Here is a 57,671-nt window from a genome sequence, read left to right as displayed (position 1 = left end):
GCCATGAGCAGCACGGCGTCCATGTTGATGCCCGCGCGCAGGGTGGCCACGTTGACGCTCGAGCAGACGCGGGAGGTCCCGGCCAGGGCCTCGGGGATGGACTGGATGAGGCGGCGGTCGGAGTCGCCCACGCCCTTCTGGACGAGGGCCGAGAAGCCGCCGATGAAGTCGACGCCGAGGGTCTCCGCCGCGCGGTCGAGGGCGTGGGCCACGGGGGTGAGGTCCTCGTCGGGGCAGGCCGCGGCCACCTGGGCCACCGGCGTCACCGAGACGCGCTTGTTGATGATGGGGATGCCGTANTCGCNCTCCAACGACTCCNCCACGGGGACGAGGCGCTCCGCCGTGCGGCACACGTGGTCGTAGACCTTGGAGCAGAGGGCATCCATGGAGGGGTCGGCGCACGAGCCTAGGGAGATGCCCATGGTGACGGTGCGGATGTCGAGGTTCTGCTGCGAGACCATGTTGAGGGTCTCGAAGACCTCCTCGGGCGTGATGGACATGGGGCCTCCGTTCTCGGCGTTGCGGTCCCGCCATTGTATACGAGGGCGCGGCCCCCANGGCCTACACTGGGTGGCCCGGCAAAACCCGGCGAGAGGAGCCCCATGACCCACGCGTCCACGCCCGAGGACGTGCTCAAGGACGTCTTCGGGTACGACTCGTTCAGGCCACACCAGCGCGAGGTCGTCGGTGCCGCCCTCGACGGCCGCGACGCCCTCGCCGTCATGCCCACCTCCGCCGGCAAGTCCATCTGCTACCAGGTGCCGGCCATCCTGCTGCCCGGTGTGGCCGTGGTGGTCTCGCCGCTCATCTCGCTCATGGCCGACCAAGTGGCCGCCCTCGAGGCCTGCGGCGTGGAGGCCGCCTACCTCAACTCCACGNTCTCGGCCGCCGAGCAGGCCGACGTCCTCGCCCGCGTCGCGCGCGANCTCGNCCTCCTCTACGTGGCTCCCGAGCGTCTGGGGGACCCGCGNCNCGCCGCCGCCGTGGCACGCCGCGGCTGCCCCATCGTGGCCGTGGACGAGGCCCACTGCATCTCCCAGTGGGGCGCCGACTTCCGCCCCGACTACCTGCGCATCCGTGACGCCGTCGACGCGGTGGCCGCCGCCCAGGGCTCGCGCCCNGCCATTCTCGCGCTCACCGCCACGGCCACCGACGCCGTGCGTGCCGACATCGCGGCGTCGCTCGGGCTCGTCGACCCCCTCCGCGTGGTGGCGAGCTTCGACCGTCCCAACCTGGCCTTCTCCTGCGAGCGCTTCCCCAACGAGCGTCGGCGCACCGACTGGGTCGTCTCCTACGTGCGCGCCCACGCCGACACCTCGGGCATCGTCTACTGCGCCACCCGCAAGCAGGTGGACGCCCTTCACGAGGCGCTCAGGGCCGCCGGGGTCCGCGCCGCCCGCTACCATGCCGGCATGGCCGAGTCCGAGCGCGCCCANGCCCAGGACGACTTCACCCATGACCGATGCTGTTGTGTCGTGGCCACCAACGCCTTCGGCATGGGCATCGACAAGTCCGACGTCTCCTACGTGCTGCACCGCTCGCTGCCCCTCACGCTCGAGGCCTACTACCAGGAGGCCGGCCGCGCGGGGCGCGACGGCTCGCCGGCTGAGTGCGTGCTGCTCTACCGGGAGGCCGACCTCCAGACGGCGCGGTTCCTCATCTCCCACGGCTCCGAGGCCTCCGACNGCGACCCGGNGGCCGAGGCTCGGCTCCAGGCCGCCTACGCCAGGCTCGAGGCCATGCGCCGCTACGCGGTGTCCGAGCGGTGCCTGCGCCAGCGGATCCTCGCGTACTTCGGCGAGGAGGCCCCGGACCGCTGCGGGCCCGGCGTGGAGGCCTGCGGCGTGTGCCGCGACGCCGAGGCCCGGGCNGCCGCGGGCACGGCCGACGAGGACCGCACCACCGACGCCCTCAAGGTCCTCTCCTGCGTGGCCCGGCTCCAGTGCCAGGGGCGCCTCCAGGGTCGCGCCCGGGTGAGCGCCGTGCTCACGGGCTCGCGCTCCGCCGACATCCTGGACCGCGGCCTCGACCGCCTCTCCACCTACGGGCTGCTCGCGTCGGTGGGCACCGTCGGCGTGGACCGGCTGGTGGACGTGCTGGTTGACCGCGGGCTGCTCGCCTTCACCGCAGAGGAGCGCCCGGTGCTGTACCTCACCGAGGAGGGCTCCGCCTACCTGCAGAGCCGGGAGCCGCTCATGCTGGCCCCCGGGGCCCGCGGGGCGTCGGCCGCCCCCGGCGCCCCTGGCCGGGGGAGGGCGTTCGGCTCGGGGGGCGGTCCCGTGGACGAGGCGCTCTTCCAGCGCCTGCGCGACGTGCGCCGCGAGCTCGCCGGGGACTCTCCGGCCTACGTCGTGGCCACCAATGCCTGCCTGGAGGAGATCTGCCGCAGGCGTCCTACCACCCGTGAGGAGCTCCTCGAGGTGCCGGGCATGGGCCGCCGCAAGGTGGAGCGCTACGGCGACGAGCTGCTNGAGGCGGTGCGCCAGGCCGCGGGGTGAAGGCGGCCGCACGGGAACGCCCGCCCGTATCGTCGGATACGGGCGGGCGTTCCAAGCGCTTCCGTTGATGCGAGGACCCGGGCTCCGGGTGGCGAGGGGCCTTACAGCGTGGTCCCGAACCACTTCTGCTCGAGCTGGTCCATGGTGCCGTCGTCCTCGAGGTCCTTGAGGGCCTGGTTGATCTTCTCGGTGAGGCCGGGGTTGTCCTTGGATACCACGATGCCGTACTGCTCGCCGGTGGGGATCTCGGTGGTCACCTCGAGGTCGGAGTAGGCGATCTTGATCTCGTACTGGGCCACGGGCAGGTCGCAGACCACGGCGTTGTAGAGGCCGCTCTGCAGGCCTGTGAGGCACTGGATGATGTCGTCCAGGGGCACGCAGGTGGCGTTGGGCAGGTTCTCCTTGACCCAGGACTCGCCGGTGGTGCCGGACTGCACGGCCACCTGGGTGCCGGCGACGTTGAGGGTGTCCACGTCGGTGGCGGTGGCGCCCTTCTTGACCACGATGGCCTGGTTGGAGTCCATGTAGGGGTCGGTCATGTCGACCTCCTCCAGGCGCTCGTCGGTGATGGTGACCGCGCCGATGGAGACGTCGGCCTTGCCGCCCTGCTTGATGGTGGGGACGATGGTGTCGAACTGCACGGAGGGCAGGATGTTGGGCTCGAGGCCGAGCTTGTCGCAGACCGCCTTGTAGACNNCCACGTCGAAGCCCTCGAAGTCGCCGCCGTTNTCNGCACTCATCGAGACGAAGGGCGGGAAGTAGAAGTTGGAGATCATGGTGAGCTTGCCGTCCTCGACCAGCGCGTAGTCATCGGTCGTGGAGGTGTCNGGCTCCTGGGCGGAGGANCCGGACGGGGAGGGCGAGCCGCCGCAGGCCGCGAGGGTCACGGCGAGCACGGCTGCCAGCATGCAGCCGAGCACGGTGGAAAGGTGGGGCTTCTTCTTCATGGTTGCTCCTTGTGCTGTCGCGTCGGGCGTGAGGAGGATGCTGACACGGGTGCGGGGGAGGGCTCCCCTAAAGGGGCACCTTGAAACAGTCTTGTTATAGAAAGTGGCCTAATACACGATTTTTGNCACATTGTCCGAATGAATACGCGAATGAGTGCATAGATATCCTCCGAACGGTCGGAGGCCCAGGGCGGCTGGGACAGAAGTGCCCGACCATTGGGACAGAAGTGTCCGGGTGGTGGGACGGCGGGCACTGGTATGCTACGGCGATTTTTGGGGAACCATNTGCACGGTATGTGCAATACTTCACGGACCGTGCAGTATTGCACACCATGTATACAAAATCGGTCAGGAGTGCCCTTGCCCCGAACCAGCCAGTCCAACGCCGCCGACCCGCGCTGCGTGCGGTCCCGGGAGCTTCTCCGCGACGCCCTCGCCGCCGACCTTGTGGCCCAGGGGGACCNCGCCCGGGTCACGGTCACCTCGGTGAGCGACCGCGCAGGCCTTACCCGACGCACCTTCTACGCCCACTACCGCTCCATCGACGACCTCGTGGCCGAGGTGGAGGACGAGACCCTCGCCGACGTCGTGCGCCTCGCCGAGGCCGTGGCCGAGAACCACCTCGATCAGGTCTTCTCGGCCTGCGACGCCCTGGAGCCCGTGCCCGGGTCGGTGGAGCTCCTCTCCTATTTCAGGGACCGCAGCGCGCTGCTCGTCCCGCTCCTGGGCCCCGGCGGCGACCCCAGTTTCATGCAGCGCCTCAAGGCCGCCCTCCACGACGCCTTCGCGTCCCGGGCCCTCGAGGGCCTGGACGGCCGCACCCTCNGCGCCTTCNTCGACTACTACGTCACCTTCGCCGTGAGCGCGGAGTGCGGTGTGCTGGAGCGGTGGCTCCAGGGCGGCATGGCCGAGCCCGTGGGCGCGATGGCCCGCCTCATGACCCTGCTCATGTTCGTGCGCCCCGGCGACCTGTACGGCAGCTCCTACGACATGAACATCCCCATGTACGGCTTGGCCCTCATGGCTTCTTTGGAGGACGCAGATGAGTCATAACGCCACGGAAAACAGCAGGTACCACTTGGTGGAGACGGGCGCCGAGCTCGCTCCTGCCGAGCCGTTGGACCTCTCCGGCACCGACCTCCGCCTCGGCATCGACGTCGGCTCCACCACCGTCAAGGTGGCCGTGCTCGACGCCGACGGCGAGCTGGTCTACGCCAACTACCAGCGCCACCACACCGACATCCGCGCCACGGCCAAGGAGCTCTTCGAGCGCGCCGGCGCCCACGTGGGCGGCGCCCCCNTGCGCGTGGCCATCACCGGTTCCGGCGGCCTCCTGCTGGCCCAGTGGCTCGACCTCGAGTTCGTCCAGGAGGTCATCGCCTCCAAGCGCGCCGTCGAGACGCTCATCCCTCAGACCGACTGCGCNANCGAGCTCNGCGGCGAGGACGCCAAGATCNTCTACTTCGANAACGGCATCGAGCAGCGCATGAACGGCACCTGCGCCGGTGGNACGGGCGCGTTCATCNACCAGNTGGCGTCGCTGCTCCACACCGACGCCACCGGCCTCGACGAGCTGGCCCGCGACGCCACGCACATCTACCCCATCGCGAGTCGCTGCGGCGTCTTCGCCAAGTCCGACGTCCAGCCCCTGCTCAACGAGGGCGCCGCGCCGGCCGACATCGCCGCCTCCATCTTCCAGTCGGTGGCCAACCAGACCGTGTCGGGCCTGGCCTGCGGCCACCCCATCCGCGGCTACGTCGCCTTCCTCGGCGGCNCGCTCCAGTACCTCTCCCAGCTTCGCGAGCGCTTCTACGAGACCCTCGACCTCGACGAGGAGCACCGCGTGGTGCCCGAGAACGCCCACCTCTTCGTGGCCTCCGGCGCTGCCATGGCCGGCGAGAGCGACAGGCTCGTCACCTTCGACGACGTCATCGCCTCCCTCGACGCCCTCGGCTCCACACAGGGCTCCGAGGTCGAGCGCCTGCCCCCGCTCTTCGCCACGGAGGGGGCCCTCGAGGAGTTCCGCGCCCGCCACGGCGCCGAGGTGGTCCCCAAGGGCAGCCTCGAGGGCTACCGCGGCCGCGTGTTCATCGGCATCGACGCCGGCTCCACGACCATGAAGGCCGCCATGGTGGGCGAGGACGGCCAGCTCCTGCGCACCTGGTACGGCAACAACAACGGCGACGTGCTCGGCACCGCCCGCGTCATCATGGACGACTTCTACGACGCACTGCCCGAGGGCGCGACCGTCGGCCACGTGACCACCACCGGCTACGGCGAGGTCCTGCTCATCGAGGCCCTCAAGGCCGACTCCGGCGAGATCGAGACCGTGGCCCACCTTCGCGGTGCCAAGGCGTTCGTGCCCGACGTGGAGTTCATCCTCGACATCGGCGGCCAGGACATGAAGTGCCTGCGCGTGCGCGACGGCGTCATCGAGTCGATCATGCTCAACGAGGCCTGCTCGAGCGGCTGCGGCTCGTTCATCGAGAGCTTCGCCGACTCCANGGGCATGGACGTGCGCGACTGCGCCGCCGCGGCCGTGGGCGCGACGGCCCCCGTGGACCTCGGCAGCCGCTGCACCGTGTTCATGAACAGCCGCGTGAAGCAGGCCCAGAAGGAGGGCGCCACCGTGGGCGACATCGCCGCGGGCCTGTCCTACTCGGTCATCAAGAACGCGCTGTTCAAGGTCATCAAGATGCGCGACGCCGGGTCCATCGGCCGGAAGNTCGTGGTCCAGGGCGGCACCTTCATGGGCNACGCCACGCTGCGCGCCTTCGAGCAGCTCTGCGGCCGCACGGCCATCCGCCCCGACATCGCCNGGTGCAAGGGCGCCTACGGCGCCGCCCTCCTCGCCCGCGACCGCGCCGGGGAGGACGGCGCCTCCGCGCTGCTCTCCCGCGATGAGATCGACAACCTCGAGGTGAGGCATGTCAACGCCCACTGCGGCCGCTGCTCCAACAACTGCCTGCTCACCATCAACGACTTCGGCGGCGGTCGGCGCTTCATCACCGGCAACCGCTGCGAGAAGGGCGCCGGCGGCTCCAAGGCCAAGCGCACCGCCCCCAACCTCTTCGAGGTCAAGAACCGCCTGCTGTTCGACCGTCCGGGCTGGTCCCGCGAGGAGGNGCCCCGCGGCACCGTGGGCATACCGCGCGCCCTCAACATGTACGAGAACTACCCCTTCTGGCACACGTTCTTCACCGAGCTGGGTTTCGCCGTGGTGCCGTCGGACGACTCCACCAAGGCCACCTACGAGGCCGGCATCGAGTCCATGCCCTCGGAGTCCGTCTGCTACCCGGCAAAGCTCTCCCACGGCCACGTGATGNACCTGCTGGGCAAGGACGTCGACTTCATCTGGATGCCCTGCGTGCGCTGGGAGCGCCAGGAGGACGAGACCGCCGGCAACCACTACAACTGCCCCATCGTCATGAGCTACCCGCAGGCCCTGGAGCTCAACGTCGACGAGCTCTCCTCGCCCTCCGTGGAGTACCTGGCACCCTTCCTGCCCTACGACGACAGGCGGGAGCTCAAGCGGCGCCTCTACGAGGTGGTCTCCGTCCAGCGCGAGGCCGACGCCGCCGAGGGCCGCGGCCGCGTGCGGGGCGCCCACATCACCCGCGCCGAGGTGGACGCCGCCGTCAACGCCGCGTGGCAGGCCGACCTCGACTTCAAGCAGGCCATGGCCGACGCCGGCGACGAGGCGCTTGACTGGGTCGAGCGCAACGACGCCCACGGCATCGTGCTCGCCGGCCGCCCGTACCACAACGACCCCGAGGTCAACCACGCCATCCCCGAGCTCATCTCCTCGTTCGGCTTCGCCGTGCTCACCGAGGACTCCGTGGCGCACCGCACCCGCCCCGAGCGCCCCATCCGCGTGGTGGACCAGTGGATGTACCACTCCCGCCTCTACCGCGCCGCGCGCTTCGTGGCCGGCCGCAACGACCTCGACCTCATCCAGCTGAACTCCTTCGGCNGCGGCCTCGACGCCCTCACCTGCGACCAGGTCCAGGAGATCCTCGAGGCGTCCGGCAAGGTCTACACCTGTCTCAAGATCGACGAGGTCTCCAACCTGGGTGCCGCCCGCATCCGCGTGCGCTCCCTCATGGCCGCGCTCGAGGAGCAGCGCGCCGGGCTAGAGGAGGAGTTCGGCGCCGACGCCGTGCCTGTGGAGCGGGAGGCCGGCAGCGCCGCGTTCCCCAAACCCCGCTACACCGAGGAGATGCGCGAGGAGGGCTACACCATCCTCGTGCCGCAGATGGCCCCCATCCACTTCGCCCTCGTGGANCCCATCATCAAGGCGGCGGGCTACAACATGGTGCTGCTGCCGTCGGTGGACCGCGGCGCCGTGGACGCCGGTCTCAAGTACGTGAACAACGACATCTGCTACCCGTCGATCCTGGTCNCCGGCCAGATCATGGAGGCGATCGAGAGCGGGGAGTACGACCTCGACCGCACGGCCGTCCTCATCACCCAGACCGCCGGCGGCTGCCGCGCCACCAACTACATCGCCCTCATNCGCAAGGCGCTCAAGGACTCCGGCAACGGCNACATCCCCGTGATCAGCCTCGCCGTGGCCNGCGGCCTCGACGAGGACAACCCCGGCTTCGAGCTGCTCAAGCCCGCCGTGATCGTCAAGGCCCTCTACGCCCTGCTCTTCGGCGACCTCATCATGCAGCTGCTCTACCGCTGCCGCCCCTACGAGGAGGAGCCCGGCAGCGCCGACGCCCTGTTCGCCCTCATCATGGACGAGGCGGAGCGGGCCATGCCCACCATGGACCGCAGGTCGTTCTACCGCCTGTGCCAGCGCACCATCGATGCGTTCGAGCTCCTGCCGCTGGTCAACGACCGCTCCAAGCCCCGCGTGGGCGTGGTGGGCGAGANCCTCGTCAAGTTCCACCCCACGGCCAACAACGAGGTGGTCAAGGTCATCGAGTCCGAGGGCTGCGAGGCCCAGGTGCCCGGCCTCGTGGACTTCTTCCTCTTCGGCCTCACGAGCCCCATCAACATGAAGGGCGAGCTCGGCAGNTCCATGAGGCGCCGCGNCACCNACATGGCGGGCATCAAGGCCATCGAGGCCTTCCGCGCGCCCATCAACCGCATGCTCGAGGAGACCACACGCTTCCAGCCGTACCCCGACATCTTCGACATGGCCGCCAAGGCCGAGGAGATCCTCTCCCTCTGCAACACCATGGGCGAGGGCTGGCTCCTCACCGCCGAGATGTGCGACCTCATCGAGGAGGGNTGCCCCAACATCGTGTGCGCGAGCCCCTTCGCCTGCCTGCCCAACCACGTGGTGGGCAAGTCGGTGATCAAGCGCCTGCGCCAGATGCATCCCGAGAGCAACATCGTGGCCGTGGACTACGACCCCGGCGCCTCCGAGGTCAACCAGCTCAACCGCATCAAGCTCATGATCAGCGTGGCCAAGGAGAACTTCAAGAANGGGGGAGGGGCGACCGTGGGCCTCGNCCTCGACGCCGCCCCGCGCCACGCCACGTCGCTCTGCCACGGCCACATGACGGCGGCCGAGCCCATCCACCTCTCCCGCGAGCAGCTGGAGCTCATCGCCCAGGCCGAGGCGGAGGCCGCCGAGCGCGCCGCCGCGGCCGAGCGGGCTGAGGCCGCCGTGCGCGACTGACGGCGGCGCCCGTCGGGCGGCCCGGCTTTGGCCGCCCGGCTCGTTTCACGCGCACCCTGGCAGGAGGGGGCCTCCCGAGGCGTCTCGGGAGGCCCCCTCGCCGTCTCCGGGCCGCAGGGGCCCGATGCCCGGGTGGGTCAGAGGCAGCAGTCCGCCGCCAGGGCCGAGAGGACCCTCCGCACCCTGACGAGGTCGGCCACGGGCACGTGCTCGTCGGGCTTGTGGGCCACCTCCAGGCTGCCGGGGCCGTAGCTCAGGAACTCGAGGTTCCCGGTGGCGGCGGCCATGACGGCGGTGTCGGTGTAGCCGGTGAAGACGTCCACGGGCGCCGGCGAGCCGGTCACGGCCTCCGAGGCCCCCTCGAGGGCCGCCAGCAGGCGGGAGTCCGGGTCGCGCTCCACCGGCGGGCGGTCGCCGGTGACGGTGTAGGAGCCGTCCGCCCCCGGCACCGCCTCGGCGGCGCCGGCCAGGGCGTCGGCCACGAGCCGCTCCGCGAGGGCGGTGTCCGCCGGCGGGACGAGGCGCATGTCGATCCACAGGTGGGCGCGGTCGGGCACCACGTAGGGGCGGTAGCCGCCCTCCACCTGCCCNAACGTCACCGTGCTCCGCCCGAGCTCCGGGTGCTCGGGGAGCGCGAGCACCGACGAGCNCAGCCGGCNCACGAACTCCGCCGCCGCGGCNACGGCGTCGGCGCCCTCCCACGGGGTGGAGGCGTGGGCCGTCAGGCCGCGGACGTCCACCTCGAACCACGTGCGCCCCTTGTGGGAGACCCGCGCGCGGCCGTCCGTGGGCTCCGTGTCCACCACCCAGCAGCCGTCGTCCAGCCAGCCGGCGTCGAGCACGGCCTCGATGCCGCGCATGAAGTCCTCCTCGTCCACGGTCAGGAGCATCATGAGGGGCCTTCTCGGCAGCCAGGAGCGGTCGTCGGCGGACGGGGCGTCGCCGGAGCAGACGCAGGTGCCGTGGCATCCCGCCTCCCAGCGGGCCTGGGAGACGGAGCGCAGCAGGTCGTCGAAGGCCAGCAGGGNGCAGGCGAGGNCGCCCTTCATGTCGCAGGCGCCGCGGCCGTAGAGCAGGCCGTCGCGCACCTCGCCGCCGAAGGGGTCCACGTCGGCGGACCAGCCGTCGCCCACCACCACGGTGTCCATGTGGCAGCAGAAGACGAGCGCCCCCTCGCACGAGNCGTCGCGCCCCGGCACGCACGCCGAGAGGCACGGGCGCCCCGGCAGCGCCTCGAGCNCGCGGAACCGGACGACGTCTCCCAGCCCGGCGCGGCGCACGCGCCCCTCGAGCCACGCCCTCACCTGTGCCTCCAGCGCACCCTCGTANGTGCCGGGGTCGGTGCTCTCGGTCCGCACGAGCCCTGCGCAGAGCTCCGCCTCTTCCCGGCCTTCCATGGCGTTCCTTTCCCGGTGGCCCTCGAGCGGGCCGCCCTTTCTCGGTGGCTCTCCGGGGGACCTCGTACCCAATGGGGACCCCGGGCCGCGGGTCCCGGTCGGCGACCGGTTGCGGAGGCTCTCCATGACCCTGATGCCGCTCGCCCCCGCGGACGGTGCCGCTCACCGACGGTCACGGCTGAAAACCAGACAAAAAGTAAGGGAGTCAACAAGCCGGCGTCCTGAGCCTCATCCAGAGCCACCCCCTCGTGGGCCACCTCGGGTCGGGGCTGCCCCGTGTTCATGGGCGCGGCCTTCGCCTACGTGCCCACGCTCGCCGCCGTCGCCGGCATGGGCGGCACCGGGGCCGAGGACTTCGGCAGCGCCCGCAACTGGCTCGTCGCCATCGTCACCCTCGTGGCGTGCGTGGCCTTCGCCAACTTCGGCAAGGGCGTGCTCAAGCTCGGCTCGCTCCTCTGGGGCCTCCTCGTGGGCTACGGGCTCTCCCTGGCCCTGGGCATGGTGTCGTTCGACGGGCTGGCCGGCGAGGCCTGGTTCGCGCTCCCCGCGTTCACGCCCTTCTCTCTCGAGTTCCAGCCGGCGGCCATCGCCTCGCTCTCCATCGTGTTCGTCGTGGGTGCCGTGCAGATCGTGGGCGACCTCAACGGCGCCTGCGCCGGCGCCCTCGACCGCGAGCCCGCCGAGCGCGAGGTACTCGCAGAACATCGGCATCGTCAACCAGAACAAGGTCATCAACAAGAAGGTGATGGTGGCCGCCTGCCTCATCATGCTCTGCGCCGGCCTCATGCCCAAGGTCGCCTTCGTGCTCCCGGGCATCCCCAAGGCCGTCATCGGCGGTGCCACCATCAACGTCTTCGCCACCATCACGATGACGGGCGTGCGCCTGCTCACCAANAACGGCCTGTCCCAGCGCACGGCCTCCGTCGCGGGTCTCTCCGTCGCCCTGGGCATGGGCATCGCCCTCACCTCCGGCGCCCTGGCCGGCCCCGGGGTGCCCGAGTGGGCCCAGGGCGTCCTCGGCTCGTCCTCGCTCGTGGTGACCGCCATCACGGCCATCGTGCTCAACCTCGTGCTCCCGGGGCGCGAGGAGGTCGAGCCGGCGGGGGAGGGCGCGCCCGGAAGCGGCTCGCCGGCCGGCGGCCCGAGGCTCGCGGCGGGCGCCTGGGGGCACCGCGCCCAGGGGCGCCGGGAGCGGGCCCCGTGCCGGGTCCACCCATGATGAGTGGGCCGTCGCTGCAGATGTCGGACGGATAATGGCAACCGGTTGCTCACCTGCNCGCGGCCGGTTGCCCCNTTTCGGCGGTAGGGACGCCTGACGGCACGATAAAGGCAACCAGGTGCATTGACAGCGCTCACACCTGCCGTCTAAGGNCTCTCGGCGGTCCTTGGCGCCGAGCGTCGTCCTCCCGTCGCCGTGGCCGCGGCACCGGCCATGCGTGGCGGCATGGCGGAGACGCGGGACGCGGCACGCAGGGGACCGTCCGCCTCTGGTATACCAGAGGGGTACGACGCACCTAGCGGGAGGACGGGNTTCCATGATCTACCTCAACTGCGCGGCGNCGTCCCACGACCGGCCGCCGTGCGTGGCCGAGGNCGTGGTGGAGGCCATGGGCAACCTCGGCAGCTCCGGGAGGGGGGCCGGCGACGCCGAGCTGGGTGCCGCCCGCACCGTGGCCCACGCACGCGTCTCGCTTGCGCGGCTCCTGGGCAGCGACTCCCCCGAGCGCGTCGNNTTCACCGCCAATGCCACGGANGCCCTGAACATCGCCATCCTGGGCTGCGTGCGGCCCGGCGACCCGGTGGTGGCCACCGACTGGGACCACAACTCGGTGCTCCGCCCCCTCTACCGGTTGGAGCGCGCCGAGGGCGTGCGCCTCTCGTTCTGGCGGGCCGACAGGCGCGGCCGCCTCGACCTGGCGGACCTCGAGCGGCTGTGCGTGCCCGGGACGCGGCTCGTCGCGGTCACCCACGGGTCCAACCTCACCGGCAACCTGGTGGACGTGGCCGCCTGCGCCGAGGTGGCCCACGCCGCGGGTGCCCTGCTCCTCGTGGACTGCTCCCANACGGCNGGCTCGGTGCCCTTCTCCATGGAGCGGGCAGGCNCCGACCTCGTGGCCTTCACGGGCCACAAGGCGCTCCTCGGCCCCCAGGGCACGGGCGGGCTCATCGTGGCGCCCGGCGTGGAGGTGGAGCCCGTCCTGAGCGGCGGCACGGGCATCGCCTCGNCCCTCCCGCACCAACCCGATGCCTACCCCGAGCACCTCGAGGCCGGCACGCTCAACGGTCACGGCATAGCCGGCCTGGGCGCGGGCGTCGACTGGCTGCTCGAGCGCGGCGTCGGCGCCGTCCACTCCCACGACCTCGCCCTCGTGCGCCGCTTCGTGGCCGGGCTCCGCGCCATCGACGGCGTGACGGTCTACGGCGNCTTCCCNGACGANCTCTCCACGCTGGACGGCGTCACGTGCGACCACGGGGCCGCGGTGGCCGTCAACCTCGACGGCTGGGACTCCTCCGAGGCCGCCGACGAGCTCGAGGAGACCTACGGCATCGCGGTGCGCGCGGGGCTGCACTGCGCCCCCCGCATGCACGGGGCGCTCGGGACGTCCGACACCGGCGCCGTGCGCTTCTCGTTCGGCGCGTTCACCACCGAGGCCGACGTGGATGCGGCCCTCGCCGCTCTCGCGGCCATGGCCTCCGAGGAGGGCTGACATGGGCAGGCGCAAGAGGCTCAGGGCCGTGGCGACCTTCGCCTCCACCCACGACGCCGTGGAGGCGGAGGCCCTCTGCANGGGGGCCGGCATCGCCGGCAGGCTCATCCCCACGCCGGTGGCCGTGCGCGCCACCTGCGGGCTCTCCTGGTCCATGGACCCGGCCGACCGCGGGGCCTTCGAGGCCGTGGCCCGANGGAGGTTCGCCATAGAGAGCATCCAGGAGCTCGAGCTCTAGAGAAGGGAAGAACCATGACCCAGCCGATCAAGCTCACCAAGCTCGCGGAGTGCGCGGGGTGCGGCGCCAAGGTGGGTGCCGGCGAGCTCGCCAGGCTCCTGGAGGGCCTCGACGTGCGCCGCGACCNCAACCTGCTNGGGGGCTTCGANAAGAGCGACGACGCCGCGGTGTACAGGGTCTCCGAGGACCTCGCCATCGTGGAGACGCTCGACTTCTTCCCGCCCATCGCCGACGACCCCTACACCTATGGCGCCATCGCCGCCGCCAACGCCCTCTCCGACGTCNGGGCCATGGGCGGCGAGCCCAAGGTGGCCCTCAACATCATGGCCGTCCCCGAGGACATGCCCAAAGACGTGGTGCACCAGATCCTCCGCGGCGGCTACGAGAAGGTCTACGAGGCCGGCGCCTCCATCGTGGGCGGCCATTCCATCTACGACGAGGAGCCCAAGTACGGCCTGTCCGTCACCGGCTTCNNGGAACCGGGCTCCANGTGGACCAACGCNTNNGCCCGGGAGGNAGACGTCCTCGTCTACACCAAGCCCCTGGGTATCGGCATCGTGGTGACCGCCGCCAAGGGCGGCCTCGCCACGCCCGAGCAGCTGTCGCTCGCTGAGGAGGCCATGATGCGCCTCAACCGCTGGCCCCACGACGTGGCCCTTGAGGGCGGCTTCACCGTGGACGCCGCCACCGACGNCACNGGCTTCGGCGTCATGGGGCACCTGCTGGAGATGGCCCAGGGGGCCGGCCTCGCCTGCGAGGTGGACGCCGGCGCCTTCGACNNGCTGCCCGGCGCCCTGGAGGCGGCGAGGCTGGGTCTGCTGCCCGCCGGCACCTACCGCAACCGCCANTTCGCCGCGGACTACGTGGACGGCGGAGACACCGAGCTCGCCCTACTCGACCTGCTCTTCACCCCCGAGACCTCGGGCGGCCTGCTGTTCGCCGTGCCCGCCGAGGAGGCGGATGCCTTCGTGGCGACCCTGACGGCCGACGGGCGCGTCCTGGCGGCCTGCGCCGTGGGCCGTATGGTGGCGGCAGGGGAGGGCGCCCCACGCATCCGCGTGCGCTGACCGCCGTCCCGGCACCTGTCCCAACACCCGGGCACTTTTGTCCCACGGCGGGGCCGAGGCGCACCGCCGGCCTGGCGNGCGCCTCGACCCTACCGATAGATATCGCAACATGCGAAGTGACAGATGGGCCAGGCACCGCTGTCGCATCAGGCGTCAAATGGAGGGCCCCTCGGCGAGCGGACGTTCGCTCGTCGAGGGGCCCTTTGCGGCGAGGGGGTTTGGGGTGCGGCCCTACTTCGAGCCCTCCTGGACCTCCTTGCCGCTCGTCATCTGGTCCCACCTCTCCAGGACAGCGTCGCGTATCTCACCGAACTGCGAGATATCCTCCTTCATGAGGGCCTTCTCGTCGAAGTCCAGCTCCACGCCCTCGAGGGACGGGATGCAGAGCTTGATGGTGTTCTTCTTGTCGATGGCGGCCAGCTCCTTGAGGTTCTCGTCGCTAGAGAAGAGCCACTCGATGAACTCTTTGGCGCCGTCCACGTTGGCGGCACCCTTGAAGGCGGCCACGCCGTCGGGCATGTAGGGCATGCCGTCCGTGGGCTGGATGGTGTGGATGTCGTCGGTGAGCAGGTCGTCCAGGGTGCGGTCGAGGTAGGTGATGCCCACGGCGATCTCTCCCTGGGAGACGCGGGTGGCCGGGTCGCTGCCGCGCTTGGTGTAGAAGGGGATGTTGGCGTTGAGCTCCTCGAGGTACTTCCAGCCGTCGGTCTCGCCCATGGTCTGCAGGATGGCGGCCACGGCGGCATAGTTGGTGCCGGAGACGGCGGGCGAGCTCATGACGATCTCGTCCTTGTACTCGGTCTTCACCAGGTCGGTCCAGGCGGCGGGGGAGGAGGCGCCGACCTCCTTGAGCAGGTCGTCGTTGGCGATGAAGCCCACCACCGTGACGCCCTTGGAGAACCAGTAGTTGTCGGGGCTCTTGAAGCCCTCGGCGAACCTGTCGGCGTCCGGGAAGTCCACGGCCTCGAGCAGGCCGTCGGCGGCCGCGGCCATGAACGAGTCGATGCCGCCGCCGAACCACAGGTCGGCGCTGGGGGTGCCNNCNTCGNCCCGGAGCTTGGAGAGCNCGTCGCCGCTCGACATGGAGACGAACTCCACGGGCATGCCCTTGTCCTTGGTGAACATGTCGAACAGGGCCTTGTACGACTCGTTGGTGCACACCACCTGGAGGNTCTTGTCCGAGGAGGCGCCCCCCTGGTCGGAGGAGGAGCCGTCGTCCGAGGAGGTGCCGTTGCATCCGGCCAGGGCCGCGGCGGGCACGAGGGCTGCGGCNGCACCGATGAACGACNTTCTCGAGAGGTTGAGCTTCATGACGCTGTTCCTTTCCATGTGAGCCTATGGGCTATGTCGAGAAACACGGAAGAGCCCACGGTGAGGTGCTCCCGGTTTTGCGACCGGATGGTGATGGGGTGCCCTGAGACCGACACCGTGTAGGAGAGCTCGTCGCCGAGGAAGGTGCACGACTCCACGGTGCCCTCCCACGGGCCGCGGTCGACCACGGCCACGTCCTCGATGCGGGCGAACACGGGGCCGTCCGGGCCGNGCAGCTCGTTCACCGGGCCGAGGAACCGGGCGCNGAANTCGTCGGCGGGGTGGAGGTAGACCTCCTCCGGGGTGCCCTGCTGCAGGATCCTGCCCCCGTCCATGACGGCCACCGTGTCGCCGAGGGCCATGGCCTCCCGCTGGTCGTGGGTGACAAAGAGCATGGTGAGGTCGAAGTCGCGCTGGATGGTGCGGATCTCGCGGCGCATGGCCTCCCTGAGGCCCGTGTCGAGGTTGCTCAGGGGTTCGTCGAGCAGGAGCACCTTGGGTTTGAGCACCAGGGAGCGGGCGAGGGCCACGCGCTGCTGCTGACCGCCGGAGAGCTGGGCCGGGTAGGCGTCGGCCAGCTCCCCCATGGCCNCCGAGGCGAGCATGGACCGTGCCTCGGCGCGGCGTGCGGTGCGGTCCATGCCGTGGCACTTGAGCCCGTAGGCCACGTTCTCGAGGACCGTCATGTGGGGGAAGAGCGCGTAGGACTGGAACACCGTGGAGACGGGCCGCTCCTCGGGGGGCAGCCCGACGATGTCGGTGCCGTCCACCTCGACGGTCCCCGCGTCCGGGGCGAGGTAGCCGCCCACCATGCGCAGGGTCGTGGTCTTGCCGCAGCCCGAGGGGCCGAGCAGGCAGCAGATGGTCCCCCGCTCCACCCCGAGGTCCATGGCGTCCACCACGGCGGTNTCGCCGTAGNGCTTGGTGAGTCCTTCNATCNGNAGGAACATCTCAGCGACGCCCCCTTCCCGCCAGACGCCATGAGACCAGGTCCACGGCGAGGGTGATGGCGATGAGCACGACGGCGATGGCGGCGGCGTAGCCGTAGCGGCCGCCCGAGAGCGCGTCGAAGAGCTGGACGATACCGGTCTTGGTGCTGGGGGCCACGAGGAACACCACGGCGCCGTAGGCCATCATGGCGCTCGAGAACCCGTTGAGCAGGCTCACGGCCACCGCCTCGCGCAGGTTGGGCCAGAGCACGGAGGAGAAGCAGGTGAGCTCGCCCGCCCCCAGGTCGGCCGCGGCCCGGTCGAGGTCCCGGGGCACCTGGCCGAGGGCGTTGGAAAAGGCGTCCACCGAGACGGTGNGCTGCCTCGCGGCGAGCACGGCCACGATGACGGCGCCCGTCCCGGTGAGCTTGAGGGGGCCCGAGTTGAACGAGAGGATGTAGCCGAGGCCGAGGCAGGTGCCCGGCAGCATGTAGGGCATGGCGGCGGCGAACGAGAGGAGGGGCGAGCCGGCGACGTGCCNGCGGTGGCAGAAGTAGGCCACCGCCGCCCCCAGGGCGCAGCCGACGAGGGCGGCGAGGGCGCCGTAGGCCATGCCGCGGCCGAGGGGCGCCAGGTCGAAGTCGACCAGGTGCCGGAAGTTCTCCAGGGTGAAGGGCGCCCCCCAGCCCATGCCCCGCACGAAGGCACAGCGCACGATGGCGAGGTAGAGCACGGCCACGAAGGCGGCGAAGGCGCAGGCCACGCAGGAGAGCACGGCCGCCGCGGGGCCCGTGAGCCGCCAGGTGCCGGCGTCGCCCTCGCCCATGGTGCCCGCCACCAGCCGCTCGGCCTTGGCGTCCAGGTGCCGGCGTGCCCCGTAGGCTGCCACGGCGCACGCCAGGAGGCAGATGTTGAGCACGGCCGCCCCGGCCAGGTCGCCGTAGCCGGTGAGCTGCACGTAGATGCGGGAGGCCACGGTCTCGAAGGCCCCGCCGATCACCACGGGGGTGCCGTAGTCGGAGACGGAGCGCACGAATGTGAGCAGGAAGCAGGCGGCAAGGGTGGGGCGCACCAGCGGCATCACCACGTCGAGGAACACCCGGGTGCCCGACGCCCCCAGGTCGGCGGCGGCGGCCATGAGGCGTCGGTCGATGCGGGAGATGCTCGCCTGCAGCAGCATCACGTTCACGGCGCAGAAGAAGAGCCCCTGCATCACCACGATGCCGAGCCAGCCGTAGGGGTCGCACGACAGGCCGAGCAGCCCATGGGTCACCAGGCCCCGCCGGCCGAAGAGCTGGATGTAGGCGAGGGACGCGAGAAACGGGGGCGATACCATGGACAGCAGCGCGGCGCCGCGGGCGGCCGTGCCCAGCCGGAGAGGCCCGAAGGCACCCACCACGGCCACCGCCAGGGCCACGGCGCAGGAAAGGGCGGCGGCGAGCATGCCGCAGAACAGCGAGTTCGCGATCAGGGGTGACGAGTCGCCCAGGACCTTGGCAAAGCGTGCCGCCGCCGCGGCAGGCCCCCCGTCGAGGCTCCTCGCGAGCATCGCCACGATGGGCCATGCGCAGAACACCGCCACGAGGGCCACGGTCAGGGCCAGGGCCCCGTCGGCCCCCACCGCCTGGAGCCGGTGGCGTCGTCTCAGGGTCGCGTTGTCGGGAGGGGTGGCTGTCACAGGGGTCTCTCCGGGCGGGTGGGTCGGTATGTCAAGAGGATCCTGTCTGTCATACCCCAAGACCACCCACCGAGACTCCCTCGTTATATTTCTGCTGGGTCAACGGTGTGCCTTCCCGCGTCGACGGTAGGGATGCCGTGGTCCGGCCATGTCAGATGGATTNCAATCGATTTTCAATGGATAATCAGATATACCATTTGGCGACAATAAGGGACCGTCCATCCGGATGGCGNCCGTCCGTTGGGTGTAAGGGACCGNCTATGGGGCAAACNGAAAGGCATATGCACTAACAAAGAGTTCGGTCATCGAGGACCGGACCCTGCCCTCGGTCACCCGGTCTGCAGTCCCCTGTATGGAGGTGATGGACGGCTCCCAGGACGGCGCGTCCTTGTGCGCTCTAGCGAATGTCCTCGGGAGAGGGGCTGCAAGCAAGTCAGCTACCCACCCTGATTGGAAGCGCAATGGAAGAGAAGCTCGACTCCCTGTTCCACCTCAAGGAGCGTGGAACCAACGTCAAGACGGAGTTCATCGCCGGCCTCACCANCTTCGTGACGGNGGCCTACGTCCTGGCCGTCAACCCCTCCGTGCTGGCCGACGCCGGCATGGACCATGGTGCCGTGTTCACCGCGTCGTGCCTTATCTGCATCATCGGCTCGCTGCTCATGGCGTTCCTGACCAACTTCCCGTTCCTGCTGGTGCCGTCCATGGGCCTCAACGCCTACTTCACCTACACCATCGTGGTGGGCATGGGCTACTCCTGGCAGGTCTCCCTGGCCGCCGTCATCGTCGAGGGAATCGTCTTCGCCATCATCTCCCTCACCAAGCTGCGCGACCTGCTCGCCGACGCNNTNCCCTTCGGCCTGAAGAAGGCCATCNCCGCCGGCATCGGTCTGNTCATCACCATCATCGGCCTCAAGGGCTCCGGCCTGCTGCAACCCAACGAGTCCACCTACGTCTCCATGGTCTCGTTCAACGGTACCGTCCAGGACGGCACCTTCTCCACCCTGGGCATCTGCGCCCTGCTCGCCCTCGTGGGCGTCATCATCACCGCCGTGCTCATGGCCAAGAACGTCAAGGGCAACATCCTCATCGGCATCGTGGCCACCTGGGTCCTCGGCATGATCTGCGAGGTCTGCGGCGTCTACGTCCCCAACCCCGATGCCGGCTTCTCCACCCTGTTCCCCGACTTCTCCAACGGCCTCGCCGTCCCGTCCCTGGCCCCCGTGGCCTTCCAGGCCGACTTCACGCAGTTCGCCACCGTCGGCTTCGTGGCCGTCGTCATCGCCATCCTGTTCGCCTCCATCTTCGACACCCTGGGCACCCTCATCGGCACCGCCACCAAGGCCGGCCTCGCCGACGAGGACGGCAACATCCCCGGCATCGGCAAGGGCCTGCTGGCCGAGGCCGTCACCACCATCTGCGCCGGCTTCATCGGCTCCAGCCCCACCTGTGTGGCCGTGGAATCCAAGGCCGGCGTCGCCGAGGGCGGCCGCACCGGCCTCACCGCGGTCTTCGGTGCCGTCATGTTCGCCATCGCCCTGCTCCTCAGCCCCATCTTCCTGNCCATCCCGAGCNTCNCCACCNNCCCCGCCCTCATCATCGTCGGCTTCCTGATGATCGGTGCCTGCTGCGCCGTGGACTGGGACGACCCCACCGAGGGCGTTCCCGCCTTCATCACCCTGGCCGCCATGCCCTTCTTCTACTCCATCGCCGAGGGCGTCTTCCTGGGCATCATCTCCTACANACNCATCAACGCCTGCGCCGGCAAGGCCAAGAAGGTAAGCCCCCTGCTCTGGGTGCTCACGGTGCTCTTCATTATCAAGTACTTCTTCATCTAACCGTTCTCCGCGCGATTCCGACAGGCCGTGCCCCTGCGGGGGCACGGCCCCGTGAAGGAAAGGAAGCACCATGGCAGAGAAGACCTTCACCATCAAGGGCGACATCGTCTGGTCGGCCGGCCCCACCGAGCTCGCCGCCGTCAAGGACGGCTACCTGGTGGTCGTCGACGGCCTCGTGGCCGGTGTGTTCCCCGAGCTGCCCGCGGAGTACGCGGACATCGAGCTCGTCGACAAGACCGGTATGCTCGTGATGCCCGGTCTCGTGGACGCCCACGTCCACGCCCCCCAGTACGCCTTCCGCGGCACCGGTCTCGACCTCGAGCTTCTCGACTGGCTCAACACCTACACCTTCCCCGAGGAGGCCAAGTACGCCGACCTCGACTACGCCGAGCGCGCCTACGACATCTTCGTCGACGACCTCAAGAACTCCGAGACCTGCCGTGCCATCGTCTTCGGCACGCTCCATGTGCCTGCCACCGAGATGCTCATGGACAAGCTCGAGGCCACCGGTCTCAAGAGCTACGTGGGCAAGGTCAACATGGACCGCAACGGCGCCCCGGGCCTCGAGGAGGACACCCGCCAGTCCCTGGCCGACACCGAGCAGTGGCTGGCAGACACCCGCGACCGCTACGAGAACACCAAGCCCATCCTGACCCCGCGCTTCACCCCGAGCTGCACCGACGAGCTCATGGAGGGCATCGGCAAGCTCAAGGNGGCCCAGAANGTGCCGCTCCAGAGCCACCTGTCCGAGAACCTCTCCGAGATCGACTGGGTGGCCGAGCTCTGCCCTTGGGCCTCGTGCTACGGCGACACCTACCTGCAGACCGGCCAGCTCGCGGGCCCGGCAAAGTCCATCATGGCCCACTGCGTCTACTCCACCACCAACGAGGTGGAGATCCTCAAGGGCACCGGCTGCTACATCGCGCTCTGCCCCGAGTCCAACGCCGACCTGGCCAGCGGCATCGCCCCGGTGCGCATGTACTTCGACCTGGGCNTGAACCTGGCCCTGGGCAGCGACGTGGCCGGCGGCCCGCACCTGTCCATGTTCTCGGCCATCGCCCACACGGTCTCGCTGTCCAAGCTGCGCTGGCGCTGCGTGGACGAGTCGCTGAAGCCCATCACCATTCCCGAGNNNATCNACATCGCCACCGTGGGCGGAGGATCGTTCTTCGGCAAGGTGGGCACCTTCGAGCCCGGCTTCGAGGCCGACATCCTCGTCCTCGACGACTCCGGCATCCGCTCCACCGTCGACCTCGACACCCAGCACCGCCTCGAGCGCTTCTGCTACGAGGCCAACGCCGGCGGCCGCGTCGACGCCAAGTTCGTCGCCGGGCGCCAGATCTTCTAGGGCTAGCCCCGGACGCCTTCCATGGAAGGGGGCCGCATCCCACCGGATGCGGCCCCCTTCTCTTATATATGTGCGTGGGTCGGGGAGGGCGGTCAGCGGCCNNCGTCGTCCTTGGCCCCCTCGNCCGCGGNGTTGGCCTCGTCGAGGTAGCTGTAGAGGGTGTACTTGGAGATGCCGAAGTAGGAGCACACCTTCTGGCTGGACTGGCGCACCAGGAAGGCGCCGGAGTCGTTGAGAAAGCCGATGGCCTTGATGCGCTCGGCCTTGTTCATGAGGGCCACGGGCTTTCCCACCAGGCGCACGCTCTGCTCGATGAGGTCGTCGAGCAGGTNGGAGACGNTGTGGNGGNTGGTGGGGGCGTTCTCCTCGGCCGAGGCCTCANGGGCGGTGAGGGTGCCGATGGAGTTCTGGGCGGCCACGAGCATCGTGATGTCGAAGTTGATGGAGAGCAGGGCCGTGGGCCTGCCGTCGTCGTCGCGGTAGAAGACGGTGCTCGACTTCAGGATGCGGCCGTCCTCGGTGCGGGTGATGTAGGCGTAGCGGTCCTGGAGGGCCCGTGGGTCGCCGCTGAGCGACTGGAGCACCACGTTGGAGGGGCCGTCCCCGATGAAGCGGCCGCTCACGTGGCCGTTCTCGATGGCCACCACGGTGTGCTGGGGGTCGGCGGCCTCGAGGTNGTGGATGACCACCTCGCAGTTGGGGCCGAACTGGGCGGCCAGGCCCTTGGCCAGGCGGCTCAGAAACTCGATTCGTGCTGACGTCACGGATGCTCCTCCCACCATGGGGTCCCGATGGTTAGACAGTATAGAGGTCCGCGGCGGTATCCCCTCGTTTTTTGTCGATATTCCCACAAGGGAATAACGGGGGACAAGGAAAAAAGTAATGATTAGGGGAGTGGGGGAGGGCGCCGCCCTTCCGGTCCACGGTGAACGGTCCCTGTAAAAATCAGCCGCCGGCGCTGGTGGTTTCTTCCGCTTGCGCCGCAAATCGACCGCACGCCGAGAGCGCGGGGGCATCCCTTCCTTCTCATGCCAAGATGGGATACAGACAAAAAGTTTGGCTCCAAAACGCAAGCTGTATTTTGTCTGAACGGCCGGACATCCGGTCCGGGTCCTGTCCTTGGGGCGAACACGGATGGCGGGGCATGAGAGGGCCCATGCCACGGTCTGTTTTAGTCGTAGCTGATCTGCGACACGGCACAAGGAGACACCCTATGCTGCTTATCGGTAACGGAAGGGTCATCACCCGCGACGCCGCCAACCCCTACCTCGAGCAGGGGGCCGTCCTCATCGACGGGGACACCATCGTCGAGGTGGGCGACGAGGCGGCCCTCAAGGCTGCCAACCCCGGCGCCGACTACGTCGACNCCCACGGCGGCGTCATCATGCCGGGCCTNGTCAACTGCCACACGCACATCTACTCCGGCCTCGCCCGCGGCCTGGCCATCAAGGGCTGCGACCCCCACAACTTCCTCGAGAACCTCGAGCAGCAGTGGTGGAACATCGACCGTCACCTCACCCTCGACGGCACCCGCGCCTGCGCCTATGCCACGGTCCTCGACTCCATCCGCGACGGTGTGACCTGCATCTTCGACCACCACGCCAGCTTCAAGGAGATCCCGGGCTCGCTCTTCGCCATCAAGGACGTCTGCGCCGAGCTCGGCATGCGCGCCTGTCTCTGCTACGAGGTCTCAGACCNCGACGGCGTCGAGAAGCGCGACCTGGGCATCAAGGAGAACGCCGACTTCGCCCGCTGGTGCGCCAAGGAGGACTCCTCCATGATCGCCGCCATGTTCGGCGGCCACGCCACCTTCACCCTCTCCGACGAGACCATGGACCTCATGGCCGAGGCCAACGACGGCCTCACGGGCTTCCACNTCCACNTGTNCGAGGGCATGAACGACGTCTACNACTCCNTGGAGAACCACTACGGCGTGCGTCCGGTGGAGCGCCTGCTCAACCACGGCCTGCTCGGTCCCAAGACCATGCTCGGCCACTGCATCCACGTCACCCCNGCCGAGATGGACATCGTCAAGGAGACCGGCACCTGGCTCGTCAACAACCCTGAGTCCAACATGGGCAACGCCGTGGGCTGCTCGCCGGTTCTCGAGTTCTTCCGCCGCGGCATCCCCGTGTGCCTGGGCACGGACGCCTACACCAACGACATGCTCGAGAGTCTCAAGGTCTTCGTGGCCATCCAGCGCCACAACGCCGGCATGCCCAACGTCGCCTGGGGCGAGGCCATGGCCATGTTGTTCCAGAACAACCCCGCCATGGGCGAGAAGTACTTCGGCCGTACCCTGGGCAAGCTCGCCCCCGGCGCCGCCGCCGACGTGGCCGTCTTCGACTACAACGTCTTCACCCCGTTCTCCGAGGAGAACGTCGACGGCCACTTGCTCTTCGGCATGATGGGCAAGAACTGCCGCACCACCGTCATCAACGGCCGCGTGGTCTACAAGGACCGCGAGTTCGTGGACGTGGACGAGGCGGCCATCAACGCCTGGACCCTCGAGCAGTCGAAGCTCCTCTGGGGCGACCTCAACGACCGTCAGTACTGATCCTCACCCCAAAGGAAGCGGCCGGAACCCCCGGCCCCGACAGATAGGACACCCATGAGCGACATCATGCGCCCCATCGGCTTCGACCACCTCATGACCTGGATCCTCGACGAGTACCGCACCAAGGGCACCGTCTTCGGCGAGCAGCGCGTCGTGCGCTGCGACCCCGAGCGCGCCTTCCCCATCTTCGACGAGCGCATCGAGACCCCCTTCGGCATGGCCGCCGGCCCCAACACCCAGCTCGCCCAGAACCTCGTGGCCGGCTATGTGTGCGGTGCCCGGTTCTTCGAGCTCAAGACCGTGCAGAAGATGGACGGAGCCGAGCTCTCCGCCTGCGTCCCCAAGCCCTGCATCCTCGCGTCCGACGAGGCCTACAACTGCGAGTGGTCCACCGAGCTCACCGTGCCCCAGGCCTTCGCCGAGTACGTCAAGGCCTGGGTGGCCTGCAAGCTCATCGCCCGCGAGTTCGGCTTCGGCGACCCCGACGGCTTCGTCTTCAACATGAGCGTGGGCTACGACTACGAGGGCATCACCACCCCTAAGATCGACGCCTACATCGAGGGCATGAAGGACGCCTCNGACACCGAGGNCATCAAGGANGCCATCGCGTGGACCCGCGNCNNCCTCGACCTGTTCGAGGTGGTGGACGAGGCCTTCGTCGACTCCATCACGCCCCATGTCTCCGCCTCCATCACCGANTCCACNCTCCACGGCTGCCCATCCGCCGAGATCGAGAAGANCGCCACCCACCTCATCTGCGAGAAGGGGCTCAACACCTACGTCAAGTGCAACCCCACGCTCCTCGGCTACGAGTTCGCCCGCACCACCCTCGACGGCCTGGGCTACGACTACGTCGCCTTCGACGACCACCACTTCGTCGAGGACCTTCAGTGGGCCGACGCCGTTCCCATGATCGAGCGCCTGCGCGCCCTCTGCAACGAGCGCGGCCTCGAGTTCGGCGTGAAGCTCACCAACACCTTCCCGGTCGACGTCACCCGCTCCGAGCTCCCCAGCGAGGAGATGTACATGAGCGGCCGCTCCCTCTACCCGCTCTCCATCGCCCTGGCCGCCAAGATCGCCGAGCGCTTTGACGGCACCCTGCGCATGTCGTACTCCGGCGGCGCCGACGCCCACAACATGGCCGACCTGGTCTCCGCCGGNATCTGGCCGGTCACCGTGGCCACCACCATCCTCAAGCCCGGCGGCTACGAGCGCCTCTNCCAGATAACGGGCCTGCTCACCGAGCTGCCCGGNGAGGCCTTCACCGGCGCCGACCCCGAGCGCATCGCCGAGCTCGCCGACGAGGCCGCCCACGGCGACGCATGCCGCAAGCCCATCAAGCCGCTGCCCGAGCGCCACATCCCCGGCGAGCTGCCGATCACCGACTGCTTCACGGCCCCGTGCCGCCACGACTGCCCCATCCACCAGGACATCCCCGGCTACCTCCGCGCCGTGGACGAGGGCCGCTACGCCGACGCCCTGCGCATTGTCCTCGAGCGCAACGCCCTGCCCTTCATGACCGGCACTCTCTGCCCGCACCACTGCACCGACGCCTGCATGCGCAACTACGTCGACGCCCACGTGCTCATCCGCGAGGCCAAGCTCGAGGCCGCCAAGCGTGGCTTCGCCGCCGTGGCCCCCGCCCTCGCCGCCACCGAGAAGTCCTCCGACCGCCGTGTGGCCATCGTCGGCGGCGGCCCCGCCGGCCTCGCCTGCGCCTGCTTCCTCACCCGCGCCGGTGTCCCCGCCACCATCTTCGAGCGCGCCGAGTCCCTCGGCGGCGTCGTGCGCCACGTGATCCCCGGCTTCCGCATCGCCGACGAGGACATCCAGAAGGACATCGACCTCTGCCTGGCCTACGGCGCCGAGGTGCGCTGCGGCGTGGAGGTGGACTCCGTCGACGCCCTCAAGGACGAGGGCTTCACCGACGTCGTCGTGGCCACCGGCGCCTGGGCCCCCGCACCCCAGGTCCTCTCCGAGGGTGGCGAGCTCGACGCCCTGGAGTTCCTGGCCCAGGCCNAGGAGTNCCCGGAGACCCTCGACCTCGGCACCGACGTCGTGGNCATCGGCGGCGGCAACACCGCCATGGACGTGGCCCGTGCCGCCAAGCGCATNCCCGGCGTCGAGAACGTGCGCCTCGTCTACCGCCGCAACCGCCGCTACATGCCCGCCGAGGAGGAGGAGCTTGTGTTCGCCCNCGAGGNCGGTGTGGAGTTCATGGAACTCCTGAGCCCGGGCAAGCTCCACGAGGGCAGCCTCACCTGCGACGTCATGGCCCTCGGCGCCCCCGACGCCTCCGGACGCCGCCGTCCCGAGCCCCCGGGCGAGACCGTCGAGGTGCCCGCCACCTCCGTCATCGTTGCCGTGGGCGAGAAGGTCGAGTGCGGCCTGTTCGAGTCGGCCGGCGTGGAGCTCACCGACCGCGGCATCCCCGCCGTGTCCGCCAACCTTGCCAGCAACGTCGAGGGCGTCTGGGTCTCCGGCGACGCCCGCCGTGGGCCGGCCACCATCGTGGAGGCCATCGCCGACNCCGCCGTGGTCGCCGCGTCNATCTCGGNCTGCGACTTCNACGGCCAGTCGGCCCAGAACATCGACCCCGAGTACGGCCGCGCCCTGGCCACCCGCGGCGACGTGGCCCACGACTGCGGTCACTGCACCCCCACCCGCTGCCTCGGGTGCCCCACGGTGTGCGNGGCCTGCGTCGAGGTCTGCCCCAACCGGGCCAACGTCGCCGTGCGCGTGCCCGGCATGCGCCAGCGCCAGANCGTCCATGTTGACGGCATGTGCAACGAGTGCGGCAACTGCGCGGTCTTCTGCCCNTACTCCGAGGGCCGTCCCTACAAGGACAAGCTCACGGTGTTCTGGGGTGAGGAGGACTTCGAGAACTCCGAGAACGAGGGCTTCCTCGAGGTCGACGGCGGCGTGAAGGTGCGCCTCGACGGCCAGGTGGCCGTCTTCGACCCCGACGACGGCGACTGCGGGCTCCCCGACGGGGTCCGCAGGACCATCCAGGCGGTTCGNAGGGACTACGCCTACCTCCTCTGCAGGTAAGGGAGAACGNGGACCGTTCGACTTCNAATAGTCGAACGGTCCTTCTCATGGGACCGGAATTCAAGGGAACAGATATTTCAGTAGGAAGGAGTGTCCCGTGGAAGACGTCTACACCTTCACCGTCAACGGGTGCCAGGTGAGCACCTCCGAGAAGAAGCCCCTGTTGCGCTTCTTGCGTGACGACCTGCACCTCACCTCCGTCAAGGACGGGTGCAGCCAGGGAGCCTGCGGCACCTGCACCATCGTCGTCGACGGCAAGGCCCAGAAGGCCTGCGTGCTCAACACCGCCAAGGCCGAGGGCAAGACCATCGTCACCTGCGAGGGCCTCACCGACGCTGAGAAGGACGCCTTCGTCTACGCCTTNGNCGCCNAGGGCGCCGTCCAGTGCGGCTTCTGCACGCCCGGTATGGTCATGGCGGCCAAGGCCCTCATCGACGGCAACCCGGANCCCTCCGAGGACGACGTCAANAAGGCNATCAAGAACAACATCTGCCGCTGCACCGGCTACAAGAAGATCATCGAGGCCATCCAGCTGGCCGCGGCGGTGCTGCGCGGCGAGGCCCCCGTGGACGAGGCCCTCGAGAACGGCGCCGACGGCTTCGGCGTGGGCGACCTCGCCTTCCGCCTGGACGTCCGCGAGAAGGTGCTCGGTTACGGCCAGTACCCCGACGATATCTACGAGGAGGGCATGGTCCACGCCAGCGCCCTGCGCACCCCGCACCCCCGCGCCCGTGTGGTCTCCATCGACACCTCTGANGCCCTCGAGGTCCCCGGCGTGCTCGCCGTGCTCACGGCCGAGGACGTCCCCGTCAACAAGGTGGGCCACCTCCAGCAGGACTGGGACGTCATGATCGCCGAGGGCGACGTCACTCGCTGCGTGGGCGACGCCGNGGCCCTCGTCGTGGCGGAGAACGAGCGCGCCCTCGAGGAGGGCAGGCGCGCCGTCAGGGTGGAGTACGAGGTCCTCGAGCCCGTCNNCAACGTGCATGAGGCCGCCGCCGAGGGCGCCCCCGCCATCCATGAGGGCGGCAACCTCTGCCAGCAGCGCCACATCACCCGCGGCGACGCCAAGGCGGCGCTCGCCGAGGCGGCCCACACCGTCACCGAGAGCTTCACCACGCCCTTCACCGAGCATGCGTTCCTCGAGCCCGAGTGCGCCGTGGCGTGGCCCACGGAGGGTGGCGTGCGCATCGTCACCACCGACCAGAGCGTNTTCGACACCCGCAAGGAGGTCGCCCACATGTTCGGGTGGGACGACGAGCCCGAGCGCGTGGTGGTGGAGAACGCCCTTGTGGGCGGCGGCTTCGGCGGCAAGGAGGACGTCTCCGTGCAGCATCTGGCCGCCCTCGCGGCCCGCGCCGTGGGCCGTCCGGTGAAGGCCAAGCTCACCCGCGACGAGTCCATCCNCTTCNATCCCAAGCGCCATGCCATGGAGGCCACCTTCACCGTGGGCTGCGACGCCGACGGCGTCCTCGTGGGCCTCGACTGCGACGTCTACTTCGACACCGGCGCCTACGCGTCGCTCTGCGGTCCCGTCCTCGAGCGCGCCTGCACCCACGCCCCGGGCCCCTACTGCTACCAGAACACCGACATCCGCGGCTACGGCTACTACACCAACAACCCGCCCGCCGGCGCCTTCCGCGGCTTCGGCGTCTGCCAGACCGAGTACGCCCTCGAGGTCTGCCTCGACCTCCTCGCCGAGAAGGTGGGCATCTCGCCCTGGGAGATCCGTTACCGCAACGCCATCGAGNCCGGCAAGGTGCTGCCCAACGGCCAGATCGCCGACTGCTCCACCGCCCTCAAGGAGACCCTCGAGGCCGTGCGCGACGTCTACGAGGCCAACGCCGACCACGCGGGCGTGGCGTGTGCCATGAAGAACGCCGGCGTGGGCGTGGGCCTGCCCGACAAGGGCCGCGCCCGCATCGTGGTCCGCGACGGCGTGGCCTGCGTCTACTGCGCGGCCTCCGACATCGGCCAGGGCTGCAAGACGGTCTTCGCCCAGATGGCCTGCGAGGCGTCGGGGCTGCCCCTGGACAAGGTGCGCATGATGCCCGTGAGCAGCGAGCTCGGCCCCGACTCCGGCACCACCTCCGGCTCGCGCCAGACGCTCATCTCCGGCGAGGCCGTGCGCATGGTGGCCGCCGACCTCCGGGCCGACCTCGACGCGGCCGGCGGCGACCTCGCGGCCCTCGAGGGCCGCGAGTACTACGAGGAGTTCTTCGACCCCACCGACAAGCTCGGCGCCGACGTGCCCTATCCCAAGAGCCACGTGGCCTACGGGTTCGCCACCTCCGTGGCCATCCTCGACGAGGAGGGCTACGTCGACCAGATCTGGCAGGCCCACGACTCCGGCAAGGTGGTCAACCCCATCGCCATCCAGGGCCAGATCGAGGGCGGCGTGCTCATGTCCATGGGCTACGGCCTCACCGAGGACTTCCCCCTCAAGGACTGCGTGCCCACGGCCAAGTTCGGCACCCTGGGGCTGCTCAGGGCCGACCGCATCCCCGACATCCACGCCATCTACGTCGAGAAGGACGAGCTCCTGCCCTTCGCCTACGGCGCCAAGGGCATCGGCGAGATCAGCTCCATTCCCACGGCCCAGGCCATCGCCGGCGCCTACATGGCCCGCGACGGCAAGGTCCGCAACAAGCTCCCCATGGAGGACACCNCCTATGCTAGGAAGCCCAAGAAGGCCGCCAAGATGACGCCCNNNCAGATCGCCGCCGCCATGGCCGCCAANAAGGCCGCCAAGAAGGCCGAGTAGGGGAGCGTCGGCAGGAAACCGCGCATCCCCGGGGCCCCAGCCCCGGAGGCGCCAGGAGATCTTTTGAAAGAAGGTCGATCGATGAAGGAGTTCAAGGAGGTAGGAAGGCCGCTCAAGAGAGTTGACGCCTTCGACAAGGTCACGGGCAGGGCCAAGTACNGCTACGACCTCNTGNCCNCGGACCACCTGGTGGCCAAGATGGTGCTCGCCACCGTCGGCAACGGCCGCGTGGTGTCCATCGACACCAGCGAGGCGGAAGAGATTCCCGGCGTGGTGGGTGTCTACACCTGCTTCGACCCCGACCTTCCCCAGCAGCCCTTCGGCACCGCCGGCCACCCCTGGTCGTGCGACCCGGGCCACCAGGACATCCAGGACTGCAACATCCTCACCCAGCGCGTGCGCCAGTACGGCGACGTCGTGGCCGCGGTCGTGGCCGAGGACACCGTGGCGGCCGACCGCGCCGTGCGCGCCGTCAAGGTGGAGTACGAGGAGTACCCGCTCGAGCTCACGCGCTTCGAGGCCGTGGACCGTCCCGAGGACTTCCCGCCGCTGCACGAGGCGCGCCCCAACAACATCATCGCCCACGTGGACAACCGCACCGAGGTCCAGGGCGGCTACGAGACCGTCGAGCAGATCCTCGACGACCCCCAGTGGCACCGCACCCACATCGAGGTCAAGACACCGCGCCAGTCCCAGGCCCACATCGAGCTCTGCCTCTCCTTCGCCTACGGCGAGGGCGACCGCATCGTGGTGGTCTCCTCCACGCAGCTGCCCCACATCTGCCGCCGCATCGTGGCCCAGGCACTCGGGCGCCCGTGGGGCGACATCCGCGTGATCAAGCCCTACATCGGCGGCGGCTTCGGCAACAAGCAGGACATCCTCTACGAGCCCCTCAACGCCTGGCTCTGCGAGAAGGTGGGCGGCCGCTGCGTGCTGCTCGAGCTCACCCGCGAGGAGGTCTTCGCCTACACGCGCTCCCGCCAGCCCAAGGAGTGCCACATCGACGCCGCGTGGGACGACGACATGAACCTCAAGGCCCGCAGCCTCGAGGGCTGGTCCAACCAGGGCTCCTACGCCGCCCACGGCCACGCGCTCATGGCCAACACCGCCAACTCGTTCCGCCAGGAGTACTCCGCCAAGGAGCTGGCGCACCACGGCGTGGCCACCACGTTCTACTCCAACGAGACCTGCGCCGGCGCCATGCGCGCCTACGGCGTGCCCGAGGGCAACTGGGCGGCCGAGGTGCTCATGAGCGACATCGCCTACGACATGGGCTGGGACGGCGCCGAGTTCCGCCTCAACAACTTCATGGAGCTCGGCTACAAGGACCCGTTCTGGCCCGGCCCCCTCTGCTGCTACTCCCGCGGCATCGACGAGTGCGTGGCCAAGGGCAAGGAGCTCATCGGCTGGGACGAGAAGCGCGCCGCCTACAAGGACCAGACCGGCCCCGTGCGCCGCGGCGTGGGCATGGCCCTCTTCTCCTACAAGACGTCGGTGGCCGGCCTCTCCCTCGAGACCTCCAACGTCCGCATGCACCTCGCCCAGGACGGCTCCATCATGCTGCAGATGGGCGCCACCGAGATCGGCCAGGGCGCCGACACCGTCTTCTCCCAGATGGCCGCCGAGACCGTGGGCGTGCCCACCGAGACGGTCCACATCGTCAGCCAGCAGGACACCGACGTCACGCCCTACGACTCCGGCGCCTACGCCAGCCGCCAGACCTACGTGGCCGGCACCGCCTGCCGCAAGGTGGCCGAGGAGCTGCGCGAGAAGATCCTCGACTACGCCGCTTTCCTCAACCCCAAGCGCCAGGGCCCCTTCGACATGCGCGACGGCGTCATCTACGACGTCGCCGGCAACGAGGTGACCACCATCGGCGAGGTCTCGATCCAGTCGTACTACCACCCCACCAACGCCAAGCAGATCGAGGCCCAGGACGGCATCAACGTCCAGGAGAACACGTTCGCCATGGGTGCCTGCTTCGTCGACCTCACCGTGGACATCCCCATGGCCAAGGTCACGGTCAACGACGTGGTGGAGGTGCACGACTCCGGCGTGATCATCAACCCCAAGACCGCGGAGCAGCAGGTCCACGGCGGCATCGCCCAGTCCGTGGGCATGGCGCTCTCCGAGGAGCTGCTCACCAACCCCAAGGACGGGTCCATCCGCAACAACAACCTGCTCGACTANAAGATCCCCACCATGATGGACCTGCCCGACCTCACGGCCGACTTCGTGGAGACCTACGACCCCACCGGCCCCTACGGCAACAAGGCGCTCGGCGAGTGCCCGTGCATCCCCGCCGCCCCCGCGGTGCGCGATGCGATCCTCAACGCCACGGGCGTCAAGTTCTACGAGGCGCCCATGACCCCTCAAAGGCTCTTTGAGGGATTCAAGAAGGAGGGATTGATCTAACCTATGNATGACATCACCTACTTCCACGAGGCAACGAGCGTCCAANACGCCGTGAGGCACCTCNCNGAACACCCCGAGGCCAAGGTGATCGCCGGTGGCACCGACGTCCTGGTCCAGATCCGCGAGGGGCGCTTCGGCCCCACGGAGCTGGTGTCCATCCACGAGCTCAGAGACGAGCTCTNNGGAGTCACCCTCACCGACGACGAGACCATCTGCATCGGCCCGATCACCTGGTTCCAGGCGGTGAACCGCGACCCCATCTGCCAGGAGCGCATCCCGGTGCTCTGCGACGCCTGCGACACCCCCGGCGGCCCCCAGCTCCGCGTCTCCGGCACCATCGGCGGCAACGTGGCCAACGGCATCACCTCGGCAGACACCGCCTCCACGCTCTTCGCCCTCGGCGCCAGGATGGTGCTCGAGGGGCCCGACGGCCAGNGCGTGGTGCCCATCGAGGAGTGGTACGCGGGCCCCGGCAAGACCGTGCGCGAGCAGAACGAGCTGCTNGTCTCCATCCANATCCCCCGCGACCATTACGAGGGGTTCACCGGCGACTACATCAAGTACGGCAAGCGCAACGCCCTGGAGATCGCCACCATGGGGTGCTGCTGCCTGGTCAAGCTCGCCGCCGACCATGAGACCATCGAGGACGTCCGCTTCGCCTACGGCGTGGCCGGCCCCAACCCGTGCCGTTCCAAGGCGGCCGAGGGCGCCGCCCGGGGCAAGACCGTGGCCGAGGCGGCTGCCGTCGTGGGCGACGCCGCCCTGGAGGACCTGCACCCCCGCGACTCCTGGCGCGCCTCCAAGGACTTCCGCATGCAGCTGATCAAAGAGATGACCCGGCGCGCTCTGGTGAACGCCGCCAACAAGGGAGGTTCCAGCGCATCATGGANATGAGAATCCTGAGCTGCACCGTCAACGGCAAGCCCGTCCAGGTGGGCTACGACGTCCGCGAGTGCCTTCTCGACACCCTGCACGACCGCCTCGGCCTCACCTCCGTCAAGCGTGGCTGCGAGGTGGGGGAGTGCGGCGCCTGCACCGTCCTCATCGACGGCGTGGCCACCGACACCTGCCTCTACCTCACCGCGTGGGCCGAGGGCAAGACCATCGAGACCGTCGAGGGTCTCCAGGCCGCCGACGGCACCCTCGACCCCGTCCAGCAGGCCTTCATCGACGAGTTCGCCGTCCAGTGCGGCTTCTGCATCCCCGGCATCATCATGTCGGCCGAGGAGCTCGTGCGCTCCGGCAAGACCTACACCCGCGACGAGATCCGCAAGGCCCTCTCGGGGCACCTCTGCCGCTGCACCGGCTACCAGAACATCGTCACCGCTGTTGAGAAGGCCGTGAACCTCGTCAACGGCATGGTGGGGGAGGACGGCGGCGCCGCCTGACGCCCGGAACGTGACCGTGCGGCGCCCCAGGACCTGGCGGGAGCGGGGCGCCGCACGGAATGCAAGGAGACAGGGGACCGGCGGGAGGGCTCGAGGGCCCGCCCCTCGGCCGACTGCACCTTAGCTTCGAGCATACTCCTCGGACTCCCGCCATAGCACCCGCGTCTACACTCACGTTTTCCCGAAGGGGTAACTATGGCCATAGGAAGAAGCGTGACGCGCGTCGATGCCATCGACAAGGTCACCGGCCGAGCCCAGTTCACGGCCGATCTCGTACCCAACCCCCACCTCGTAGCCAAGGTGGTGCGCTCCACCATCGCCTCGGGACGGGTGGTGTCCATCGACACCTCCAAGGCCGAGAGGCTTCCGGGCGTGGTGGGCGTCTGGACCTGTTTCGACCCCGACCTGCCCAGCTACCAGATCTACACCGCCGGCCACCCGTGGGTGGTCGACCCGGCCCACCGCGGCGACATCGAGGACCGCAAGATCCTCGACGCCAGGGTGCGCCAGTACGGCGACAACATCGCCGCCGTCGTCGCGGAGGACTCCGTGACCGCCGACAGGGCCGTGAGGCTCATCGAGGTGGAGTATGAGGAGTACCCCATCATCTTCGACTACGAAGACGCTGTGAACCCGCCGGCCGGTGCCCCGCCCGTCCACGAGGAGTGCCCCGGCAACGTCCACGCCGAGTGGGACACTCGCACCGACCTCGAGGGCACCGGCTACGGCTCCATCGAGGAGATCCACGCCGACCCCCGGTGGCACCACGGCTCCTACACCATGGCCACGCCGCGCCAGCAGNAGGCCCACATCGAGACGTGCCTGTCCTACTGCTACATGGAGGGCAAGCGCATCGTCTGCGTCACCTCCACCCAGATCCCGCACATCATCCGCCACTCCATCGGCCTCGCCCTCGAGATTCCCTGGGGCGACGTCCGCGTGATCAAGCNGTGCGTGGGCGGCNNCTTCGGCAACAAGCAGGACGTGCTATACGAGCCCCTCAACGCCTGGCTCTGCAAGAAGGTGGGCGGCCGCTGCGTCCTGCTCGAGCTCACCCGCGAGGAGGTCTTCTCCTGCACGCGCTCCCGCCAGCCCAAGCNCTTCNTGGCCGAGGCCAGCTGGGACGACGACATGAACCTCGTGGCCCGCTCCTGCGAGGGCTACTCCAACTCCGGTGGCTACGCCAGCCACGGCCAGGCCATCGTCGCCAACGGCCAGGGNTNGTTCCGCTACATGTACTCGGGTCAGGAGAAGGCCTGCTACACCAAGGCCCTCACCTACTACTCCAACCAGTCCACCGCCGGCGCCATGCGCGCCTACGGCGTGCCCGAGAGCACCTGGGCGGCCGAGTGCATGATGAGCGACATCGCCTACGACATGGGCTGGGACGGCGCCGAGTTCCGTCTCAACAACGCCATCAAGCTCGGTTACTCCGACCCGTTCTGGCCGGCGCCCCTGGTCTGCGTCTCAAACGGGCTGCCCGAGTGCGTCGAGCGGGGCAAGGAGCTCATCGGTTGGGACGAGAAGAGGCGCCTCTACGCCGACGAGACCGGCCCCGTGCGCCACGGCGTGGGCATGGCGCTCCTGTGCTACAAGTGCTCCGTCGCCGGCCTCGAGCTCGAGACCGCCAGCGCCCGCATGCTGCTGGCCGAGGACGGCTCGGTCGTGCTCGAGCTCGGCGCCACCGAGATCGGCCAGGGCTGCGACACCGTCATGTGCCAGATGTGCGCCGACGCGGTGGGCGTGCCCTTTGAGGCGGTGCACATCCTGTCCACCCAGGACACCGACGTGAGCCCCTACGGCGCCGGCGCCTACGCCAGCCGCCAGACCTACGTCACCGGCATCGCCATCAAGAAGGTGGCCGCCCAGCTCCGGGAGAAGATCCTCGCCTACGCCGCGGGCCTCATCCCNGACGGCCAGAACCTCGACCTCGTGGACGGCCAGATCGTGGGCGGCCCCGACAGGGACCACCTCGAGCCCCTCATGGGCCTCGGCGAGCTCTCCTGCATCGCGTACTACTCCCGCACCGACTCCCAGCAGATCAGCGCCGAGGGAACGGCCCAGACCGACCTCAACTCCTTCTGCCTCGGCGCCTGCTTCGTGGAGGTGGAGGTGGACGTCCCCCTGTGCAAGGTGGAGGTCAAGAACGTCGTCCAGGTCCACGACTCCGGACGCATCATCAACCCGGCCACGGCCTCCGGCCAGGTCCACGGCGGCATCGCCCAGTCCGTGGGGTTCGGCCTGTTCGAGGAGCTCATCGAGGACCCCGCNACCGGCCGGACCCTGAACGACAACTTCCTCGACTACAAGATCCCCACCATGCTCGACCTGCCCGACCTCACGGCCGAGTTCGTGGAGACCTGGGACCCCACGGGCCCCTTCGGCAACAAGTCCCTGGGGGAGCCGCCGGCCATCCCCGCCGCCCCGGCCATCCGCGACGCCATCCTCGACGCCACGGGCGTGAAGCTCTACGAGGCCCCCATGACGCCCCAGCGCCTCTTCGAGGGGTTCAAGGAGGCCGGCCTGGTCTGACGTTCTTCCAAATAGTGTGCCCATAGCACAAGCGTGGGCCGTACCCTTCGGTTTCCCCTTATTTTCCGTTCGCAGAACCAAACTGAACGTTTGGGGAACGGGCGTGTAAGNTGGAATGAAAATAAGGGGATGCACTTCAACGGGTTCTCTTATTTTCCCTGTACCGCGGGCGCGGCCCACGCCCGGCATCGGATCGTCGTCATCCCGAGAAAGGCGGTCGTATGGAAGAACTGCTGCGGATGGAGGGGATCAGCAAGCGCTTCGGGACGTTCTACGCCAACCACGGCGTGAACCTCGATATCAGGCGCGGCGAGGTCCACACGCTCCTCGGAGAGAACGGGGCGGGCAAGTCCACCCTCATGAACATCCTCATCGGGCTCTACCAGCCCACGGAGGGCAGGATCTTCATGGGGGGCAAGGAGGTCCACATCACCTCTCCGGCAGTCGCCGTCGAGCACGGCATCGGCATGGTGCACCAGCACTTCATGCTCATCGAGGCCATGACGGGCTTCGAGAACATCATCCTCGGCTCCAAGGTCAACCCGTCGCCCCTCATCGAGGAGGCCAAGGACAAGAAGGCCATCATGGAGCTGGCCGAGCGCCACGGCCTCGAGGTGGACCTCGACCTTNCCGTGAGCGAGANGTCCATCGGCATGCAGCAGCGCGTCGAGATCCTCAAGGTGCTCTACCGCGGTGCGGAGCTGCTCATCCTCGACGAGCCCACCGCCGTCCTCACCGACCAGGAGGTCGAGGGCCTCTTCGAGATCATGCAGTCGCTCACGGCCGAGGGCAAGTCGGTCATCTTCATCTCCCACAAGATGCGCGAGGTCACCCGCATCTCCGACCGGGTCACGGTGCTGCGCGCCGGCGAGTCGGTGGANACCCTNGANATGGNNGACACCNCGGGTCAGGAGCTNTCCGACCTCATGATCGGCCACCACTACGTGGAGAGCACNTACGAGAAGNTCGCGGGCGANCGCCCGGTCCTCGNGATCAAGGGNGTCTCCTACCACCCCGAGGAGAAGCACGGCGGCCTGAGGGACGTCGACCTCACGGTGCACAGCGGCGNGATCGTGGGCATCGCCGGCATCGACGGCAACGGCCAGTCCCAGGTCGCGGCCCTCGTGGCCGGGCTCATCGCGCCGGAGTCGGGGGAGGTGTGGCGCAACGGCGAGAAGGTGGCCGTGTTCTCCCCGGAGGACTTCATCGACCAGGGCCTCGGCAACATCCCCGAGGACCGCAACAAGATGGGTCTCGTGGGCGACATGACCGTGGCCCAGAACCTCATCCTCAAGGAGACCGACTCCGACCGGTTCTCCCTCGGCCACGGTCTCTGGCTCAAGTCCGGCGCCATCCAGGAGTTCGCCGANACCAAGCGCGCCGAGAACGACATCCGCTGCACCTCGGTCAATCAGACCGCGAGGAGCCTCTCCGGCGGCAANCAGCAGAAGGNGATCCTGGCCAGGGAGCTCGACGGCGACCCCGAGGTGCTCGTGGCGGTGTACCCCACCCGCGGCCTNGACATCGGCGCCACCAACTTCATCCACGACTCCATCGTGGCCCAGCGCGACAAGGGCTGCGCGGTNCTCCTCATCTCCGCCGACTTCGACGAGGTCCTCAAGCTCTCCGACCGCATCGCGGTGCTGTTCGAGGGCGAGATCATGGGCGANNACCCAGGCGACAACCCGCCCATCGACCAGATCAGCCTCGCGATGGCAGGAAAGTAGGTGAGAGGCAGTGAGNAGATTCAGATTCACCAAGTTCGGCAAGCGCTACCGCGACAAGGCCCTCGGCATCGTCATCCCCGTCGTGGCCATCCTCCTGGCCTTCGTGGTGGGCGCGATCGTCATCCTGTGCCTCGGCAAGAANCCCGNGGAGGGCTACGCCCTGCTCTTCTCCGGCGCCCTCGGCAACCCCGGGCGCGTGGCCCAGTCGCTCATGAGCGCGTGCCCGCTCATCTTCACGTCGCTCGCCNTGGCGTNCGCTTACAAGTGCGGCGTCTTCAACCNCGGNGGCGANGGCCAGTTCATNATGGGCNCCACGGTGACCATGATGGTGCTGCAGGTCACGGGCGCCCAGGGTGTGCCCGGCGTCCTGCTCGGCATCCTCGTGGGCATCGTCGCCGGCGGCGTCTGGGGCCTCCTGCCCGGCGTCATGAAGATCACCCGCTGCCTCAACGAACTCATCACCACGATCATGCTCAACTACGTGGCCACGCTGTTCATGAACTACATCTACTCGGGCCCGTTCCACGACCCCGACTCCGGCAACCTCCAGACGCCCGCCGTGGCCGACAGCGTGAACCTCATCCGCGTCGACCGCATGCACTTCGGCGTCATCATCGCCATCCTCATGGCGGTCGTGGTCTGGTACGTCANCTACAAGANGAGNTTCGNNTTCAAGATCCGCGCCGTGGGCATCAACCCCACCGCCGCGCGGGTCGCGGGCTTCCCCGTCAAGCGCCTCGTGCTCCTCTCGTTCGTGATCTCGGGCGCCATCGCCGGCTTCGGCGGCTCCGTCGACCTCCTCGGGCGCCAGTACCGCCTCATGACGGGCTTCGGCTCGGGCTTCGGGTTCTCGGGCGTGGCCATCGCGCTCATCGCCCAGCTCAACCCGATCGGCTCCATGGTGGTAGCCCTGTTCTTCGGCATGCTCACCACCGGCGCCTCCTCCATGCAGGTGGGCATCATGGTCCCGTCCGCCATCCTCGACATCATCCGCGCCCTCATCATCATCTTCGCGGTGTCCGGCATGGCCCTCATGAAGCTCCCCACCTTCAAGAACCTGCTCAACCGTCGCCCCATGGATCAGGAGGGCCTCGTGCCCCCGGCCGCCGGTGACCAGAAAGTGGAGGTGAGCGAGTAATGGANGCCTTCCTCAGCTCCATGCCCGACGTGCTGGCCACGACCATCCGCATGACGGTACCGCTGCTCTTCGTGGCCCTGGGCGAGCTCTTCTCGGAGCGCGCCGGCCTCGTGAACATCGGCCTTGACGGCCTCATGACCATCGGCGCCTTCACCGGCTTCGTGGTGGGCTACCAGACCGGCAACCTCTGGCTCGGTGTCCTGTGCGGCGCGGTGGCCGGCATAGCCGTGAACATGGTCTACGCCTTCTGCACCGTCTCGCTGCGCGTGGACCAGACGGTGACCGGCATGGCCATCAACATCCTCGCGCCNGGCATAGCCNCCTTCGCCTACAAGGTCATCTTCGGCGACGGGTCCACCCTCGTCCNGGGCACCACCATGGACAAGCTGGCCGTCCCCGGCCTCTCGGCCATCCCGTTCGTGGGCGACATCCTGTTCAACCAGACGATCCTCGCCTATCTGGCCTACATCGCCGTGCCCCTCTGCTGGTTCTACTTCGCCCGCACCCGTGGCGGCCTCAACTTCCGCTCCGTGGGCGAGAACCCCCAGGCGGCCGAGACCCTGGGCATCGACGCCATCAGGACCAAGTACCTCGCCTCGGTGGTCTGCGGCGCCCTCGCCGGCATCGGCGGCGCCTTCCTCACCCTCTGCTACACGAGCACCTATGCCACCGGCGTGGTGGCAGGCCGCGGCTTCATCGCCCTCGCGGCCGTGATNTTCGGCCGCTGGAGCTCGGTGGGCATCCTCGGCGCCACGCTGCTCTTCGGCTTCTTCGACGCCGNGCNGATCGCCCTGCAGGTGTCCGCCCCTGTGGTCCCGTACCAGTTCTTCGCCATGATCCCCTATGTGTTCACCATCGTCGCCCTGTTCTTNTTCAACGCCCAGAAGGGCNGGCCAAAGGCCAACGGAAAGCCCTACTTCCGAGAGGAACGCTGACCCAGGTCCCAAGGGGCCCTGGTCCCAGGGCCCAGGAGAGCGCCTCGCACAAGAGGGGCGCGCAGAGAAAGGTGTGTCTATGAAGAACGTCAAGAAGTGGCTCGGGCTGTTCATGTGCGGCCTGCTCGCCGTGGTCTGCGTGGCCGGCCTCAGCGCCTGCGGCGGTTCCGGCGACTCGGGTTCCGGCGACTCGGGCACCGAGGGCGGCGGCTCCGGCAAGAAGGTCGCCATGATCCTCGACGGCCCCGTGAATGACGGCGGCTGGGGCGCCTCCTGCTACGACGCCATGGTCCAGGCTGCCAAGGACCACGGTTGGGAGACCGCCTATACCGAGAACGTCGCCCAAGCCGACTGGACCACCACCATGCAGGACTACGTCGACCAGGGCTACGACCTGGTCATCGCCCCGGGCAACCAGTACACCGCCTCCGTGGAGGACTGCGCCAAGTCCAACCCCGACGCCAAGTTCTGCATCTTCAACGACGAGGTGAGCGACTACGACAACATCGAGTGCACCATGCCCGACACCGTGCAGATCGGCCAGATCGCCGGCATCATGGCGGGCCTGACCTCCAAGACCAACAACATCGGCTTCATCGGCGCCATGGAGCTCGACACCACCCTCAACAAGATCAAGGGCTACACCGAGGCCGCCCAGAAGATCAACCCCGACATCAAGGTGACCACCGCCTACTCCAACAGCTTCTCCGACGCCGCCAAGGGCAAGGAGCTGGCCACCACCATGATCAACTCCAACAACGTCGACGTCATGTTCGGTGACGCCTCCATCGTCGACACCGGCGCCCGCGAGGCCCTCAAGGAGGCCGGTGCCGGCCACTTCGACATCGGCCAGCCCGGCGACATCACCGACACCGACCCCGAGCTCATCCTGGTCTCCGTGGTCACCGACAACGTGAAGATGACCAACGAGGTGATGGACGACGTGGAGAGCGGCTCCTTCGGCAAGAAGACCATCAAGGGCGACCTGTCCAACGGCGGCGTCTACGCCGGCGCCGTGTCCGACAAGATCGTCGACGCCGACACCAAGGCCAAGTTCGAGGAGTACGTGGCCCAGCTCAAGGACGGCAAGTTCTAACGCAAAACCTCCAACCGTCCCCGAACAACCCCTTGGTCAGGTCCGAGAAGGCCCCGGAGCGAGCGCGTCTGCCCGGGGCCTTCCCCTATGGAGCNGACGAGGAGAGGGAGGAGCGAAAATACCCGCTCACGGCCCCTGAACAACCGTCCACCGGTAAACGGCGTCGATTGGGGGGACTCTGGGGGATGAGCCTTGCAACCCCCCATGAACAGACTATAGTTGAGGTGTCCAAACAAAAAGTTTGGCTCCCAAATTGAACGTGTGGTCAATGTCGCAGGGAAGGGAACGTCCATGCAGCTGCCAGAGATGAAATGGGTCCTCAACAAGTGCCCCAAGAGTGAGGACTCCAACCTTCCCGTCATGTCCCTGGAGAACGTGGCCGCAGCCCGTGCCTTTCACCAGGGCTTCCCGCAGTACTCGGTGACCCCCCTCGCCGACCTCGATGCCATGGCCGGGCGCCTCGGCCTCGGCGGCCTCTACGTCAAGGACGAGAGCTACCGCTTCGGCCTCAACGCCTTCAAGGTCCTCGGCGGCTCCTTCGCCATGGCCCGCTACATCGCGCAGCANACCGNCCGCGACATCGCCGACACCACCTTCGACTACCTCACCGGAGACGACCTGCAGAAGGACTTCGGTCAGGCCACCTTCTTCACCGCCACCGACGNCAACNACGGCCGCGGCGTGGCCTGGGCCGCCAACCGTCTCGGCCAGAAGGCCGTCGTGCACATGCCCAAGGGCTCCACGCAGACCCGCCTCGAGAACATCGCCAAGGAGGGTGCCGAGGTCACCATCGAGGAGCTCAACTACGACGACTGCGTGCGCCTGGCCGCCAAGGAGGCCGATGAGACCGAGCACGGCGTCATCGTCCAGGACACCGCCTGGGACGGCTACGAGGAGATTCCCTCCTGGATCATGCAGGGCTACGGCACCATGAGCTCCGAGGCCGCCGAGCAGCTCCGCGCCCTCGAGGTCAACCGTCCCACCCACGTGTTCGTCCAGGCCGGCGTGGGCTCGCTCGCCAGCTCCGTCGTGGGCTACTTCGCCAACCTGTTCCCCGGCTGCCCGCCCACGTTCGTGGTCATGGAGGCCGGCGCCGCCGACTGCCTGTACCAGAGCGCCAAGGCCGCCGACGGCGAGCCGCGCATCGTGGGCGGGGACCTTGAGACCATCATGGCCGGCCTTGCCTGCGGCGAGCCCAACACCATCGGCTGGGACATCCTGCGCAACCACGTCACCGCCTTCGTCAGCTGCCCCGACTGGGTGAGCGCCAAGGGCATGCGCATGCTCGCCGCGCCCCTGGCCGGCGACCCGGCCGTCACGTCCGGCGAGTCCGGCGCCGTGGGCATGGGCGTGGTCTCCACCATCATGGAGGACCCCGACTACGCCGACCTCAAGGAGGCCCTGGGCCTCGACGGCAGCTCCCGCGTGCTGCTCTTCTCCACCGAGGGCGACACCGACCCCGTCCGCTACCGCGAGGTGGTCTGGGGCGGCGCCTACCCGACCGAGGACATCGAGCGGTAGACATCCATCGCCAGAGTGTGGCCGGGCCGGCTGCGGGCCGGGTCCAGCCACCCCCCTTCGACCCTCCCAGACGCGAGGANGCCCGCACAGGCACCGGTCCCATAGCGAGGAGGAACTGCAGTGAACAAAGAGCTCGACTACCAGAAGATCAAGGACGCGGCCGAGGCGTACCGCCCCCAGATGACCGCCTTCCTGCGTGCCATGATCTCCAAGCCCAGCGAGAGCTGCGAGGAGGGCGAGGTCGTCGCTGTCATCAAGGCCGAGATGGAGAAGCTCGGCTTCGACGAGGTCAAGGTCGACGGACTCGGCAACGTCATGGGCTTCATGGGCGACGGCGACAAGATCATCGCCCTCGACGGCCACATCGACACCGTGGGCATCGGCAATATCNACAACTGNAACGCCGACNCCTACGAGGGCTATGAGACCGACGACGTCATCTACGGCCGCGGCGGCTCCGACCAGGAGGGCGGCGTCTGCTCCGCCACCTACGCCGCCAAGATCATGAAGGATCTCGGCCTCATCCCCGAGGGCTACAAGATCATGGTCGTCGGCACCGTCCAGGAAGAGGACTGCGACGGCATGTGCTGGCAGTACATCTACAACAAGGACGGCATCAAGCCCGAGTTCGTCATCTCCACCGAGCCCACCGACGGCGGCATCTACCGCGGCCACCGCGGCCGTATGGAGATCCGCGTGGACGTCAAGGGCGTCTCCTGCCACGGCTCCGCCCCCGAGCGCGGCGACAACGCCATCTACAAGATGGCCGACATCATCGCCGACGTCCGCGACCTCAACAACAACGGTTGCGACGAGTCCACCGAGATCCGCGGCCTCGTGAAGATGCTCGACCCCAAGTACAACCCCGAGCACTTCGAGGACGCCCGCTTCCNGGGCCGCGGCACCTGCACCGTCTCCCAGATCTTCTACACCTCGCCCTCGCGCTGCGCCGNNGCCGACTCCTGCTCCATCTCCATCGACCGCCGTATGACCGCCGGCGAGACCTGGGAGAGCTGCCTCCAGGAGATCCGCGACCTCCCCGCGGTGAAGAAGTACGGCGACGACGTCCAGGTCTCCATGTACAACTACGACCGTCCCAGCTGGACGGGCGAGGTCTACGAGACCGAGGCCTACTTCCCCACGTGGATCAACAAGGAGTCCGCGCCCCACGTGGCCGCCATGGTGGAGGCCCACAAGGCCCTCTTCGGCGACGAGCGCCAGGGACCCGACTGCGCCATGGACCTGCGTCACCGCCCCCTCGTGGACAAGTGGACCTTCTCCACTAACTGCGTGGCCATCCAGGGCCGCTACGGCATCCCCTGCGTGGGCTACGGCCCCGGCGCCGAGTCCCAGGCCCACGCCCCCAACGAGGTCACCTACAAGGACGACCTCGTGGCCGCCGCCGCCCTCTACGTGGCCTCCGTCAACCTCTACGACGGCGACGCCGTCTGCGAGTCCGCCACCGAGTTCCGCGCCGACAACCTCGGCACCGACAACGACGGCGAGTAAACCCGGTTCCCTGCGGCGGGGCCCTGCGGCCCCGCCGCCCCATCGACCACGAAGAAAGGCACCCATGGACNCTCAGCTTCAGAAGCTCATCGACAAGCTCGACACCCTCGACTNCTCGGACATGTACGAGAACGACTTCCTGNTCACCTGGGACAAGTCCAAGGACGACCTCGAGGCCNTCATCGCCGTCGCCAACGCCCTGCGCAACCTCCGCGAGCGCAACATCAGCCCGCGCATCTTCGACTCGGGCCTCGGCATCTCCATCTTCCGTGACAACTCCACCCGCACCCGCTTCTCCTTCGCGAGCGCCTGCAACATGCTCGGCCTGACCGTCCAGGACCTCGACGAGAAGAAGTCCCAGATCGCCCACGGCGAGACCGTGCGCGAGACGGCCACCATGGTCTCCTTCATGGCCGACGTCATCGGCGTCCGCGACGACATGTACATCGGCGAGGGCCACAAGTACCAGAAGGAGGTCATCGCCTCGGTCGACGAGTCCTACAAGGACGGNATNCTCAACCAGAAGCCGACGCTCGTCTCCCTCCAGTGCGACATCGACCACCCCACGCAGTCCATGGCCGACCTCCTCTACATCGCCGACCAGTTCGGCGGCGTCGAGAACCTCAAGGGCAAGAAGATCGCCATGTCCTGGGCCTACTCGCCCAGCTACGCCAAGCCCCTCTCCGTGCCCCAGGCCATCATCGGCCTCATGACCCGCTTCGGCATGGACGTCGTCCTGGCCCACCCCGAGGGCTACGACGTCATGCCCGAGGTCGAGGACGTGGCCCGCAAGAACGCCCAGGAGTCCGGCGGCACCTTCACCAAGACCAACGACATGGCCGANGCTTTCAAGGGCGCCGACATCGTGATCCCCAAGAGCTGGGCTCCGTTCGTGGGCATGGAGGAGCGCACCAAGCTCTACGCCGCCGGCGACTTCGACGNCATCGATGCCCTCGAGCAGAAGCTCCTCGAGCAGAACAAGCAGCACATGGACTGGGNGACNACCCNCGAGCTCANGGCCACCACCAACAACGCCATCTACATGCACCCGCTGCCCGCCGACATCGAGGGTGTCTCCTGCGAGCACGGCGAGGTCACCAACGACGTCTTCGAGGCGCACCGCGTGGGCATGTACAAGGAGGCCAGCTACAAGCCGTANGCCATCGCGNCNATGATCTTCCTGNCCANGTGCAAGGACCCGCAGGCCACCCTGCGCGCCCTCGACGCCGCCGACAAGCCCCGTCTCTTCCAGGAGAAGTAAGCTGGACCCACACGCCCGTGGGGCCTGAGGGTACATAGCTTCCACCGGGCCGGGCGCGACCGATCGTGCCCGGCCCGGTCTGTATGGGTCGGATCTTCCGGGGGAGGGAGAGGGATGAGGCCTTCGGTACATGCGTCGCTGGTGGACGGGGACGGTGCCCGGTTCTTCGGGCCGGGGCCCTGCCGGCTCCTGGAGGGCGTCGACCGCCTCGGGAGCCTCTCCGCCGTGGCGCGCGAGATGGGCATGAGCTACTCCAAGGCCAACCGCGTGGTCNAGAACGCCNAGCAGGCCTGTGGCTTCCCGCTGCTGGCCCGCCGCATCGGCGGCGCCGACGGCGNCTCGTCGGAGCTTACGCCCCGGGGCGCCGACCTCCTCGCGCGCTACCGCGCCTTCGAGGCCGCCTGCTCCGATGCCGCGGACGCCGCGTTCGCCTCGTGCTTCGAGGGGCTCTTCGGCATGCCCCGGTGCGCCTGTGTGGTGCTCGCCAACGGCCGCTCGGAGCGGTTCGGCTCCCAGAAGCTCCTCGCCGACCTCGACGGCCGGCCGGTGCTTGCGCACACGCTCGCAGCGCTGCCCGAGGGGCTCCTCGACACCGTGGTCGCGGCGGCCTCTGGGCCCGTCGCGGACCTCGCCGAGGGCCTGGGCCTCACCTGTGTGGCCCCCAACGGCCCCGACATCTCCGACTCCGTGAGGGCCGGCCTCTCCGCCGTGGGCGACGCGGCCGGCTGCCTCTTCGTCTGCGGCGACCAGCCCCGGCTCGCGCCCGGGGACGTCTTCGCCCTCGTTGCCTGNCACCAGGCCAACCCCGGCGCTGTCGTCCGGCTCGCGTCCCGCGGCGAGCCCGGCAACCCCGTGCTCTGGCCGCGCGACCTGTTCGGTGCCCTGGCCGGCGTCGAGGGGGACCGCGGNGGCGCCGCGCTCATCGCCTCCAGGCCCGACGTCGCCGCGCGCGTGGTGACCGTGGAGGCCCTGGGGCCGGAGTCCGTCGCCGACGTCGACACGCCCGAGGAGCTCCGGCGCCTCGGCTCCTGCCAGTGAAGGAGGACAAGCACACCATGCGACTCATCGCCGACCGCATCNTCGTCACCCCCGCCGGGCCCGTGCGGGGCGACCTCGTCCTGGACGGCGGCTCCATCGCCGACGTCGTCCCCGGCGGCGTGGCCTCGCGCGACGGCTTCGACGAGGTCTACGACGCGTCGGGCTGCTACGTCTATCCCGGTTTCATCGACGCCCACACCCACATGCAGTGCTGGACCGGCATGGACTGGACCGCCGACTCCTTCGAGACCGGCACCCGTGCGGCGGCCTGCGGCGGCACCACCACCATCGTGGACTACGCCACCCAGGACCGCGGCACCACCATGCCCGNCGCCCNGGCCGAGTGGCANCGCCGCGCCGACGGCACGTGCACGGCCAACTACGGCTTCCACATGGCCATCGCCGAGTGGAACGACGAGACCAAGGCCGACANCCCGGCCATGTNCGACGCCGGCGTGACCTCGTTCAAGACGTACTTCGCCTACGACCACCTGCGCCTCCCCGACGACCAGATGCGCGACGTCCTGGAGACGATAAGGCCCGGGGGCGGCATCCTCTGCGTCCACTGCGAGAACGGCGACCTCGTGGACAGCCTCCAGCGGCGCGTCTTCGACGCCGGCGTCACCGGCCCCGAGGGCCATCCCATGAGCCGACCGGCCATCTGCGAGGCCGAGGCGATCTCGCGCCTCATGTACCTCGCCGAGCTCTCCGGCGCCCGCGTCAACGTGGTGCACCTCTCCACGGCCCTGGGCCTCGAGGCCGTCGAGGCCGCCAAGGCCCGCGGCGTGGACGTGTGCGTGGAGTCGTGCCCGCAGTACCTCATCCTCGACGACACGTGTTTCCTCGAGCCCGACTTCCAGGGCGCCAAGTACGTCATGAGCCCGCCGCCCCGCAAGCCCCACGACCGCTCCGTGCTGCAGGACGCCCTGGTGGACGGCTCCATCGACACCCTGGCCACCGATCACTGCTCCTTCAACCTCTTCGGCCAGAAGGACCGCGGCGTCGGCGACTTCCGCAAGATCCCCAACGGCGGTCCCGGTGTGGAGCACCGGCCCGCCCTCATCCAAACCCTCTTTGCCGACGAGCTGGGTCCCGAGGACTTCTGCCGGGTCATGAGCGAGAACCCCGCCCGCNTGTTCGGCATGTATCCCGAGAAGGGCCGGCTGGCCGCCGGCTCGGACGCCGACGTCTGCGTGTGGGACCCCTCCGTGGCCTGGACCATCTCGGTCAAGAACCAGCACCAGGCCGTGGACTACACCCCCTACGAGGGCTTCGAGGCCCGGGGCATGCCCCGGTACGTGTTCGTCAACGGCGAGCTCGCTGCCGAGAACGGCGAGCCCACCGGCGCCAAGCCCGGCCTCTACGTGCCGCGCCACGCCGGCTGCGAGCCGCGTCGCGTCGACGACGGCCCCGAGGTCCCGTAAGGTCCCCGCGGCCGATGAGGCCGCTTTCCGTCCCGGTCATCCGCCCCGCCAGCCGGCGGGGGAGACAACGATAGGAGAACCCATGAACAACCGCGCCGTCACCACCGTCAACGCCCCCGCCGCCATCGGCCCCTACAGCCAGGCCGTGGCCGCCGAGGGTCTCTCGATCAACGTCTCGGGCCAGCTGCCCATCGACCCGGCCACCGGCGAGTTCGCCGGCNACNACATCGCCAGCCAGACCCGTCAGAGCCTCACCAACGTCAAGAACATCCTCNCNGAGGCCGNCGCCTCCAAGGCCGACGTGGTGGAGACCACCGTGCTGCTCACCGACNTCGCNGAGTTCGGCGCCATGAACGAGGNCTATNCCGAGTTCTTCTCCGAGCCCTTCCCGGCCCGCGCCGCCTTTCAGGTGGTGGCCCTGCCCAAGGGCGCCAAGGTCGAGATCAAGGCCGTGGCCCGCGTCTAGCGTGACAGCGGTGCCTGGCCCATCTGTCACTTCGCATATTTCATAATCTATGAAATCCCGGAGGCCCCGGGGAGCGGCGTGCAGCCGGCTCCCCGGGGCCTCCGCCCGATCGCTCCGGCCGGGATTCGGCCTTCTGGGACAGAAGTGCCCGGCCATTGGGACAGAAGTGTCCGGGTGGTGGGACGCCTGGCGGGTAGCCTAGAGCTCCCGCACGTGGTCGGCCCGCACGGACCCCGCTCCCACGCGGCCGGAGAAGCCGGCCTCCCGCAGGGCCGCCGCGAACCGCTCGGCCGCAGCCATGGCGGCGCCGTCGCCCGGATCAACCTGGTTCACGAGGACGNTGCCCGCAAGCCCCTCGGCGACCACGGCGCGGGCCACAANCTCCGGCGTGGCCTCGTCNAGCGGGGAGCCGCCCACCAGGCCGCAGAAGGTGTTGGGGCGGTGCACGGCCTCGACCACCGCGCGGCCGNANCCGNAGGCGCCCATCATGAGCACCGTCGGCCGCGCCCCCTCCGGCACCACGGGCTCCCAGGGGGCGTGGGCCTTGAGCGGCAGCCGCTTGGAGCCGTCGGCCTCCACGAGCACGTAATCGGCCGCCGACGCCAGCGCGGCGACGCCGCAGGAGGGCTCCGCGAGCTTGTCGCGCTCAGCCGGCGCGCCCACGCACACCGCCCGGTGGCGCTGGAGGGCCCGGGCCACCTCGTCGGGCGAGGCGTCGCCCAGGCACGGCATGCCGTCGAAGGGCAGTACGCGCGTGGTCGTGGCGAGCACCGCCGTGCCGGGGAGCGTCCGGGCGAGATGGGCGAGGAGCGACGACTTGCCGCCGCTCCCCACCACCGGCGTGACGCCCGGTGCCGTTCGAAGGAAGTCAAGAATATTCATCTGGTTGCCCCACATGGAGTCTGGTAGGTTCCCGACAGGGGGCGTCCACACCACCCCCTTGCGATATGTTCTNATTGAGACAACGAAACCTCCAGCCGTTAGGAGAGCGACATGCAGATCGACGCCCGCGGCATCACCTGCCCCAAGCCCGTCATCATGACCCTTCAGGCCCTCAAGGAGCTTCCCGCCGGGGAGGCCCTCGAGGTGCTCGTGGACGACGAGACCGCTCTGGGCAACCTCACCCGCCTCGCCTCCGAGAAGGGGTGCGCCCTCACGGTGACCGAGGCCGACGACCACACCGTCATGACACTCGTGCCCGAGGGCGCCGTCGAGGTCGCCTCCGCCGAGGAGGAGGCCGCCGCCATCTGCGACNCGCCGGCCACGGTGCCCTCGGTCTTCGCCTTCGGGTCCTCCTCCATGGGCCAGGGCGACCCCGAGCTCGGCCACATCCTCGTGAAGGGCCTCATCTACGGCCTCTCCCAGCAGGACCAGGTGCCCTCCTGCTGCCTGTTCTTCAACGACGGCGCCCGGCTCANCTGCGAGGGGAGCGACACCGTGGAGGATGTCCGCACCCTCGAGGAGCGCGGCTGCAGGATCCTCACCTGCGGTACCTGCCTCGACTTCCACCACCTTCGCGAGAAGCTCGCCGCGGGCGGCGTGACCAACCTCTACGAGATCGCCCAGATCCTGTCCGCCCAGCCGGGCGTGGTTACCGTTTAAGGNACTCCCGTCAAGGCACTTTCGTTTACCGGAAGATTCGCGGTGCCCTGTTTTCCAGCGGCCTGAAGTGGCAAAGGCCCTAGGGGACAGGGCACAGGCCCTGTCATCGTTATCTGCTCTTGAGAACAACGGGGAAGGGAAGTCCCATGCTCGTCTGTGTGCGTGGTGCCGGCGACCTCGCCTCCGGCATCGCCGTGCGCCTTCACCGGGCCGGCTGGCAGGTGGCCATGCTCGATATCGCGGAGCCCACGTCGGTGAGGCGCACGGTGTGCTTCTCCGAGGCGGTGCGGCTGGGCGAGACCCTCGTGGAGGACGTGCGCGGCGTGGCCGTGGCAGGCCCCGACGAGGTGGCGGCCGCGGTGGCCGCCGGCAACGTGGCCGTGATGGTGGATCCCGACGGCCGCTCCATCCCCGCGCTCGCCCCCGACGCCGTCGTGGACGCCATCCTCGCCAAGCGCAACCTCGGCACCGACCTCTCCATGGCCCCCATCGTCGTGGGCGTGNNCCCCGGATTCACGGCCCCCGACGACGTCGATGCTGCGGTGGAGACCCAGCGCGGCCACGACCTCGGCCGCGTCTACTATCGCGGCACCCCGGCCCCCAACACCGGCATCCCCGGGAACATCGGCGGCTACACCGTGGAGCGGGTGCTCCGCGCCCCGGCCGACGGCGTCTTCAGCGGCGTGGCGTCCATCGGCGACGTGGTGGCCGCCGGCGACGTGGTGGCCACGGTGGATGGCGTGCCCATGGAGGCCACCATCGACGGCGTGCTCCGCGGCCTGCTCCAGGACGGCCTGACCGTCTTCCGCGACATGAAGGCCGGCGACATCGACCCGCGCTGCGAGGTGTCCAACTGCTTCTCGGTCTCCGACAAGGCCCGGTCCGTCGCCGGCGNCGTCCTGGAGGCCCTGGACCACTTCCGCNCCCGCCCCCGCCGACCCAAGGGAGGGGAGTGACCGTGGCTGACCTCACCGACACCCTGCGCGACCCCCGCTTCGTGGGGGCCGTCGCCCGCTCCTTCGTCCAGGGCCGCCCCACGGTGGTGGCCGTGGTGCTGTCGTGCCGCGGCTCCATGCCCCGGGAGGCGTCTGCGGCCATGNCCTANGTGGGCGACGGCTTCATCGGCACCGTGGGCGGCGGCAAGGTAGAGGCCATGGTGCAGGAGCGCTGCCTCGCGGCGGCCGACGGCACCGGCCCCGCCGACGACCTCACCTGGTACACCCACGCTATGACCGCCATGGCCTGCGGCGGCGACGCCCTCGTGGGCATCCACCGGCTGGTGCCGGCCGACGCCGTGTTCCTCGACCGCCTGCTCGACGCCCTCGACGCGGGCGCGGGCCACTGGCTCGAGGCCGCGTGGCCCGAGGAGGGCCCGGCCGCGCTCGCGGTGCGCGACGGGGCGCCGGACGTCCCGGGCCCGGTGTCCCCGGGGGCCAACGACACCCTCTGGTACCCTGAGGCCCGCACCTACGTGGAGCGCCCCGTTGCTGACCCCGTGGTCTACGTCTTCGGCGCCGGCCACGTCTCTGCCGCCCTCGTGCCCGCGCTCTCGGCCGTGGGCTTCACCTGCGAGGTGGCCGACGACCGCCCGGCCCTCGCCGTCCCCGACCGGTTTCCCGAGGCCCGCGCCGTGCGCTGCGGCGACTTCGTGGAGGTGGCCCGGGGCCTCCCCATCGGCCCGCGCGACTACGTGGTGGTCATGACCCACGGCCATGTGGCCGACCTCGACGTGCTCAAGGCCGCCATGGGCCGCCACCCCACCTACGTGGGGTGCATCGGCAGCCGCTCCAAGCGCCGCCTGTTCGACGAGGAGCTCCTCTCCGCCGGCATCCCGGCGCCCGAGGTGGCCGCCNTGCACCTGCCCATCGGCGACGACATCGGCGCGGTCACTCCCGCCGAGATCGCCGTGTCGGTGTGCGCCGAGATGGTGCGCCACCGCGCCGGCGGCCCCCACCACCGCCCGTAGCCAGGTTCCCAACCTGTGCCGCAGGGGCCGTGGTTCCCATAGAAAGGACCCATCCATGAAGCCAGTCACCCGTCGCGCCTTCTGCGCCTCCGCCGCCGTCGCAGCCGGCACCATCGCCGGCTGCGGGCGGTCCCAGGACGAGGCCGACGACGCCGCGTCCGACGCCGGTCAGGGCACGGCCGACGACGCTGAGAAGGAACTCGTGGTCTTCGCCGCCGCCTCCCTCACCGAGTCGCTCGCCAGGATCGGCGAGCTCTTCGCCGAGGAGAACCCCTCGCAGCCCAGCTTCAACTTCGACTCCTCGGGCACCCTCAAGACCCAGATCCNGGAGGGCGCCTCCTGCGACGTGTTCATCTCGGCCGCCCAGANGCAGATGAACCAGCTCGAGGCCGGCAACGAGGCCAACACCGAGAACCTCGACCTCGTGGAGCCCGGCACCCGCCTCGACCTCCTCGAGAACAAGGTCGTGCTCGTGGTGCCCGACGGCAACCCCGCCGGCATAGACTCCTTCGAGANCATGGCCCGGAAGCTCGCCTCCGGTGACGTCGTGCTCGCCATGGGCAACGAGGACGTTCCCGTGGGCCAGTACACCCAGAAGATCCTCGCCTACCTCGAGCTCGACGAGAGGCGGCTCGCCGACGCCGGCCGCATCACCTACGGCTCCAACGTCAAGGAGGTCACCACGCAGGTGAGCGAGGCCGCCGTGGGCTGCGGCATCGTCTACGCCACCGACGCCTACTCCGCCGGCCTCGACTCCGTGGCCGAGGCCACCGAGGAGATGTGCGGCAAGGTGGTCTACCCCGCCGCCGCCATCAAGGGCGCCGCGCACCCGGACGACGCCGAGAGNTTNCTCGAGTTCTNCCGCGGCCCCAAGGCCTCCGCGGAGGTCGAGGCCGTGGGCTTCACCCCGCTCGCGGGGTAGGGAGGACGCGCCATGGACCTCTTCCCCCTCCTCAACTCGCTGAGGATCGCCGCCATCGCCACGGTGGCGGTCTTCTTCCTGGGCATCGGGCTCGCGGACCTCGTGGCCCGCGCCCCGCGGTGGCTCAAGGGGGTCCTGGACGTGGTGCTCACCCTGCCGCTCGTCCTGCCGCCCACGGTGGTGGGCTACCTGCTCCTGCNCGTCCTGGGGCCCAGGCGGCCCCTGGGCGGGTGGCTCCTCTCCACCTTCGACCTCAGGCTGGTCATGACGTGGTACTCGGCGGTCTTCGCCACCATGGTGGTGAGCTTCCCGCTCATGTACCGCACGGCCCGCGGCGCCTTCGAGGGATTNGACNAGCGGCTGGCCCAGGCCGGGCGCACGCTGGGCAAGTCCGACGCGTGGGTGTTCTGGCGCGTGAAGCTGCCCGCCTGCGCCCCCGGCATCGTGGCCGGGGCCGTGCTCGCCTTCGCCCGCGCGCTGGGCGAGTACGGCGCCACCTCCATGGTGGCCGGCTACATCCCCAACCAGACGGCCACCATCTCCACCACGGTCTACCAGCTGTGGCGCACCGGCGACGACGCCGGTGCCCTCAGCTGGGTGCTCGTCAACCTGGCCATCTCGGCCGTGGTGCTCATGGCCATGAACATGTTCGAGCGGCGCGCCCGCGCCCGGAAGGCGGCGTGACATGGCCCTCGACGTGTCGGTGAGGAAGGACCTCGGGTCGTTCAGGCTCGACGTGGAGTTCTCCCTGGAGGGCGACGGCGTGCTCGCGCTGCTCGGCCCCTCGGGCTGCGGTAAGTCGCTCACGCTCGGCTGCATCGCCGGCACCGTGCACCCCGACGACGGCCGCATCGTGCTCGACGGCCGCACGCTCTTCGACTCCGAGGNCGGCGTCGACCTCCCGCCCCAGNATCGCCGCGTGGNCTACCTCTTCCAGAACTACGCGCTCTTCCCCACGATGACGGTGCTCCAGAACGTCATGTGCGCCGTGCCGGTGCCCGGCCTCAGGGGCGCCGCCGCCCGCCGCCGGCGCCGCGAGGCGGCCGAGGCGCAGCTCGCGGCCATGGAGCTCTCGGGCCTCGAGGACCGCANGCCCTCCCAGCTCTCCGGCGGCCAGCAGCAGCGCGTGGCCCTCGCCCGCATGCTTGCGAGCGAGCCTGCCCTCGTGCTGCTCGACGAGCCGTTCTCGGCCCTGGACGGCCACCTGCGCTGGACCCTCGAGATGGCGTTGGCCGACACCCTCCGGGGCTTTCCCGGCGGCACCGTCTACGTGAGCCANGACCGCGACGAGGTCTACCGCCTCTGCGACCAGGTGTGCGCCGTCGACCGCGGCGTGTCGGACCCGGCGGTGCCCACCAAGCGCTTCTTCGAGGAGCCCGGCACCCGGGCGGCGGCCGTCATCTCCGGTTGCAAGAACATCTCGGCCGCCCGCGCCACGGGGTCCCACGAGGTGGCCTGCGACGACTGGGGCGTCACGCTCGCGTGCGCGGGGGAGGCCGGGCCGGCCACCGACTACGTGGGGCTGCGCGCCCACTACTTCTCCGTGGAGGGGAGCGAGAATCCCATCCCATGCACCGTGGACCGCGTGATCGACAGCACGTTCTCCACCATCGTGATGCTCTCCACCCGGGGGCCCGGGAAGATTCGCTACGAGCTGGACAAGGACGCCTGGGCGGCCCTGGGCGACCCGGACCGGCTCACGCTGAACATCGCCCCCGAGCACGTCATGCCGCTCGCGGACCGCCGTGTCCGCTTCCAGGGAGGTGCCCATGCTTGACGAGACCGGTCGCTCCATCACCTACCTGCGTCTCTCGGTGACCGACCGATGCAACTGCCGCTGCNGCTANTGCATGCCGGCCGCCGGAGTGGAGAAGGTCTGCCATTCCGACGTCATGGGCCTCGAGGAGATGGCCGTCGTGGTCGCCGCCTGCGCGAGGCTCGGCGTCACGAAGGTGCGCATCACCGGCGGCGAGCCGCTGGCCCGCCTGGGCGTGGAGCGCCTCGTGGCCATGGTGCGCTCGGTGCCGGGCATCGAGGAGGTGGCCATGACCACCAACGCCACGCTGCTCGCGCCCAAGGCCCGCGCCCTGGCCGATGCCGGCCTCGACCGTGTGAACGTGAGCNTCGACTCCCTGGACCCGGACCGCTACCGCGCCATCACCCGCACGGGGAGCCTCGACGACGCCCTCGCCGGCCTGGCCGCGGCGCGGGAGGCGGGCCTCGGCCCCGTCAAGGTCAACGCCGTGCTCATGGGCGGCGTCAACGAGGCCGACATCCGCCCCCTGGCGGGCCTCGCCAGGGACGGTGCCGTCGCCTCGGTGCGCTTCATCGAGCTCATGCCCATCGGCGAGGCGGCGTCGTGGCCGAGGGCCTCGTTCGTCNCCGCGGAGCGCGTGCTCGAGGAGCTCCCAGATCTCGCCCCCGTGGGTGCGGACGGCGTGAGCGAGACCTTCTCGGCCCCGGGCTGGCGCGGCACCGTGGGCCTCATCAGGCCCATGAGCCACCGGTTCTGCTCCGGGTGCAACCGCATCCGGGTCACGGNCGACGGCATGCTCAAGGCCTGCCTGCANTCCGGGCGCGAGGTGCCGCTCCGGGGCCTGGCCCCCGACGCCCTCGTGCGCGTCATCGCCGACGAGATCCACCGCAAGCCCGAGCGCCACGCCATGGACGCCGACCACGCCAGCCAGAGCGCCCGGGCCATGAACGCCATTGGAGGTTGAACCTTGAACGACCTGACCCACGTGAACCGGCAGGGGCGCGCCCGCATGGTGGACGTCTCTGCCAAGGACGCCACCCTGCGCCGCGCCCGCGCCGCGGGCAAGGTGCTCATGGCGCCGTCGACCCTGGAGCTCGTGCGCACCGGCGGTACCAAGAAAGGCGACGTGCTCGCCGTGGCCCAGGTGGCCGGCATNCAGGCCGCCAAGCACTGCTGGGAGCTCGTGCCCATGTGCCACCAGGTGGNGCTCACGGGAGTGGACATCTCCTTTTCGCTCGAGGAGGACGGCGTCGCCGTCGAGGTGGTGTGCACCTGCCGGGGCGAGACCGGCGTGGAGATGGAGGCGCTNTGCGCGGCGTCCGTGGCGGGGCTCACCATCTACGACATGTGCAAGGCNCACCAGCGANACATGGTCATAGCAGACGTTCGCCTCCTCGAGAAGGACGGCGGGAAGAGCGGGCACTTCGTGAGGGAGGACGGACGATGAGCGACGTCAGGGGCACCGTGGCGGCCACGAGCATCAGCACCGAGAAGGGCACGCGCAAGCGCCCCCAGGAGTCCATCGGGCTCGTCGTGGGCTCCGGCGTGGAGGGCGACGCCCACGCGGGCGCCTGGCACCGCCAGGTGAGCCTGCTTCCCGACGAGTCCGTGGACCGCATGCGCGGCCGCGGGTTCGAGCTGTCCGCCGGCGACTTCGCCGAGAACATCCTCACCCGGGGCATCGCCCTCCACGAGCTGCCCGTGGGCACCCTGCTCGAGGTGGGCGACGCCGTCCTGGCCGTCACCCAGATCGGCAAGACCTGCCACAACGACTGCGAGATCCGTCGCACCGTGGGCATGTGCGTCATGCCCACCGACGGCATCTTCGCCGTCGTGGTGCGCCCCNGCACCGTGCGNCCGNGCGACGCCGTCTCCGTCATCCAGATCTAAGGGGTAGAGCCATGAAGACGATCCCGACCGAGGAGGCCGTCGGCCACGTCCTCGTGCACGATATGACCCAGATCGTCCCCGAGGGGCCGGAGCGCTACAAGGGCCCCCGGTTCCGCAAGNGCCACGNNGTGGCCGAGGAGGACGNCCCCGTCCTGCTCTCCATGGGCAAGCGGTTCCTCTACGTCTGGGAGATGGAGCCGGGCATGCTCCACGAGAACGACGCCGCCGAGCGCCTGGCCGCCCTCTGCATGGGCCCCGGCGTCTCCCGCGACGGCGACCCCAGCGAGGGCAAGATCGGCCTCTCCGCCGCCCGCGACGGCGTGCTGCTCGTGAACTCCGCGCGCCTCATGGCCGTGAACTCCGTGCCCGACGTCATGGTGGCCACCCGCCGCGGCGGCTTCGCCGTGTCGGAGGGCGACGCCGTGGCCGGCACCCGCGTGATCCCGCTCGCCGTGGCCTCCTCGGTGCTCGACGAGGCCGAGGCGGCCGCCGCGGGCGAGTCCCTCCTCGAGGTGCTCCCCTTCACGCTCCGGACAGCCGCCGTCGTGGCCACCGGCTCCGAGGTGGCCTCCGGGCTCATCGAGGACCGCTTCACGCCCGTGGTGGAGGGCAAGCTCGCGGCGTTCGGCATCGAGACCGTCTCGGTGTCGACGCCCGGCGACGACATGGACGACGTCATGGCCGCCATCCTCGACGCCAAGGCCTCCGGCGTGGACATCGTGGTGTGCACCGGTGGCATGTCGGTGGACCCCGACGACAACACCCCGGGCGCCATCCGCCGCAGCGGGGCCGAGGTCGTCACCTACGGCGCCCCGGTGCTCCCGGGCGCCATGATGTGCCTGGCGTACTTCGACGACGGCACCCCCGTGGTGGGACTCCCCGGCTGCGTCATGTACGCCGACTCCACGATCTTCGACCTCGTGCTGCCGCGCATCGCGGCCCGCGTGCCCCTGACCCGTGAGGACTTCGTGTCCATGGGGGAGGGCGGCCTCTGCCTGCGCTGCAAGCCGTGCACCTATCCCCACTGTCCCTTCGGCCGCTGACCCCCGCCTGTCCCGCCACCCGGACACTTCTGTCCCAATGGTCGGGCACTTCTGTCCCACCTCGCGACCTGCGACC

Annotated in this window: 43 protein-coding genes and 1 pseudogene (1 of these 44 running past the window's edge); 36 read left to right on the top strand and 8 right to left on the bottom strand. The window is 69.3% G+C overall.

Annotated elements, in window-relative coordinates; all coding sequences use genetic code 11:
- A protein-coding gene (locus JX283_RS01080; RefSeq protein ID WP_204828943.1) for a PFL family protein crosses the window boundary here: on the bottom strand, positions 1-500 show its 5' end (the start). 865 nt of this gene lie to the left of the window's left edge; only the first 500 of its 1,365 coding nucleotides appear in the window; its start codon is at positions 498-500; its stop codon lies off the left edge, out of view.
- Positions 501-602: 102 nt separating this feature from the next.
- On the opposite strand from JX283_RS01080, the gene JX283_RS01075 reads away from it, so the two are divergent.
- Positions 603-2,498, top strand: coding sequence for a RecQ family ATP-dependent DNA helicase (locus JX283_RS01075; protein WP_204828942.1), 1,896 nt, complete (start codon positions 603-605; stop codon positions 2,496-2,498).
- A 101-nt stretch (positions 2,499-2,599) separates the two neighbouring features.
- On the opposite strand, the gene JX283_RS01070 is transcribed toward JX283_RS01075, so the two are convergent.
- Positions 2,600-3,445: an ABC transporter substrate-binding protein gene (locus JX283_RS01070; RefSeq protein ID WP_204828941.1), complete on the bottom strand. Its 846-nt coding sequence runs from the start codon at positions 3,443-3,445 to the stop codon at positions 2,600-2,602.
- Between the two features lie 360 nt (positions 3,446-3,805).
- Between JX283_RS01070 and JX283_RS01065 the strand changes: the two genes are divergently transcribed.
- Both JX283_RS01065 and JX283_RS01060 read left to right on the top strand, forming a co-directional pair.
- Entirely contained in the window at positions 3,806-4,498 is a 693-nt protein-coding gene (locus tag JX283_RS01065) for a TetR/AcrR family transcriptional regulator (RefSeq protein WP_239652406.1), read from the top strand.
- Positions 4,488-9,080 carry a 2-hydroxyacyl-CoA dehydratase gene (locus JX283_RS01060; protein WP_204828939.1) on the top strand — a complete coding sequence of 1,531 codons (4,593 nt, stop codon included), beginning with the start codon at positions 4,488-4,490 and terminating at the stop codon, positions 9,078-9,080. The genes JX283_RS01065 and JX283_RS01060 overlap by 11 nt, the downstream gene beginning before the upstream one ends.
- A gap of 137 nt (positions 9,081-9,217) precedes the next feature.
- On the opposite strand, the gene JX283_RS01055 is transcribed toward JX283_RS01060, so the two are convergent.
- On the bottom strand, positions 9,218-10,477 hold the full coding sequence (locus JX283_RS01055; protein WP_204828938.1) for a M20 family metallopeptidase: 1,260 nt from the start codon (positions 10,475-10,477) through the stop codon (positions 9,218-9,220).
- A gap of 282 nt (positions 10,478-10,759) precedes the next feature.
- On the opposite strand from JX283_RS01055, the pseudogene JX283_RS01045 reads away from it, so the two are divergent.
- The 4 genes and pseudogenes from JX283_RS01045 to selD all read left to right on the top strand — a co-directional run bounded on the left by JX283_RS01045 (position 10,760) and on the right by selD (position 14,490).
- A pseudogene (locus JX283_RS01045) lies at positions 10,760-11,696 on the top strand (uracil-xanthine permease family protein).
- Positions 11,697-12,012: 316 nt separating this feature from the next.
- On the top strand, positions 12,013-13,185 hold the full coding sequence (locus JX283_RS01040; protein WP_204828936.1) for an aminotransferase class V-fold PLP-dependent enzyme: 1,173 nt from the start codon (positions 12,013-12,015) through the stop codon (positions 13,183-13,185).
- Between the two features lies 1 nt (position 13,186).
- Positions 13,187-13,423, top strand: a complete 237-nt coding sequence (locus JX283_RS01035) for a DUF3343 domain-containing protein (RefSeq protein ID WP_204828935.1) — start codon at positions 13,187-13,189, stop codon at positions 13,421-13,423.
- A gap of 14 nt (positions 13,424-13,437) precedes the next feature.
- Entirely contained in the window at positions 13,438-14,490 is a 1,053-nt protein-coding gene (gene selD, locus JX283_RS01030) for a selenide, water dikinase SelD (RefSeq protein WP_204828934.1), read from the top strand.
- A gap of 231 nt (positions 14,491-14,721) precedes the next feature.
- On the opposite strand, the gene JX283_RS01025 is transcribed toward selD, so the two are convergent.
- The 3 genes from JX283_RS01025 to JX283_RS01015 all read right to left on the bottom strand — a co-directional run bounded on the left by JX283_RS01025 (position 14,722) and on the right by JX283_RS01015 (position 18,408).
- Positions 14,722-15,801, bottom strand: a complete 1,080-nt coding sequence (locus JX283_RS01025) for an extracellular solute-binding protein (RefSeq protein ID WP_204828933.1) — start codon at positions 15,799-15,801, stop codon at positions 14,722-14,724.
- On the bottom strand, positions 15,798-16,751 hold the full coding sequence (locus JX283_RS01020; RefSeq protein WP_204828932.1) for an ABC transporter ATP-binding protein: 954 nt from the start codon (positions 16,749-16,751) through the stop codon (positions 15,798-15,800). Before JX283_RS01020 ends, JX283_RS01025 begins: the two co-directional genes overlap by 4 nt.
- 1 nt (position 16,752) lies before the next feature.
- Positions 16,753-18,408 (bottom strand): iron ABC transporter permease, encoded by a 1,656-nt coding sequence (locus JX283_RS01015; protein WP_204828931.1) that lies wholly within the window; start codon positions 18,406-18,408, stop codon positions 16,753-16,755.
- Between the two features lie 461 nt (positions 18,409-18,869).
- On the opposite strand from JX283_RS01015, the gene JX283_RS01010 reads away from it, so the two are divergent.
- Positions 18,870-20,246, top strand: a complete 1,377-nt coding sequence (locus JX283_RS01010) for an NCS2 family permease (RefSeq protein ID WP_204828930.1) — start codon at positions 18,870-18,872, stop codon at positions 20,244-20,246.
- A gap of 70 nt (positions 20,247-20,316) precedes the next feature.
- Entirely contained in the window at positions 20,317-21,594 is a 1,278-nt protein-coding gene (locus JX283_RS01005; RefSeq protein WP_204828929.1) for an amidohydrolase family protein, read from the top strand.
- Positions 21,595-21,686: 92 nt separating this feature from the next.
- On the opposite strand, the gene JX283_RS01000 is transcribed toward JX283_RS01005, so the two are convergent.
- On the bottom strand, positions 21,687-22,358 hold the full coding sequence (locus tag JX283_RS01000) for a transcriptional regulator (protein WP_204828928.1): 672 nt from the start codon (positions 22,356-22,358) through the stop codon (positions 21,687-21,689).
- A 449-nt stretch (positions 22,359-22,807) separates the two neighbouring features.
- Here JX283_RS01000 and ssnA point away from each other — a divergent pair, with 449 nt between their 5' ends.
- The 17 genes from ssnA (at position 22,808) to JX283_RS00920 (ending at position 48,416) form a co-directional block, all read left to right on the top strand.
- Positions 22,808-24,151, top strand: coding sequence for a putative aminohydrolase SsnA (gene ssnA / locus JX283_RS00995; RefSeq protein WP_204828927.1), 1,344 nt, complete (start codon positions 22,808-22,810; stop codon positions 24,149-24,151).
- A 54-nt stretch (positions 24,152-24,205) separates the two neighbouring features.
- Positions 24,206-27,202 (top strand): putative selenate reductase subunit YgfK, encoded by a 2,997-nt coding sequence (gene ygfK, locus JX283_RS00990; RefSeq protein WP_204828926.1) that lies wholly within the window; start codon positions 24,206-24,208, stop codon positions 27,200-27,202.
- Between the two features lie 97 nt (positions 27,203-27,299).
- Positions 27,300-29,966: a selenium-dependent xanthine dehydrogenase gene (gene xdh, locus JX283_RS00985; protein WP_204828925.1), complete on the top strand. Its 2,667-nt coding sequence runs from the start codon at positions 27,300-27,302 to the stop codon at positions 29,964-29,966.
- 81 nt (positions 29,967-30,047) lie between these two features.
- A complete protein-coding gene (gene xdhA / locus JX283_RS00980; protein ID WP_204828924.1) occupies positions 30,048-32,381 on the top strand; it encodes a xanthine dehydrogenase subunit XdhA in 2,334 nt (777 codons plus the stop codon).
- Between the two features lie 3 nt (positions 32,382-32,384).
- Positions 32,385-33,275 (top strand): xanthine dehydrogenase subunit XdhB, encoded by an 891-nt coding sequence (xdhB, locus tag JX283_RS00975; protein WP_204828923.1) that lies wholly within the window; start codon positions 32,385-32,387, stop codon positions 33,273-33,275.
- A complete protein-coding gene (xdhC, locus tag JX283_RS00970; RefSeq protein ID WP_204828922.1) occupies positions 33,266-33,769 on the top strand; it encodes a xanthine dehydrogenase subunit XdhC in 504 nt (167 codons plus the stop codon). Before xdhB ends, xdhC begins: the two co-directional genes overlap by 10 nt.
- A gap of 213 nt (positions 33,770-33,982) precedes the next feature.
- Complete coding sequence (gene xdhA, locus JX283_RS00965) at positions 33,983-36,301, top strand: xanthine dehydrogenase subunit XdhA (protein WP_239652404.1); 2,319 nt, start codon at positions 33,983-33,985, stop codon at positions 36,299-36,301.
- Between the two features lie 221 nt (positions 36,302-36,522).
- Positions 36,523-38,028 (top strand): ABC transporter ATP-binding protein, encoded by a 1,506-nt coding sequence (locus JX283_RS00960; protein WP_204828920.1) that lies wholly within the window; start codon positions 36,523-36,525, stop codon positions 38,026-38,028.
- Positions 38,029-38,038: 10 nt separating this feature from the next.
- Positions 38,039-39,166 carry an ABC transporter permease gene (locus tag JX283_RS00955; RefSeq protein WP_204828919.1) on the top strand — a complete coding sequence of 376 codons (1,128 nt, stop codon included), beginning with the start codon at positions 38,039-38,041 and terminating at the stop codon, positions 39,164-39,166.
- Complete coding sequence (locus tag JX283_RS00950; protein WP_204828918.1) at positions 39,166-40,101, top strand: ABC transporter permease; 936 nt, start codon at positions 39,166-39,168, stop codon at positions 40,099-40,101. The genes JX283_RS00955 and JX283_RS00950 overlap by 1 nt, the downstream gene beginning before the upstream one ends.
- Positions 40,102-40,180: 79 nt before the next feature.
- Positions 40,181-41,197 (top strand): BMP family protein, encoded by a 1,017-nt coding sequence (locus tag JX283_RS00945; RefSeq protein ID WP_135978660.1) that lies wholly within the window; start codon positions 40,181-40,183, stop codon positions 41,195-41,197.
- A gap of 291 nt (positions 41,198-41,488) precedes the next feature.
- Complete coding sequence (gene dpaL / locus JX283_RS00940) at positions 41,489-42,718, top strand: diaminopropionate ammonia-lyase (RefSeq protein WP_204828917.1); 1,230 nt, start codon at positions 41,489-41,491, stop codon at positions 42,716-42,718.
- A gap of 120 nt (positions 42,719-42,838) precedes the next feature.
- Positions 42,839-44,227, top strand: a complete 1,389-nt coding sequence (locus JX283_RS00935; RefSeq protein ID WP_239652403.1) for a YgeY family selenium metabolism-linked hydrolase — start codon at positions 42,839-42,841, stop codon at positions 44,225-44,227.
- A gap of 64 nt (positions 44,228-44,291) precedes the next feature.
- Positions 44,292-45,488, top strand: coding sequence for a knotted carbamoyltransferase YgeW (gene ygeW, locus JX283_RS00930; RefSeq protein ID WP_204828916.1), 1,197 nt, complete (start codon positions 44,292-44,294; stop codon positions 45,486-45,488).
- 114 nt (positions 45,489-45,602) lie between these two features.
- A complete protein-coding gene (locus tag JX283_RS00925; protein WP_204828915.1) occupies positions 45,603-46,526 on the top strand; it encodes an NTP transferase domain-containing protein in 924 nt (307 codons plus the stop codon).
- A 17-nt stretch (positions 46,527-46,543) separates the two neighbouring features.
- Positions 46,544-47,950 (top strand): dihydropyrimidinase, encoded by a 1,407-nt coding sequence (hydA, locus tag JX283_RS08360; RefSeq protein WP_239652402.1) that lies wholly within the window; start codon positions 46,544-46,546, stop codon positions 47,948-47,950.
- 82 nt (positions 47,951-48,032) lie between these two features.
- A complete protein-coding gene (locus JX283_RS00920) occupies positions 48,033-48,416 on the top strand; it encodes a Rid family detoxifying hydrolase (protein WP_204828914.1) in 384 nt (127 codons plus the stop codon).
- Positions 48,417-48,614: 198 nt separating this feature from the next.
- Here the strand turns inward: JX283_RS00920 and yqeC are convergent, their stop codons facing one another.
- Positions 48,615-49,313, bottom strand: a complete 699-nt coding sequence (gene yqeC, locus JX283_RS00915) for a selenium cofactor biosynthesis protein YqeC (protein ID WP_204828913.1) — start codon at positions 49,311-49,313, stop codon at positions 48,615-48,617.
- Positions 49,314-49,409: 96 nt separating this feature from the next.
- Here yqeC and yedF point away from each other — a divergent pair, with 96 nt between their 5' ends.
- The 10 genes from yedF to JX283_RS00870 all read left to right on the top strand — a co-directional run bounded on the left by yedF (position 49,410) and on the right by JX283_RS00870 (position 57,595).
- Complete coding sequence (gene yedF / locus JX283_RS00910; protein ID WP_204828912.1) at positions 49,410-50,018, top strand: sulfurtransferase-like selenium metabolism protein YedF; 609 nt, start codon at positions 49,410-49,412, stop codon at positions 50,016-50,018.
- A gap of 146 nt (positions 50,019-50,164) precedes the next feature.
- On the top strand, positions 50,165-50,974 hold the full coding sequence (gene yqeB / locus JX283_RS00905) for a selenium-dependent molybdenum cofactor biosynthesis protein YqeB (protein WP_204828911.1): 810 nt from the start codon (positions 50,165-50,167) through the stop codon (positions 50,972-50,974).
- A 2-nt stretch (positions 50,975-50,976) separates the two neighbouring features.
- Complete coding sequence (locus JX283_RS00900) at positions 50,977-51,984, top strand: XdhC family protein (RefSeq protein ID WP_204828910.1); 1,008 nt, start codon at positions 50,977-50,979, stop codon at positions 51,982-51,984.
- 55 nt (positions 51,985-52,039) lie between these two features.
- Positions 52,040-52,906: a molybdate ABC transporter substrate-binding protein gene (gene modA, locus JX283_RS00895; RefSeq protein ID WP_204828909.1), complete on the top strand. Its 867-nt coding sequence runs from the start codon at positions 52,040-52,042 to the stop codon at positions 52,904-52,906.
- A 12-nt stretch (positions 52,907-52,918) separates the two neighbouring features.
- Positions 52,919-53,590 (top strand): molybdate ABC transporter permease subunit, encoded by a 672-nt coding sequence (gene modB / locus JX283_RS00890; protein ID WP_204828908.1) that lies wholly within the window; start codon positions 52,919-52,921, stop codon positions 53,588-53,590.
- Position 53,591: 1 nt separating this feature from the next.
- On the top strand, positions 53,592-54,683 hold the full coding sequence (locus tag JX283_RS00885) for a sulfate/molybdate ABC transporter ATP-binding protein (protein ID WP_204828907.1): 1,092 nt from the start codon (positions 53,592-53,594) through the stop codon (positions 54,681-54,683).
- Positions 54,676-55,626, top strand: coding sequence for a GTP 3',8-cyclase MoaA (gene moaA, locus JX283_RS00880; RefSeq protein ID WP_204828906.1), 951 nt, complete (start codon positions 54,676-54,678; stop codon positions 55,624-55,626). The genes JX283_RS00885 and moaA overlap by 8 nt, the downstream gene beginning before the upstream one ends.
- A gap of 3 nt (positions 55,627-55,629) precedes the next feature.
- Positions 55,630-56,109, top strand: coding sequence for a cyclic pyranopterin monophosphate synthase MoaC (gene moaC / locus JX283_RS00875; protein ID WP_239652401.1), 480 nt, complete (start codon positions 55,630-55,632; stop codon positions 56,107-56,109).
- The gene (locus tag JX283_RS08355) at positions 56,106-56,552 is read left to right on the top strand and encodes an MOSC domain-containing protein (protein ID WP_239652400.1); all 447 of its coding nucleotides are present in this window, start codon (positions 56,106-56,108) and stop codon (positions 56,550-56,552) included. The genes moaC and JX283_RS08355 overlap by 4 nt, the downstream gene beginning before the upstream one ends.
- Before the next feature lie 11 nt (positions 56,553-56,563).
- Entirely contained in the window at positions 56,564-57,595 is a 1,032-nt protein-coding gene (locus JX283_RS00870; RefSeq protein ID WP_204828905.1) for a molybdopterin-binding protein, read from the top strand.
- The last annotated feature ends 76 nt before the right edge of the window (positions 57,596-57,671 follow it).

Source organism: Olsenella sp. CU969 (genome assembly GCF_905219715.1).
Classification (GTDB): Bacteria; Actinomycetota; Coriobacteriia; order Coriobacteriales; family Atopobiaceae; genus Granulimonas; species Granulimonas faecalis.
The sequence above is the reverse complement of the archived record's forward strand: the minus strand, read 5'-3'. Positions and strand labels throughout refer to the sequence as shown.

Coding starts and splice junctions, on each gene's coding strand:
- JX283_RS00945 (WP_135978660.1), top strand. CDS start 40,181: ATGAAGAACGTCAAGAAGTGGCTCGGGCTGTTCATGTGCGGCCTGCTC.